This is a genomic window from Streptomyces sp. NPDC058683 (assembly GCF_042716195.1).
Lineage (GTDB): Bacteria > Actinomycetota > Actinomycetes > Streptomycetales > Streptomycetaceae > Streptomyces.
In genome coordinates, this window is the sequence record NZ_JBHXSK010000014.1 from 176,127 (window position 1) to 226,814 (window position 50,688).

47 protein-coding genes are annotated in these 50,688 nt (G+C 72.4%); 33 read left to right on the top strand and 14 right to left on the bottom strand.

Annotation, left to right across the window (positions count from 1 at the left end):
* Positions 1 to 123: 123 nt before the first annotated feature.
* A complete protein-coding gene (locus ACFWXC_RS17620; RefSeq protein WP_384479597.1) occupies positions 124 to 774 on the bottom strand; it encodes a ScbR family autoregulator-binding transcription factor in 651 nt (216 codons plus the stop codon).
* Positions 775 to 1,086: 312 nt separating this feature from the next.
* On the opposite strand from ACFWXC_RS17620, the gene ACFWXC_RS17625 reads away from it, so the two are divergent.
* From ACFWXC_RS17625 to ACFWXC_RS17690, 14 genes are all read left to right on the top strand, one after another.
* The gene (locus ACFWXC_RS17625) at positions 1,087 to 2,010 is read left to right on the top strand and encodes a ScbA/BarX family gamma-butyrolactone biosynthesis protein (RefSeq protein WP_384479599.1); all 924 of its coding nucleotides are present in this window, start codon (positions 1,087 to 1,089) and stop codon (positions 2,008 to 2,010) included.
* Positions 2,004 to 3,134, top strand: a complete 1,131-nt coding sequence (locus tag ACFWXC_RS17630) for an oxidoreductase (protein ID WP_384479601.1) — start codon at positions 2,004 to 2,006, stop codon at positions 3,132 to 3,134. The genes ACFWXC_RS17625 and ACFWXC_RS17630 overlap by 7 nt, the downstream gene beginning before the upstream one ends.
* Positions 3,131 to 3,862: an HAD family hydrolase gene (locus ACFWXC_RS17635; protein ID WP_384479602.1), complete on the top strand. Its 732-nt coding sequence runs from the start codon at positions 3,131 to 3,133 to the stop codon at positions 3,860 to 3,862. The genes ACFWXC_RS17630 and ACFWXC_RS17635 overlap by 4 nt, the downstream gene beginning before the upstream one ends.
* Before the next feature lie 78 nt (positions 3,863 to 3,940).
* Positions 3,941 to 4,570, top strand: coding sequence for a TetR family transcriptional regulator (locus ACFWXC_RS17640; protein WP_384479603.1), 630 nt, complete (start codon positions 3,941 to 3,943; stop codon positions 4,568 to 4,570).
* A 173-nt stretch (positions 4,571 to 4,743) separates the two neighbouring features.
* Positions 4,744 to 5,772: a LysR family transcriptional regulator gene (locus tag ACFWXC_RS17645; protein WP_384479605.1), complete on the top strand. Its 1,029-nt coding sequence runs from the start codon at positions 4,744 to 4,746 to the stop codon at positions 5,770 to 5,772.
* A gap of 308 nt (positions 5,773 to 6,080) precedes the next feature.
* Positions 6,081 to 7,067 (top strand): NAD(P)H-dependent flavin oxidoreductase, encoded by a 987-nt coding sequence (locus ACFWXC_RS17650; protein WP_384479607.1) that lies wholly within the window; start codon positions 6,081 to 6,083, stop codon positions 7,065 to 7,067.
* Between the two features lie 88 nt (positions 7,068 to 7,155).
* On the top strand, positions 7,156 to 7,746 hold the full coding sequence (locus ACFWXC_RS17655; protein WP_384479609.1) for a YciI family protein: 591 nt from the start codon (positions 7,156 to 7,158) through the stop codon (positions 7,744 to 7,746).
* 57 nt (positions 7,747 to 7,803) lie between these two features.
* Positions 7,804 to 9,240, top strand: a complete 1,437-nt coding sequence (locus ACFWXC_RS17660; protein WP_384479611.1) for an FAD-binding protein — start codon at positions 7,804 to 7,806, stop codon at positions 9,238 to 9,240.
* A gap of 33 nt (positions 9,241 to 9,273) precedes the next feature.
* Positions 9,274 to 10,206 carry a hypothetical protein gene (locus ACFWXC_RS17665; RefSeq protein WP_384479613.1) on the top strand — a complete coding sequence of 311 codons (933 nt, stop codon included), beginning with the start codon at positions 9,274 to 9,276 and terminating at the stop codon, positions 10,204 to 10,206.
* Complete coding sequence (locus ACFWXC_RS17670; protein ID WP_384479615.1) at positions 10,203 to 10,994, top strand: alpha/beta fold hydrolase; 792 nt, start codon at positions 10,203 to 10,205, stop codon at positions 10,992 to 10,994. Before ACFWXC_RS17665 ends, ACFWXC_RS17670 begins: the two co-directional genes overlap by 4 nt.
* Positions 10,991 to 12,838 (top strand): isocitrate/isopropylmalate family dehydrogenase, encoded by a 1,848-nt coding sequence (locus ACFWXC_RS17675; RefSeq protein ID WP_384479617.1) that lies wholly within the window; start codon positions 10,991 to 10,993, stop codon positions 12,836 to 12,838. The genes ACFWXC_RS17670 and ACFWXC_RS17675 overlap by 4 nt, the downstream gene beginning before the upstream one ends.
* The gene (locus ACFWXC_RS17680; protein ID WP_384479680.1) at positions 12,831 to 13,688 is read left to right on the top strand and encodes a DUF6282 family protein; all 858 of its coding nucleotides are present in this window, start codon (positions 12,831 to 12,833) and stop codon (positions 13,686 to 13,688) included. The genes ACFWXC_RS17675 and ACFWXC_RS17680 overlap by 8 nt, the downstream gene beginning before the upstream one ends.
* Before the next feature lie 36 nt (positions 13,689 to 13,724).
* Positions 13,725 to 16,454 carry a phosphoenolpyruvate carboxylase gene (gene ppc / locus ACFWXC_RS17685; protein ID WP_384479619.1) on the top strand — a complete coding sequence of 910 codons (2,730 nt, stop codon included), beginning with the start codon at positions 13,725 to 13,727 and terminating at the stop codon, positions 16,452 to 16,454.
* A gap of 80 nt (positions 16,455 to 16,534) precedes the next feature.
* Positions 16,535 to 17,557 carry an MBL fold metallo-hydrolase gene (locus tag ACFWXC_RS17690; protein WP_384479620.1) on the top strand — a complete coding sequence of 341 codons (1,023 nt, stop codon included), beginning with the start codon at positions 16,535 to 16,537 and terminating at the stop codon, positions 17,555 to 17,557.
* 12 nt (positions 17,558 to 17,569) lie between these two features.
* Here ACFWXC_RS17690 and msrB read toward each other — a convergent pair whose 3' ends face one another.
* From msrB to ACFWXC_RS17710, 4 genes are all read right to left on the bottom strand, one after another.
* Positions 17,570 to 17,977 (bottom strand): peptide-methionine (R)-S-oxide reductase MsrB, encoded by a 408-nt coding sequence (gene msrB, locus ACFWXC_RS17695; protein WP_384479622.1) that lies wholly within the window; start codon positions 17,975 to 17,977, stop codon positions 17,570 to 17,572.
* Positions 17,978 to 17,990: 13 nt separating this feature from the next.
* Complete coding sequence (murC, locus tag ACFWXC_RS17700) at positions 17,991 to 19,379, bottom strand: UDP-N-acetylmuramate--L-alanine ligase (protein WP_384479624.1); 1,389 nt, start codon at positions 19,377 to 19,379, stop codon at positions 17,991 to 17,993.
* Positions 19,380 to 19,579: 200 nt separating this feature from the next.
* Positions 19,580 to 20,053 carry an indole-3-glycerol phosphate synthase gene (locus ACFWXC_RS17705; protein ID WP_384479626.1) on the bottom strand — a complete coding sequence of 158 codons (474 nt, stop codon included), beginning with the start codon at positions 20,051 to 20,053 and terminating at the stop codon, positions 19,580 to 19,582.
* Between the two features lie 154 nt (positions 20,054 to 20,207).
* Positions 20,208 to 21,086, bottom strand: coding sequence for a pyrimidine reductase family protein (locus ACFWXC_RS17710; protein WP_384479628.1), 879 nt, complete (start codon positions 21,084 to 21,086; stop codon positions 20,208 to 20,210).
* Positions 21,087 to 21,123: 37 nt separating this feature from the next.
* Here ACFWXC_RS17710 and zapE point away from each other — a divergent pair, with 37 nt between their 5' ends.
* From zapE to ACFWXC_RS17750, 8 genes are all read left to right on the top strand, one after another.
* Positions 21,124 to 22,230, top strand: coding sequence for a cell division protein ZapE (gene zapE, locus ACFWXC_RS17715; protein WP_384479630.1), 1,107 nt, complete (start codon positions 21,124 to 21,126; stop codon positions 22,228 to 22,230).
* Positions 22,231 to 22,423: 193 nt separating this feature from the next.
* On the top strand, positions 22,424 to 22,819 hold the full coding sequence (locus ACFWXC_RS17720) for a hypothetical protein (protein WP_384479632.1): 396 nt from the start codon (positions 22,424 to 22,426) through the stop codon (positions 22,817 to 22,819).
* A 90-nt stretch (positions 22,820 to 22,909) separates the two neighbouring features.
* Positions 22,910 to 23,488 (top strand): carbonic anhydrase, encoded by a 579-nt coding sequence (locus ACFWXC_RS17725; RefSeq protein WP_384479634.1) that lies wholly within the window; start codon positions 22,910 to 22,912, stop codon positions 23,486 to 23,488.
* 8 nt (positions 23,489 to 23,496) lie between these two features.
* Positions 23,497 to 24,981: a SulP family inorganic anion transporter gene (locus tag ACFWXC_RS17730; protein ID WP_384479636.1), complete on the top strand. Its 1,485-nt coding sequence runs from the start codon at positions 23,497 to 23,499 to the stop codon at positions 24,979 to 24,981.
* A 146-nt stretch (positions 24,982 to 25,127) separates the two neighbouring features.
* Entirely contained in the window at positions 25,128 to 26,048 is a 921-nt protein-coding gene (locus ACFWXC_RS17735; RefSeq protein WP_384479682.1) for a slipin family protein, read from the top strand.
* Positions 25,996 to 26,199 (top strand): hypothetical protein, encoded by a 204-nt coding sequence (locus tag ACFWXC_RS17740; RefSeq protein ID WP_384479638.1) that lies wholly within the window; start codon positions 25,996 to 25,998, stop codon positions 26,197 to 26,199. Before ACFWXC_RS17735 ends, ACFWXC_RS17740 begins: the two co-directional genes overlap by 53 nt.
* Positions 26,200 to 26,284: 85 nt before the next feature.
* On the top strand, positions 26,285 to 27,136 hold the full coding sequence (locus tag ACFWXC_RS17745; RefSeq protein ID WP_384479640.1) for a polysaccharide deacetylase family protein: 852 nt from the start codon (positions 26,285 to 26,287) through the stop codon (positions 27,134 to 27,136).
* Between the two features lie 18 nt (positions 27,137 to 27,154).
* On the top strand, positions 27,155 to 27,337 hold the full coding sequence (locus tag ACFWXC_RS17750) for a hypothetical protein (RefSeq protein WP_382538319.1): 183 nt from the start codon (positions 27,155 to 27,157) through the stop codon (positions 27,335 to 27,337).
* Here ACFWXC_RS17750 and ACFWXC_RS17755 read toward each other — a convergent pair.
* Positions 27,329 to 28,000 carry an ABC transporter gene (locus tag ACFWXC_RS17755; protein WP_384479642.1) on the bottom strand — a complete coding sequence of 224 codons (672 nt, stop codon included), beginning with the start codon at positions 27,998 to 28,000 and terminating at the stop codon, positions 27,329 to 27,331. The two genes, ACFWXC_RS17750 and ACFWXC_RS17755, sit on opposite strands and share 9 nt — an antisense overlap.
* Positions 27,997 to 28,869 (bottom strand): ATP-binding cassette domain-containing protein, encoded by an 873-nt coding sequence (locus ACFWXC_RS17760; RefSeq protein WP_384479643.1) that lies wholly within the window; start codon positions 28,867 to 28,869, stop codon positions 27,997 to 27,999. The genes ACFWXC_RS17755 and ACFWXC_RS17760 overlap by 4 nt, the downstream gene beginning before the upstream one ends.
* Before the next feature lie 128 nt (positions 28,870 to 28,997).
* Between ACFWXC_RS17760 and ACFWXC_RS17765 the strand changes: the two genes are divergently transcribed.
* From ACFWXC_RS17765 to ACFWXC_RS17790, 6 genes are all read left to right on the top strand, one after another.
* A complete protein-coding gene (locus tag ACFWXC_RS17765; RefSeq protein WP_384479645.1) occupies positions 28,998 to 29,714 on the top strand; it encodes an aminoacyl-tRNA hydrolase in 717 nt (238 codons plus the stop codon).
* A gap of 106 nt (positions 29,715 to 29,820) precedes the next feature.
* On the top strand, positions 29,821 to 30,618 hold the full coding sequence (locus tag ACFWXC_RS17770; protein WP_384479647.1) for a DUF4142 domain-containing protein: 798 nt from the start codon (positions 29,821 to 29,823) through the stop codon (positions 30,616 to 30,618).
* A 124-nt stretch (positions 30,619 to 30,742) separates the two neighbouring features.
* Complete coding sequence (locus ACFWXC_RS17775; RefSeq protein WP_384479649.1) at positions 30,743 to 32,014, top strand: DUF692 domain-containing protein; 1,272 nt, start codon at positions 30,743 to 30,745, stop codon at positions 32,012 to 32,014.
* 353 nt (positions 32,015 to 32,367) lie between these two features.
* The gene (locus tag ACFWXC_RS17780) at positions 32,368 to 33,162 is read left to right on the top strand and encodes a DUF4142 domain-containing protein (protein WP_384479651.1); all 795 of its coding nucleotides are present in this window, start codon (positions 32,368 to 32,370) and stop codon (positions 33,160 to 33,162) included.
* Between the two features lie 96 nt (positions 33,163 to 33,258).
* On the top strand, positions 33,259 to 34,038 hold the full coding sequence (locus ACFWXC_RS17785; protein WP_384479653.1) for a TIGR04222 domain-containing membrane protein: 780 nt from the start codon (positions 33,259 to 33,261) through the stop codon (positions 34,036 to 34,038).
* Between the two features lie 153 nt (positions 34,039 to 34,191).
* On the top strand, positions 34,192 to 35,829 hold the full coding sequence (locus tag ACFWXC_RS17790) for an alpha/beta hydrolase (protein WP_384479655.1): 1,638 nt from the start codon (positions 34,192 to 34,194) through the stop codon (positions 35,827 to 35,829).
* Positions 35,830 to 35,835: 6 nt separating this feature from the next.
* Here the strand turns inward: ACFWXC_RS17790 and hemQ are convergent, their stop codons facing one another.
* A complete protein-coding gene (hemQ, locus tag ACFWXC_RS17795; RefSeq protein ID WP_384479657.1) occupies positions 35,836 to 36,567 on the bottom strand; it encodes a hydrogen peroxide-dependent heme synthase in 732 nt (243 codons plus the stop codon).
* A 5-nt stretch (positions 36,568 to 36,572) separates the two neighbouring features.
* Positions 36,573 to 38,147: a protoporphyrinogen oxidase gene (gene hemG / locus ACFWXC_RS17800; RefSeq protein WP_384479658.1), complete on the bottom strand. Its 1,575-nt coding sequence runs from the start codon at positions 38,145 to 38,147 to the stop codon at positions 36,573 to 36,575.
* Positions 38,148 to 38,302: 155 nt separating this feature from the next.
* Here hemG and ACFWXC_RS17805 point away from each other — a divergent pair, with 155 nt between their 5' ends.
* Both ACFWXC_RS17805 and ACFWXC_RS17810 read left to right on the top strand, forming a co-directional pair.
* Positions 38,303 to 39,181, top strand: a complete 879-nt coding sequence (locus ACFWXC_RS17805) for a DUF4349 domain-containing protein (protein WP_384479660.1) — start codon at positions 38,303 to 38,305, stop codon at positions 39,179 to 39,181.
* Positions 39,182 to 39,218: 37 nt separating this feature from the next.
* Positions 39,219 to 40,610: an FAD-dependent oxidoreductase gene (locus ACFWXC_RS17810; RefSeq protein WP_384479662.1), complete on the top strand. Its 1,392-nt coding sequence runs from the start codon at positions 39,219 to 39,221 to the stop codon at positions 40,608 to 40,610.
* Between the two features lie 78 nt (positions 40,611 to 40,688).
* On the opposite strand, the gene ACFWXC_RS17815 is transcribed toward ACFWXC_RS17810, so the two are convergent.
* Positions 40,689 to 40,955, bottom strand: coding sequence for a hypothetical protein (locus ACFWXC_RS17815; RefSeq protein WP_384479684.1), 267 nt, complete (start codon positions 40,953 to 40,955; stop codon positions 40,689 to 40,691).
* Between the two features lie 168 nt (positions 40,956 to 41,123).
* Between ACFWXC_RS17815 and ACFWXC_RS17820 the strand changes: the two genes are divergently transcribed.
* Positions 41,124 to 41,945: a rhomboid family intramembrane serine protease gene (locus ACFWXC_RS17820; protein WP_384479663.1), complete on the top strand. Its 822-nt coding sequence runs from the start codon at positions 41,124 to 41,126 to the stop codon at positions 41,943 to 41,945.
* Positions 41,946 to 41,981: 36 nt separating this feature from the next.
* On the opposite strand, the gene ACFWXC_RS17825 is transcribed toward ACFWXC_RS17820, so the two are convergent.
* The 4 genes from ACFWXC_RS17825 to hemE all read right to left on the bottom strand — a co-directional run bounded on the left by ACFWXC_RS17825 (position 41,982) and on the right by hemE (position 48,785).
* Entirely contained in the window at positions 41,982 to 43,271 is a 1,290-nt protein-coding gene (locus ACFWXC_RS17825; RefSeq protein ID WP_384479664.1) for a P-loop NTPase fold protein, read from the bottom strand.
* 28 nt (positions 43,272 to 43,299) lie between these two features.
* On the bottom strand, positions 43,300 to 45,690 hold the full coding sequence (gene fxsT / locus ACFWXC_RS17830) for an FxSxx-COOH system tetratricopeptide repeat protein (protein WP_384479666.1): 2,391 nt from the start codon (positions 45,688 to 45,690) through the stop codon (positions 43,300 to 43,302).
* Positions 45,691 to 45,696: 6 nt separating this feature from the next.
* Positions 45,697 to 47,625: a trypsin-like peptidase domain-containing protein gene (locus ACFWXC_RS17835; RefSeq protein ID WP_384479668.1), complete on the bottom strand. Its 1,929-nt coding sequence runs from the start codon at positions 47,623 to 47,625 to the stop codon at positions 45,697 to 45,699.
* Positions 47,626 to 47,717: 92 nt separating this feature from the next.
* Positions 47,718 to 48,785 carry a uroporphyrinogen decarboxylase gene (gene hemE, locus ACFWXC_RS17840; protein ID WP_384479669.1) on the bottom strand — a complete coding sequence of 356 codons (1,068 nt, stop codon included), beginning with the start codon at positions 48,783 to 48,785 and terminating at the stop codon, positions 47,718 to 47,720.
* Between the two features lie 120 nt (positions 48,786 to 48,905).
* Between hemE and ACFWXC_RS17845 the strand changes: the two genes are divergently transcribed.
* Together ACFWXC_RS17845 and ACFWXC_RS17850 are read left to right on the top strand one after the other, a co-directional pair.
* Positions 48,906 to 49,583: a DUF3000 domain-containing protein gene (locus tag ACFWXC_RS17845; RefSeq protein WP_384479671.1), complete on the top strand. Its 678-nt coding sequence runs from the start codon at positions 48,906 to 48,908 to the stop codon at positions 49,581 to 49,583.
* A gap of 317 nt (positions 49,584 to 49,900) precedes the next feature.
* A complete protein-coding gene (locus ACFWXC_RS17850) occupies positions 49,901 to 50,563 on the top strand; it encodes a response regulator transcription factor (RefSeq protein WP_351710385.1) in 663 nt (220 codons plus the stop codon).
* Positions 50,564 to 50,688: the final 125 nt, after the last annotated feature.

The following is a 50,688-nucleotide window of genomic DNA, read 5'->3' on the forward strand; positions in this document are numbered from 1 at the left end:
GGGTGGGGGCCCCCCCCGCCGGGGGGGGGTGCGCCGCGCGGGGGGGCCCGCCCCCCCCCACCCCCCCCCCCCGGCCCCCCCGCCCCACCCCCCGGGGGCCCCCGCCACGCCGGGCACGGACCGTCACGCACGGATCGCATGGAACAACAGCTCGCTCGACTCGGCCCACCGGTCCACCACGTCCGTCCGGCCGTGCAGCACGTCCGAGATGTGCTGGGTGCCGAAGAAGGCGGAGACCAGCACCCGTGCGGCCGTCTGCGGCGAGACCCCCTCCCGCAGTTCGCCCGCGTCCACGGCGGCGACCAGCAGCGACTCCAACAGCTCCGTCCAGTCGACGTACGGCGTCGGCAGTTCCGCGTCGATGTGCGGGCGCTCGATCTGCAGCCGCGCCCCCGCCTGCACGATCACGTCGTCGCGGAAGGCCAGGGCCGCGCGCTCCAGCAGCCGGGCGGCGGTGCCGAGCGGCCCGCGCCCCTCCGTCACGACCTGCTCCAGCAACGCCGGCCACCGGGCGTAGTGCTCCTCCACCACGGCGATCGCGAGGGCCTCCTTGGTCGGGTAGTGGAAGTACACCGCTCCCTTGGTCATCTCCACCCGGTCGGCCACGTCCTTGACCGAGGTATGACGGAATCCGTGCTGCGCGAACAACTCGGAGGCCGCGGTCAGCACCAGCTGCCGGGTGCGTGCGGACCGGTCCTGTTTGGGATCGGGCCCCCTCCTGGTGACGATCTTCTTGTGGACGAACGAGGAATACGCCGACTGCGGCTCCAACAAGGCTCTGTTCCTCTGCGTGTGACGGCTTCCACCGGTTTGGCCCGGCTTCCGCGGGTGCGGACATGACGTGTACGGCCCGACGGACGGTTCTGTCCGGCCAGGTTGGCCTGAAACGTCCCTCTACAAGAAACCTTCCGGAAGGTATCTTTCTTCAGGTCGCTTTCCCGCGGGGGCGGGACGGCGGCGGGGTCTCAGTCCCGCTGCCGCAACTTGGGGAGGAAGCAGAACATGCATTTCGTACCACCACCGACCCTGCCGTCGGAACCCCGCGGACTCCAGGAATCCTGGAGAAGTCTCGGTTTCGACCGCCCGGTGCCACGCGAGACAGTACACAAGTACGCCACCGCCGAAGTCCTGCTCACCGATGCGGTACGCCTGGACGCCGAGCGGTTCGCCATCGCCTCCGCATGGCACCGCGACCACTTCCTGGACGACCTGGGCGGCCCGACGTCCGACCCGGTCCTGCTGGCCGAGACGGCACGGCAGGCGGCCATCCACCTCTCGCACCGCTTCCTCGACGTGCCGTACGGCCACCAGTTCGTCCTCAGCGAGCTCGCCGTCGAACTCGACGGACCGCTGCCCGCACCGGGCACGGCCGCACCGCTCGCCCTCGGCCTCGACACACGCTGCGAGCGCACCGAGAGGCAGCCGCGCCGGACCAGGCTGGAGCTGAACGCGGACGCGTACACGCGGCACCGGCGGTTGGGACGGGCCCGGGTGCGCTGGGAGGCGCTGGAGCCGCGCCGCTACGCGCTGCTCAGGAAGCGCGGCGCGGCGGACACCGGCACGGATCCCGCACCGGAGCCCGTCAGGGCCGTACCCCTGCCGCCGGCCCGGGTCGGTCAGCGCCGGGACCGCGACGTCCTCATATCCGCCGACCCGACGCGGCGCCACCGCTGGTGGCTGCGGCTGGACGTGGACCACCCCGTCCTGTTCGACCACCCGTCGGACCACATCCCCGGCATGGCGCTGATGGCCGCGTTCCGGCAGGTGGCCCTCGTCACCGCCACGGACGCGGCACAGTACGTGCGGTCGCTGGTCGCCCGGTTCACCTCCTTCGGCGAGCTGGACCTGCCGGTGTCGGTCACCGCGGAGCACCTCGCCGGCACGGCCGGCGCCGGTCGCGCGGGCACGCTCCTCCTGCGGGCGGAGCAGGCCGGCCGCGAACTGGCCTCCGCCCGCGTGGAGTGCGCGCTGCCGTGCGCCGACCGTCAGCTCGCCGGAGCGACATGCTGACCGTGCACACGACGAACGGCACCACGGTCCGGCCGGTACCGGGACCGGCCGGTCTGACGGCCCTCGCCCGCCACGAGGCGTCCCGGACGGAGGAGACGCGCAGGCTGACGCCCGAGGTCGCGGCCGCCATCGGCGCCGCCGGCTTCCCGCGCCACTTCGTGCCGGGGCGCTGGGGCGGCGCGGAGGGCGGGTTCGGGGCACTGCTGACCGGCGTGGCGGAGGTCGGGGAGGCCTGCGGGTCCACGGCGTGGTGCGCCGCGCTGTACGCCGCCCACGGTCGGCTGGCCGCCTACCTTCCCGCCGAGGGCCAGCGCGAGCTGTGGGAGCGGGGCCCGGACGCCCGGATCGCCGCCGCGGTGGTACCGCCCCAGGGCAGTGCGGTGGCGGTGGACGGCGGCTGGCGGCTGGACGGCGCGTGGCGGCCCGCCAGCGGGGTGGACCACGCCGACTGGGTGTTGCTCGCCTCCTGGACGCCCGGCCCGGCCGACCGGGAGCACCGGATCTTCGCCGTGCCGCGCGCGGAACTGACGGTGCTGGACACCTGGCACACCTCGGGGCTGCGCGGGACGGGCAGCAACACCGTGGCGGCCGACGGGGTCCTGGTCCCCGGGCACCGCTCCTTCACGCTGGACGCGCTGCTCCGCCCACGGCCCGACGCGGCCCGCTGCCACACCGTGCCCTATCCCATGGTCGCGGCCCTGATCTTCGCCGCTCCCCTGCTCGGCATCGCCCGGGGCGCGCTGCGCGCCTGGACCGGAGAACGGTCCCGCGCCGCGTCCTCGCACCCGGCGACGCACACCGTGCTGGCCGAGGCGTCCACGCGGATCCACTCCGCGGGGCTGCTGCTCGGCGGCGCGGCCGAGCGGGCCGACCATGCCGAGATCACCCCGCTCGCGGTGGCCGAGAACCGCAGGGACGCGACGGCCGCGGCCGTGCTGTGCCGGGAGGCGGTGGACATCCTCTTCCGCGCCTCCGGGCTGCGGGCCCAGGCGCCGGACCACCCGGTGCAGCGGGCCTGGCGGGACGCGACGGCCGCGGCGGGCCACGCCACCCTCGATCCCGACGCGGCGGCCCGGGCGTACGCGGCCGTGGTGCTGGCGCCCGAGCAGGGCGGTCCGCGGTGAGCGGTGCGCGGGAACAACCGCCCGTCGCCTTCTTCGACGTGGACGAGACCCTGCTGGCCACGAAGACCATGCTCGACTTCTGGGACTTCTGGGCCGCTTCGGGTGCCTGGCCGCTCCCCGCCCGCGTGTCCGACCTGCGGGCCCGCGTGGCGGCCGGCGAGGACCGGAACACGCTGAACCGGGAGTACTACCGCCGGTTCGCCGGGGTGCCCGCGAGAACACTGACGTCGGTGGCGTGCCGTTGGTACGACGCCCACCGCCGGGGCCCGCGGGCGTTCGTGACGGCCGCGGTCGAAGCCGTCGAGCGGCACCGGGCCCACGGCCACGAGGTGGTGCTGGTGTCCGGCTCGCTGCGCCCGCTCCTGGAGGCGGTGGCAAGGGACTTCGGCGCCGCCCAGGTGTGGTGCACCGAGCAGGGCGTGACGGCCGGCGGACTGCTCACCGGTGAGGTGGAGCGGCCGATGATCGGGCAGGCCAAGGCCGGCGCGGTGGCGGTCGTCGTCGGCGAGCGCGGGGTCCGTGCCGAGGACTGCTGGGCGTACGGCGACCATGTGAGCGACCTCGCCATGCTCCGGTCGGTCGGGCACCCGGTGGTGGTCGGCGGCTCACCCGCACTGGCGGTGGAGGCCGGGCGGGCCGGCTGGGCCGTGCTCGGCGGGGACAGGGGACCGCGCCGGGCGGTCCCGTGCGCCGGACGGTCCGTCGTCACCTCGGGAAACGGCCGATGACCGGCCGGTTTCACCCTCCTCAAAACATTCCTTCGCGAGGGTATGTTTATGCCTTCGCCAAGACTGGAGGGCCCCCGCATGGTCAAACAGGAAAGGGCGCGGCGCACCCGGGAGAAGGTCCTGGACGCCGCCGCCGAGGAGTTCGCCGTCCAGGGATACAGCAGGGCCACACTCAACGCCGTGGCCGCGCGGACGGGGATGACGAAGGGAGCCCTCTACGGGCACTTCGCATCCAAGGAGGTCCTCGCCGGCGCCCTGCTGGCCCAGTCCCACGAGGTGTGGGAGGAGATGCTGCTGACCCGGAACGCCCCCGGTGTCACCGCCCGGACGGCACTGGAGTCGCTGGTCCTGGATCTCGCCCATCGCCTCAAGGCGGACGTCCGGCTCCGGGCGGCCATGCGGCTGGCCACCGACTGCCCGAGCCTGACCCGCGAACTGCCGGACGTCTCCGAGGACGTACGGCGCGACCTGGTCGAACTCGTCCGACGCGCACAGCAGGAGGGCGGCATGCCCCCGCATCCGCCCGAACTCGTCGCCCAGTTGCTGCTGACCGCGATGCACGGCGCGCTGCACGTGTCCTTCGGGCCGAAGGGGTGCACCGACGCCTCGGCCTGGGAGGCGGTGTGGCGGCTGCTCCTCGACGTGCTCGCCGGCGATCTGCGGGCACTGTCGGGCGAGCAGGAGACCGAAGAGGGCGCGCACAGCTGATGAGCAGTGCGTTGCGGAGCCGTTAAAAATACCTTCCCGAAGGGATGTTTCTGCGATGCTGACGTGGTGCCGGTCCGTCCGGACCCCTTCGGCAAGGTGACGGACAGACCGGATCGCGGTCACGACACGACATGTGAAGGCTTGAAGGCTCGACACGTGAAGGGGGAAAGCGAATGACTGTGCTGGACGAACGGGTCGGGCCGTTCCCACTCGGCCGGATCGGCACCGGGGACGCCCTCGGTGACCTGTCCCACGAGGGGGTACGGCGCGCTGTCACCCATGCCGAACATGTCGACGACTTCGACATGCGGCACCTTCGGTATTTCCTGACGGTGGTCCGGGCCGGCACCGTGTCCGGTGCCGCCCAGGAATTGCGGATATCCCAGCCGAGCCTGAGTCAGCAGATCAAACGGCTGGAACAACGAATAGGCGCCCCGCTTTTCATCCGCAGTTCACGCGGTGTCGAATTGACCACGGGCGGGCGGGCGTTTCTGCGGGAAATCCAGAGCATCCCCGGCCAGCTGCGGTCCGCCATCGCGGCCGCCGCGCCGTCCCCACTGGTCTGGCCGGTGGGCGTGTGCGGCGGGGTGCCCGCCGAGGTACTCGCCGAAGTGCAGCACGGTCTCACCGGGCAGCACACCGACCGCGCCGGGGGCCGTACCGAGCCGGCGCTGCGGATGCGCTCGGTCAGCGCGGCGGACCAGCCGGAGCTGCTGCACCACGGCGAGATCGCGTTCGGCATCGTACGGCTGCCCGTGGCCGTGCCCGGTCTGGTCCGGGCCGTGGTCTGGGACGAGCCGCTCGGCGTGGTCATGGACGCCGGTCATCCACTCACCCGCCGCCCCCACCTGACCTGGGCAGACCTCGCGGCCCAACGGCTCCTCTGGTACGACGAGGGGTGCGCGCCCGGCTACGCGGACACCGTGCCGGCCCAGCTCGCGGCCCTCGGCTGGAACGCCGTGCTGCACCCCATCGACCAGGACCAGCAGGCCCTGTTCGTGCACGCGCTGCAGACCGCGGGCGAGGTGGTGGCGCTGCGGCCGAGGCTCGCCGTCCAGGGCGACCCCCAGCTCGTCTGGCGGCCACTGCCCACCACCTCGGCACCCCGCGAACGGCTGGCCGTCACCGCGCTCGCCGACGGCCGCTCGGCCCGCCATCTGCGCACGGTCGCCGCCCGGCGCGGCTGGCCGTTCCTCACCTGACCACCGTTTCCCGCCCCCCTGATCGGCCCGGAGCCCCACGGCTCCGGGCCGATCCTTTTTACCGGACCGTACCCGGATTTCACCGGACGCCGACCGGAATGTTTAATTCCGGGTACCGGACAGTGAATTGCACCACGCCCATAGGCCCGGCCCTATGACCACCACGCGCTTTCCGTCTTGGACACCGGAGAAGACCGGTATCTAGTCTTTGAAACACGAAACCAGTGCACGTGGAAATTATTTCGCGGGCCTCTGTTTCGTTCAATTTCGATCCGTTCATCGGACGCGCCGGGAAACAGAGGAGAAGCGTGATCTCGACCAAGCTGACCGAGCTGCTGGGAATCGACCATCCGATCGTCGGCGCCCCGATGGGCGGCGTGTCCGGCGCACGGCTCGCCACCGCCGTCACCCGCGCCGGCGGGCTGGGCCTGGTGGGCGTCAGCTACGGCGACGCCGCCTTCATCGACGAGCACGTGGCCGCGACGGCCGAGCAGGGCGGTGTCTGGGGCGTCGGCTGCGTGATGTTCACCTTCGACGAGCGCCCCGGCCTGTGGGACAAGGTGCTCGGCTACGCGCCGCCGGTGATCGCCCTCTCGTTCGGCGACGCCGACCAGGTGCGCCGGTACGTGGGCTCCGCCGCCGAGAGCGGGGCGCAGGTGGTGGTGCAGGTGCACGACACCGGGCAGGCGGCGGTCGCGCTGCAGGCCGGGGCCTCCGTGCTGGTGGCCCAGGGCGCCGAGGCCGGCGGCCACCACAAGACCCAGGCGACGCTGCCGTTGGTCCCCGCCGTCCTGGACCTCGCGCAGGGCGCGGTTCCGGTGGTCGCGGCCGGCGGTTTCGCGGACGGACGGGGCCTGGCTGCCGCGCTCGCCCTCGGCGCCGACGGCGTGATGATGGGCACCCGGTTCGCCCTCACCGAGGAGTCCATGGGCACGGCGGGCTTCAAGGCCGCCCTGGTGTCCGGCGCCACCACCGATCTCGTCGACACCCGCTCCTTCGACGTCGTGCGCGGCATTCCGTGGGACGAGATGTACACGGCGCGGTCGGTGAGCAACGCGTTCACCCGCGCCTGGACCGGACGGGACGCGGAACTGGCCGGGCGGCGGGCCGAGATCGAGCCCGAGTGGACGGCGGCGGTCGCCCGCGACGACACGGGGCAGCGGGCGCTGTTCGCCGGCGAGGTGCTCGACCTCGTCGACGAGGTGCGGTCGGCCGAGAGCGTGGTGCGCGACACGGTCAGCGAGGCCGAAACGATTCTCCGCCGACTCGCCGGGAGCATCACGCCCGCGCACTGAACGCCGGTCCCCTTCCTGTCGGCTCTTGCCGGCCCGCACGGCCGCGTCCCGAACCGTCGGACAGACCGCTGCAGAAACGGAGTTACAAGTGATCCACATCCTCACCCTCACCTACCTCGTCCCCCGTGACACCGTCACCGCGCACATGGCCGGGCACAAGGCCTGGCTGCGCGAACACGCCGACCAGGGGCGGATCCTGCTGAGCGGGCCGCGCCCGGACGGTGGCGCCGTCATCGTCACGGCCGACCTCGACGAGGCCACCGTGCGCGAGATGGTCGACAGCGACCCCTGGACCCGGCTCGGCGTCGCCTCGTACGACACCGTCGCCTTCGAGGGACGCAACGCGAGCCCCGGTGTGGTCACCGCGGCCGTGCCCGACGAGAGCGTGCTGCTCATCAACGTGGCCACCACCGACGACGCGCCCGCCTCGGTCGACGCCCTCGCCTCGGCCGTGCACCACGTCGCCGCCACCGCCGACGGCTTCCGCGGCTCCCGCCTGCTGACCAGCGTCGACGGCGACGCCATGGTCAACCTCGCGGCCTGGACCGACGAGAAGCGGTTCAACGCCATCTTCGACGACCCCGAGTTCATGCGCCGCTACGAGGCCTTCGCGAAGACCACGACCGGCGCCAAGTACCGCCTGTACCGGACGAGCCGGGTCATCACCCCGAACCGCTGACCGGACCCCTCTTCAGTTCTTCAGTTCACCAGCACCGTCAAACCCCTAGGAGACAGCATGCCCACCTCGTCCACGCCCGCCGGGTACGACCTCGTCGTCGTCGGGTTCGGCGCCGCCGGCCTGTCCGCCGCGCTGTCCTTCGCGGAGGCCACCGAGGGCCGCGAGCGGCCCGTGCGGATAGCGGTGCTCGAACGCGCGGCCAGGAAGGACCGCGGCGGCGCCACCCGCTGGACCGGCGCCTTCCTGCGGATCGACCAGGAACGGCGGTTGGACACGGACTGGGCCGAGCACGTCGGCCGGGTCTCCGGCGGCCTGGCCGACGTCGACTACTGCCGCACCGTCGAGCGGGAGGCCCCGGAGACCCTGGCCTTCGTCGAGAAGCACGGCGTCGAGATCGCCTTCGCGGACTTCCCGCTCCCCCACACCTTCGAGGCCGGCACTCCGTCCATGACGCCGCCGGCCAGCCCCCGCGGCGGCGGCGCCTCCATCGTCGAGCACCTGGGCGCCGCCCTGGAGAGCGACCCCCGCGTCGAGATCCACTACGAGACGGAGGCGCTGCGCCTGACCACCGCCGAGGACGGCTCCGTGGACGGCGTCGTGGTCCGCGGCTCCGACGGCCGCACCCGCCGGCTGTCCGGCCGTGCGGTGGTCCTCGCCTGCGGCGGCTTCGAGGGCAACGCCGAGATGCTCACCCGCTACCTCGGCGACCGCGCCTGCGACCTCCCGCTGATCGCGCCGGGCATCGCCCACAACCGCGGTGACGCGCTGCGCATGGCGCTGGACCTCGGCGCGGACACGGCCGGGCAGTTCGACGGCATCCACGCCGAACCGGTCGACCGCCGTACGACGAAGGCGGACTCGGTGCTCTACGGGTTCCCGGCGGGCATCTTCGTCAACGGCCGTCTTGAGCGCTTCTTCGACGAGGGCCGCGACACCTGGGACAACACCTTCGAGCACATCGGGTACGAGATCTGGAAGAACCAGGACCAGGAGGCGTACTGGATCGCCGACGCCAAGACCCTGGCCATCCCCGGCATCATGAACTCCCTGCTCAGTGACGTGCCGCCGGAGCAGGCGGACACCCTGGAGGAGCTCGCCGGGAAGCTCGGGATCGACGCGGAGGGCCTGGAGAAGACCGTCGCCGAGTTCAACGCGGCCGTGGCTCCCGGGGAGTTCGACCCGACCCGCCTGGACGGCAAGCACACCGTCGGCATCACCCCGCCGAAGTCCAACTGGGCCACCCCGCTGGACACCGCGCCCTTCATCGGCGTCCCGGTGACCGCCGCGATCTGCTTCACCTACGGCGGTGTCCGCACCGACCTCGACGCCCGTGTCGTCACCCCGTCCGGCACCGCCATCCCCGGCCTGTACGCCGCCGGCGAGGCCACCGGCCTCTTCTACCACGCCTACCCGCCGGCCACCTCGGTCCTGCGCTCGCTCATCTTCGGACGGCTCGCCGCGCACCACGCGGCCGCCGCCCGGCGGACCGCCTGACCCCACCCCACGTCAGCAGCTTCTGGAGACTCCATGAGTATCGTCAACATCGACGTCACCCTCCGCGACGGCGGCTATCGCAACGGCTTCGCCTTCCCGCTCGAGTACGCCCTGAAGCACGCGAAGCTCAGCGTCGAGGCCGGCTTCGACTGGATCGAGATCGCCTACCGCAAGGGCTCCCTCGTCCCGATACCCGACCTCGGGCTGACCGGCCGCGGCGACGACGAGTTCATCGCCGCGATGGCCCAGGAGATCGGCCCGGAGCGGGTCGCGATGATCCTGCACCCGAAGAACATCACCCGCGCCGACCTGCCCGCCATGTACGCGGCCGGCGCCCGCCTGGTCCGGATCATCCTGCCCGCCAAGGGCTACGAGACCGGCCTGGACTACATCCGCCAGGCCAAGGACACCGGCTTCACGGTCGGCGTCAACTTCGCCCGGATCAGCCAGTGGCCGGGCCGGGACGTGGTCGAGGTGGCGACCGCCGCCACCGACGCGGGCGCCGAGTTCGTCTACCTGGCGGACTCCAACGGCAGCCTCTCCCCCGTCGACACGACCGACCTGACCACCCTGACCAGGTCCGTCACCGGCGGTCCGGTCGGACTGCACGCCCACAACAACCTGGGCCTCGCCCTGGCCAACGCGATCAGCGCGGCCGCGGCCGGCGCGACCTGGATGGACTCCTCGATCCAGGGGATGGGCAAGGGCCCCGGCAACCTCATCGCCGAACAGTGGCTGGCCCACCTCGACCGGACCGACCCGGAGTCCGCCGCACGGCTCGACCTGGCCCCGGTCCTGGAGCTGGCCGACCTGCTGCTCGCCAACATCCCCGAGGGCAGGCCCTCGCTGCCGCTGCCGGACCTGGTCCTGGGCCGCTACGACCTGCCGGTGGAACACCGCAAGGACCTGCTCGGCGAGCACGGCGAGGCCATCGCGACCGCGCGCACCCTCTCCGGCGTCCGGTGACCCACGCCGGACCGGCCGTGCCGACGGGGGTCTTCGGACCGGCGACCGCCGTCGGCGCGCCCCACGCCCTCGTCCTCGCCCCCGTCACACCGCGCTGGGACGAGGGGGCGTTCTTCGCCCCGGTCGTCCGGACCCTGGCCGGCGCCGGGCTCCGGGTGACCGTGGTGGACACGCTCTCCCTGTGGGACGAGGAGGCGGACTCGATGGCCGCCTTCGTCGCCCGCTGGCGCGCGCTGCTGCCGGACTTCGGCCGCGTCGACCTGCTCTGCGGGAACGCGCTGGGCGGCGCGGTGGCCCAGGCCCTGCTTCCGGAGTGCGCACCCGACACGGCCGCGCTGCTCGTCTCGGGCCCCGCCCGCACCGACCCGGTCCTGGAGGAACGGCTCACCCGGATCGCGGACCTGGCCGCCTCCGGCCGTCCCGGCGCCGCACTCGCCCTGCTCAACCGGCGCGTCCTGCCGCTCGGCGCACCCGGCGCCGATGTCACCGCCGCCACCGCGGAGGCCATCGCGGACGCCGACGCCGACGCGGCCGCGGGCCGCAGGCTGGCCGCCGGGATGCGGCTGCTGTGCGGGATCGACGTCACCGACGCCGTACGCGCCCATCCGGGCCCGCTGCTCCAGATCGTGGGCAGCCACTCCCAGCTCGTCACCCAGCGGCACACCGCCGCCGCCCCGCACCACAGGGTGCACGTCGCCCCCGGGGCCGGCATGCGCCCCCACGCCGAACAGCCCACCGAAGTGGCCGCGTTGATCGAGGCCTACCTGTGGGAGAAGGGACTCCGATGAAGTCGGCTCCGAGGAAAAGCGTTGCGGTCCTGCCCGGTGACGGCATCGGCCCCGAGGTCGTCGCCGCCGCCCTGGACACCGTCGAACGGCTCGGTCTCCCCCTGGACTTCCGGTTCGGGGAGATCGGCTGGGAGTGCTGGCGCCAGGAGGGCGACCCGGTCCCCCAGCGGACCTGGAAGCTCCTGGAGGAGACCGACACCTGCCTGCTGGGCGCCATCACCAGCAAGCCGCTGCGCGAGGCGGAGGCCGAACTCACGCCGTCGCTGCGCGGCACCGGCCGGAAGTTCGTCTCCCCGGTCATCCAACTGCGTCAGCGGCTCGGCCTGTACGCCAACATCCGCCCGGTCACCGACCTGGACCACGGCCGGTTCGACTTCACCGTCATCCGGGAGAACACCGAGGGCCTGTACGCCGGGTTCGACGTCCACGGGCTCGACGAGGCGCTGTGGAACGCGGTGCGCGAGCACCCCAACGCCGAGGCCTCCGGCCCCGACGAGAGCAGTGTCACGCTCCGGCTGCAGACCCGGTTCGGCATCGACCGGCTGCTGCGTTTCGGCTTCGCCCACGCCGAGGCCCACGGCCGGCGGCGGCTCACCGTCGTGGACAAGCCGATGGTGCTGCGGCAGAGCGGCAACCATCTGCGCGAGCGTCTCGAACTGATCTCCCGGGACCACCCGGACATCGAGACCGAGATCCTCAACGTCGACGCCGTCGCCCTGTGGATGGTCCGCAGGCCGGAGCGGTTCGGTGTGCTCGTCGCCGAGAACATGTTCGGCGACATCCTCTCCGACCTCGGCGCCGGCGTCATGGGCGGACTCGGACTCGCGCCGAGCGGCAACATCGGCGACCACGGCAGCTACTTCGAGCCGGTGCACGGCAGCGCTCCCGCCATGGCGGGCCAGGACCGGGCCAACCCGATGGCGATGCTGCTCACCGTCGCCCAGATGCTGGACCACCTCGGCCTCCCCGTACCCGGTGCGGAACTGCGCGACGCCGTCCGCACCGTGGCCCGCGCCCGTACGACGGTCACCTACGACCTGGGCGGCAACGCGGGCACCCGCGAGGTCGCCGAGGCCGTCGCCGCCGGACTGCCCGGCGGGGAGGCCGAGTCGGTGGCCGCCGAACTGCCGGACGCGGCTGCCGAGTCGGTGGCCGTCGCCGTACCCGCGGACGTGGTGGACCGGCTGGCCGCGCTCGACACCGCCTCCGTCTCCGACGCCCTGGACAGCCTCGGCATCCCCGGGGTGCTCGCCGGGATCAGCGCGCGCGTGCCCGGCGCCCGCACCGCGGGCCTGGCGTACACCGTCACCTACCAGCCGGTGGACCGCTCCGACGAGAGGTTCCGCAACGCGGCCGACTACCTGGACGACGTGCCCGCCGGCTCCTTCGTCGTGGTCGACAACGGCGGCTCCACCACCTGCACCAACTGGGGTTCGCTGCTCACCTCGGTGGCCCGGAGCCGCGGGGTGCGCGGCACCGCCCTGCACGGCTCGGCCCGCGACCTCGCCGAGATCCGCGCCGCCGGATACCCCCTCTTCAGCACCGGCGCCACGATGGTGAGCGGCAAGAACCGGGTGGAACTCGCCGCCACCGGACGGCGGGTCACGATCGGCGCGGTCACCGTCCGCCCCGGTGACGTGATCGTCGCCGACGACAACGGCGTCCTGGTCGTACCCGCCGAACGGGCCGCCGAGGTCGCGGACCGCGCGGAACGCGTCGAGGGAACCGAGTCGGCCATCGCCGAGGCGGTCGGCACCGGCCTGCGCCTGGACGAGGCCCGCCGCCGGTTCGGCTACGCCAGGCCGTGGGAGGGCCCCGCCGACGCCGAGTCCCGTGATGCATGACCTGGTACGACGGGTGGTGGACGTCCACTACCACGCGGGGCCCGACCTGTACCGGCGCCGGCTGACGACCGCCGGCGCCGGGCGGGCCTACGCGGAGGTCGACGGCTGGGCGGTGATCAAGAGCCATCTGGGGTCGACGGCGGCGAGCGCCTGGGAGGCCCGGCAGGAGGGCCTGCCCGTCTCCGGCGCGGTCGTGCTCAACGACCTGGCCGGCGGGGTCCGCCCCCGGGTCGTCGAGCAGGCCGTCTACGCCCACGGGCCGGACAGCCCCGCCCGGCTGGTCGTCCACCTCCCCACCCTGATCGGCCCCGGGCACCGGTCGGCGCTGCGCCGGGAGCCGTTCCATCCCCGGCTCGACCCCGAACACTGGCGCGCCGACCGCGTCCTGGACGGCACCGGCCGGCTCCGCGAGCCGGTGCGCGAGGTACTCCGGGCGGCCCGGGATCTGCCCGTCGTCCTCGCGACCGGGCACTGCGACCGGGACGAGACCCTACGAGTGATCGACGAAGCGGTACGCCTGGAGCTCCCGCGGCTGCTGCTGACCCACGCCACCCACCCGATGTCCGGCCTCACCCCCGCCGACCTGGCCCAACTGGCCCCGGTTCCCGGACTGTACGTCGAACTCACCGCCCTGACCCTGCTGTTGGGCCACCGCGACACCCGGCACCTGGCCGAGGTGGTGCGCGCCCATCCCCGGGTGGTGTTCAGCTCCGACCTCGGACAGCCGGACCAGCCGGACCCCGCCGGCTGGCTGGCCACGAGCCGACGCTGGTTCGGCGAAGCAGAGTTGACGTCCGATCAGTTCCGGGCCGTCACCTCGGTCAACCCCGCGGCGCTGCTGGCGCCCTGACCGGCGACCGCCCACTCCACACCCCGGGAGTACCCCATGCACGCCCGCATCCCGAACGCCGCCCTGCGCGCCGACATCCGCCGGCTGGGCGACCTTCTCGGCGAGACCCTCGTCCGGCAGGAGGGCCCCGAGCTGCTGGACCTCGTCGAGCGGGTCCGCCGCCTCACCCGCGAGGACGGCGAGGCCGCCGCCGAACTGCTGCGTGGCACGGAACTGGAGACCGCCGCCAAGCTGGCCCGCGCCTTCGCCACCTACTTCCACCTCGCCAACGTCACCGAGCAGGTGTACCGGGGGCGGGAGTTGAGGGAGGCACGAGCACGCGAGGAGTCGGCGCTGGCCCGGGTGGTACGCGAAGGAGCGGACCAGGCGCCCGAGTTGCTCGCCCAGGCGGCCGGCCGTCTCAACGTCCGTCCGGTGTTCACGGCCCATCCCACCGAGGCCGCACGCCGCTCGGTCCTGAACAAGCTCCGGCGTATCGCCGCGCTCCTGGACACCCCGGTCATCGAGTCGGACCGCCGCCGCACCGACACCCGCCTCGCCGAGAACATCGACCTGGTCTGGCAGACCGACGAGCTGCGTGTCGTGCGCCCGGAGCCGGCCGACGAGGCCCGCAACGCCATCTACTACCTCGACGAGCTGCACGCCGACGCGGTGGGCGATGTCCTGGAGGACCTCACCGCGGAGCTGGAGCGGGTCGGCGTCAAGCTCCCCGACGACACCCGCCCGCTCACCTTCGGCACCTGGATCGGCGGCGACCGTGACGGTAACCCCAACGTCACCCCCCAGGTCACCTGGGACGTCCTCATCCTCCAGCACGAGCACGGCATCAACGACGCCCTGGAGATGATCGACGAACTCCGCGGCTTCCTCTCCAACTCCATCCGCTACACCGGCGCGACCGAGGAACTCCTGGAGTCCCTGCGCGCCGACCTGGAGCTGCTCCCGGAGATCAGCCCCCGCTACAAGCGCCTCAACGCCGAGGAGCCCTACCGCCTCAAGGCCACCTGCATCCGGCAGAAGCTGGAGAACACCAAGTCCCGGTTGACGAGGGGCACTCCACACGAACCGGGCCGGGACTACCTGGGCACCGCAGAGCTCCTCGCCGACCTGCGGCTGATCCAGGCCTCGCTGCGCGAACACCGCGGCGGCCTGTTCGCCGACGGCCGCCTCGCCCGCACGATCCGCACCCTGGCCGCGTTCGGCCTCCAGCTCGCCACCATGGACGTCCGCGAACACGCCGACGCCCACCACCACGCCCTCGGCCAGCTCTTCGACCGCCTCGGCGAAGAATCCTGGCGCTACACCGACATGCCCCGGGACTACCGACTGCGGCTCCTGGCCAAGGAACTGACGTCACGTCGGCTGCTCGCTCCGGCCCAGGCTCCGGTGGATGCGGCCGGGGAGAAGACCCTCGGGGTCTTCCAGACCGTGAAGAAGGCCCTGGAGGTGTTCGGACCCGAGGTCGTCGAGTCGTACATCATCTCCATGTGCCAGGGCGCCGACGACGTCTTCGCCGCCGCCGTCCTGGCCCGCGAGGCCGGCCTGATGGACCTCCACGCCGGCTGGGCCAAGGTCGGCATCGTCCCCCTCCTGGAGACCACCGACGAACTCAAAGCAGCCGACACCATCCTGGAGGACATGCTCTCCGACCCCTCCTACCGGCGCCTGGTGGCGCTGCGCGGAGACGTCCAGGAAGTCATGCTCGGCTACTCCGACTCCTCCAAGTTCGGCGGCATCACCACCAGCCAGTGGGAGATCCACCGCGCCCAGCGCCGCCTGCGCGACGTCGCCCACCGCTACGGCGTACGCCTGCGCCTCTTCCACGGCCGCGGCGGCACCGTCGGCCGCGGCGGCGGCCCCTCCCACGACGCCATCCTCGCCCAGCCCTGGGGCACCCTCGAAGGCGAGATCAAGGTCACCGAACAGGGCGAAGTCATCTCCGACAAGTACCTCATCCCCTCCCTGGCCCGCGAGAACCTGGAACTGACGGTGGCCGCCACCCTCCAGGCCTCCGCCCTGCACACCGCCCCCCGCCAGTCCGACGAGGCCCTCGCCCGCTGGGACGCCGCCATGGACGTCGTCTCCGAGGCCGCCCACGCCGCCTACCGCGAACTCGTCGAGGACCCCGACCTGCCGACGTACTTCCTCGCCTCCACCCCCGTCGACCAGCTCGCCGACCTGCACCTGGGCTCCCGCCCCTCCCGCCGCCCCGGTTCGGGCGTCTCGCTCGACGGCCTGCGCGCCATCCCCTGGGTGTTCGGCTGGACCCAGTCCCGGCAGATCGTCCCCGGCTGGTTCGGCGTCGGCTCCGGCCTCAAAGCCCTGCGCGAAGCCGGCCTGCGGCACGAAGGGGACACCGTCCTCGCCGAGATGCACGAACACTGGCACTTCTTCCGCAACTTCATCTCCAACGTCGAGATGACCCTCGCCAAGACCGACCTGCGGATCGCCCAGCACTACGTCGACACCCTCGTCCCCGACGACCTCAAGCACGTCTTCGACACCATCCGCGCCGAACACGAACTGACCGTCACCGAAGTCCTCAAGATCACCGGCGAGAACGAACTGCTCGACGCCACCCCCGTCCTCAAGCAGACCTTCGGCATCCGCGACGCCTACCTCGACCCCATCTCCTACCTCCAGGTCACCCTCCTCAAGCGCCAGCGCGACGCCGCCACCACCGGCACCGAACCCGACCCCCTCCTCGCCCGCGCCCTCCTCCTCACCGTCAACGGCGTGGCAGCAGGCCTGCGCAACACCGGCTGACCAGCACCACCGCCACAGCCACCGTCGCCATCGCCATCGCCGGGGAAGCCGAATCCCCCCTCCACCACAGGAGTTCAGCCATGCCCCATACCCCCGGCCTCCCCCGCCGCAGGGTGCTGCGCACCGCACTCGCGACCACGGCCGCGCTCTCCGCCCCACTCGTGGCGGCCACGCCCGCACTCGCCGCCCGCCCGCGGGTCGGCAAGCTGAGCGACCAGTCCGCCGTGCGTTCCTTCACGTTGGGGGACACCAGGCTCACCTACGCCGTGGACGCGGCGATGGAGCTGGACCTGGCGGGCTTCCTCCCGGCCGTCCCCGCCGACTACTGGCGGGAGCACCCCGAGGCGCTCACCCGCTCCGGCCGGATCGCCGCCTCGGCCGGTGGTGTGCTCGTCGAACGCGGGCGGCGCAGAATGCTGATCGACGTGGGCCTCGGAAGCAACGTCCTGTCGCCCACGCTCGGCGTCTCCCGCGGGGGCGCCCTGCTGGAGACCCTGCGGCGGCTCCGGGTGGCCCCGGAGTCCGTGGGCACCGTGGCCTTCACCCACCTGCACACCGACCACACCGGAGTGGGCTTCGTCCCGGACCGGCACCAGGAGCTGCACAAGGCGTTCCCGCGCGCCGACTACCTGGTGGCGGCGGCCGAATGGGGCCCGTTCTGGCGGGGCGAGATCAAGGTGGGTGCGCCGTCCTGGGACGGCTTCATGGTGCCGATGTCCCGCGTGCTGCGGCAGTTCGAGGACGGCGAGGAGGTGTGGCCGGGCGTCACCGCCCTGATCACCCCGGGCCACAGCCCCGGGCACACCACGTATGTGATCTCGGCATCGCGCGGCCGGCGGATCCTCGTCCTCGGGGACGCCTTCCACACCCCCGCGCAGCTGACCCACCCCGAGTGGCCCTCCGGGCCGGACGTGGACGTCGAAGGAGTGCTGAAGGCACGCAGGACACTCCTGGAGCAGCTGCTGGCACCCCGCACCTACGCCTTCGCGTTCCACTTCGGGGACCAGGCCTTCGGCCGCGTCGTGCGTGACGCGGCCGGAGACGTCCGGTGGCGGCCGGCACCGGCCCGGGGACTCCTCCCCAGCCCGATCCGGCTCTCCTGACCTGCCGCGATCTCAGCTCTCGTCGGCGGTCAGCCGCAGCGAGATCGAGTTGATGCAGTACCGCTGGTCGGTCGGGGTCGCGTACCCCTCGCCCTCGAAGACGTGCCCGAGGTGCGAGCCGCACCGCGCACACCGCACCTCGGTGCGAACCATCCCGTGCGTGCGGTCCTCGATCAGCTCGACCGCGTCGGTGTCCTTCGGGTCGTAGAAGGACGGCCACCCGCAGTGGGACTCGAACTTCGTGGTGGAGGTGAACAGCTCCGCACCGCAGGCGCGACAGGAGTACACGCCCTTGGTCTTGGTGTCGGTGTACTCACCGACGAAGGCCGGCTCGGTCGCCGCCTGACGCAGCACGGCGTACTCGGCCGGCGTCAGCTCCGACCGCCACTGCTCGTCCGGCTTGTCGACGTCGTACGACATGACTCTCAGCCCCTCACTTCGCCAGGCGTTCCAGGATCCTCGGGCCCAGGTCGGTCACATCGCCCGCGCCCATGGTGAGAACCAGATCACCGGGCTTCGTCATTCCCGCGACCACGGCGGGGACCTCGTCCTTGTCGTGCACGGCGGTGACGTCGGCGCCCGCGGCCCGCGCCGCCTCGATGATCAGCTCGCTGGTGACGCCGGGGATCGGGTCCTCGCGGGCCGGGTAGATGTCCAGGACCACGGACGCGTCCGCGAGGGCCAGCGCGTCGCCCATCTCCTTGCCCAGCTCCTGGGTGCGGGAGAACAGGTGCGGCTGGAAGACGACCAGGATCCGGGCGTCCCCGGCGGCGGCGCGCATGGCCTCCAGGTCGGCGGTCATCTCGGTGGGGTGGTGGGCGTAGGAGTCGATCACCTGGACGCCGGCCGCCTCGCCCTTCAGCTGGAGGCGCCGCTTGACACCCGTGTACGCGGCCAGCGCGGTCGCCAGCTCGGCGGCCGGGACCCCGAGGGCCACGCCCGCGGCGAGCGCGGCGACGGCGTTGTGCGCGTAGTGCCGGCCGGGCACGGAGACCGTGAAGGTCAGCTCGGCCCCGTCCAGCACGACGGTGACCTCGCTCTTCAGCCCCTGCGGTACGACGGACAGCACCCGGACGTCGGCGTCGGCGGCGTCGCCGTAGGTCACCGTCCGCACCTTCCCGGCCAGCCGCCGGGTCAACTCGCGCGCGCCCTCGTGGTCGGCGTTGATCACCAGCGTGCCGCCGGGCACGATCCGGCCGGCGAAGGTCTCGAAGGACTCGTAGATCTCTTCCATCGAGGCGTAGTTGGCGTGGTGGTCGAGCTCCACGTTGAGGACGATGGCGACCTCGGGCGCGTACTTGTGGAAGCTGCGGTCCGATTCGTCCGCCTCGGCCACGAAGATCTCACCCTCGCCGTGCAGGGCGTTGGAGCCGGGGGCGTCCAGGTCGCCGCCGATGGCGTACGACGGCTCGCGGCCCAGCTCGGTCAGCGAGACGGCCAGCATCGAGGTGGTCGTGGTCTTGCCGTGGGTGCCCGCGACGGCGATCGGCCGCGCGCCGTCCATCAGGGCGGCGAGGGCGTCCGAACGGTGCACCACGGGGACGCCCAGCTCGGCCGCGCGCGCCAGCTCGGGGTTGTCCTCGCGGATCGCCGACGACACGACGACGCAGCTGGCGTCGTCGGCCAGGTGCTCCGCCGCGTGCCCGATGTGCACGGTGACGCCGAACGCCCGCAGCGCCTCGACGGTGGCCGACTCCTTGGCATCGCTCCCGGCCACCTCGGCACCGCGCTGGGCGAGGATCTTGGCGATCCCCGACATCCCGGCGCCGCCGATGCCGATGAAGTGCGGTCGCTCCATGGCGGAAGGAAGGCCGGGTGCCATGTGTTTCTCCCAGAGACGGTGACGTGCGAAAGCGTGCCCAGCCTATGCGCTCGGGCACCGGCTGCCTTGCAAGGGGCGCAAGCTGTCAGCGCCCCGAAAGGGGCGCGGGGCTGTGTCTGACATGCGGCTCCGCCGCGTGGGCGCGACCAGCCACATCGCACCCGCACCTGCCGACGCGCCGCCCCGTCCACGCAGGGCGCCTACGCCTTACTGTGCGAGAACAGCTTCAGCACCGGCACGCCCACCTTGTGCCGCGCCCGGGACGCCCAGTCCCGGTGGAAGAACTCCTCCACGTAGTGCGGATCGGTCAGCACGATCACCTCGTCCGCGCCGACCTCTTCCACCACCGTCTTCAGCGCGTCCAGCGGGTGGTCCTCGACCATCCGCCCCTCCGCCGTGCTGCCCGCCGCCCGCAGGGCCGCCAGGGACACGTCGAGCGCCTGTTCGGCCGGCCCCTTCGCCTCGTCCCCCTCGGGCGTCTCCCGCTCACGCGCGGCTTCGTCCAGTTCGCCGAGCGCGATGTCGTCGATGGCCCGCAGCAGGCGGTCCGCCTGGTCGCCGCGCGGCTGGAGCAACACATGGAAGGAAACCTGCTCGTCCCCGTGCAAGGTGGTGACGAACTCCACGTCGGCAGACGTCAGGGCCTTCTCGATCATCAGAACGCTTGTGAACACCAGGCGCCTCTTCTCCTGAGAGGGCCACGCGGACCCTCTGTCCTCCCTGGGGCCTAGCAGCCCTGCGGAAACCATCCTGCCCCGTGAACGCACGGGTACTGCCGGATTCAGTGTGCCCGCCGGAAGCTAAGCGGAACGGTAGATTCCGCCGAATTCAGGACCGCTGATAGCGACTGAACAGGAATCCGGCCTCCTCCAGCAGGGACACTAGTTCGAAACGCCTGGGTACGGTTACACCGGGTCCCCCGGAAATGCGCTGCGCTCCCCCTGCCGTGAGCATCGGGGACATCGTGAGGCACAGCTCGTCGAGGACGTCGGCGGCGATGAACTGCCCGAGCAGCCGGGGTCCGCCCTCGGTGAGCAGCCGGGTGTGACCGAGATCGGCGAGGGCGCTCACCGCGCGCGCGGGGTCGACGCCGGCGCCGTCACCGGCGACCACCACCCGGGCGCCGGCCCGCTCGGCGGCGGCGACGCGGTCGGGGGCGGCCGCCGCGCCGGTGAGGATCAGCGTGGGGACGAGGGGCGAGGTGAACAGCGGGAGCGAGAAGTCGAGGTCCAGGCTCGCGGTGACGACGGCGACCACGGGGGCCGCGCCCTGGCCCGCCGCCGCTCGGGCCCCGGCGAACTCCGCACGCGCGCGGGCCGGCCGGTACCCCTCCTGCCGTACCGTTTCCGCTCCGACGACCACCACATCCGCGAGCGCCCGCAGGGTGCCGAAGATCCGCATGTCGGCCGCGCCGGAGATGGGCTGCGACCGCCCGTCGTGCTGACCGGCGCCGTCGAGCGTGGACACCATGTTGGCCCGCAGCCAGACCCCCCGCCCGACGGGATAGCCATAGGCGACCGCGAGCTCGGCGAGACCCCACTCCCGCGCGACAGAACCGGAACCGCCCGCCTCGCCGGCGGCACCGGCCCCCGCCCCGGACCGCACCCCGCCGGAGGTACCGGCCGCGCCCGCCGGCCCCTCCCCCTCGGCCGGACCGCCGGAGGCGCCGGGTGCTGTCTCTTCGGTCACAGGGAACAGGCGTCGCATGTCGTGCAGTGTGGCACGGCAACTACCATGGATGACCGTGTCGTCTTCTCCCGCCGCTTCCGAGGTCAGCCCCATAGCCGACGCGGCCCCGCTGTCCCTGTGCGCCCGCTCGCCGCACGTCCCCGCGGACCGGCTGGTCGCCGAGATGGTGCCGCCGCCCCGCTTCGACTCGGTCCGCTTCGCCACCTACCTGCCGGACCCGAACCAGCCGAGCCAGACCGAGGCCGTACGGGTCCTCGAAGGCTTCGCGGCCGGTCTCGGGGGCGCGCACGCGGCGGGCGGCGGCAGGCGCGGATTCTTCGGCTTCGGGAAGGCCAGGGCGCCGAAGGCCCCGGCCGGGCCCCGCGGGGTCTACCTCGACGGCGGGTACGGCGTCGGCAAGACCCACCTGCTCGCCTCCCTCTGGCACGCCACCCCGGCCGAGCCCGCGCTGAAGGCGTTCGGCACCTTCGTGGAGCTGACCAACCTGGTCGGCGCCCTCGGCTTCCAGCAGACCGTGGTGACCCTCTCCGGCCACCGCCTGCTGTGCATCGACGAGTTCGAGCTGGACGACCCCGGCGACACGGTCCTGGTGTCGACGCTGCTGGGCCGGCTGGTCGACGCGGGGGTCGCGCTCGCCGCCACCTCCAACACGCTGCCGGGCAAGCTCGGCGAGGGCCGGTTCGCGGCGGCCGACTTCCTGCGCGAGATCCAGGGCCTGTCGGCCCGCTTCCGCGCCCTGCGCATCGACGGCGAGGACTACCGTCACCGCGGCCTGCCCGAGGCGCCGGCGCCGTTCTCCGAGGAGCAGGTGGCCAAGGCGGCGTACGCCACCCCGGGCGCCTCGCTCGACGACTTCCCGCAGCTCCTGGACCACCTGGCCAAGGTGCACCCCAGCCGGTACGGCGCGCTGACCGACGGCGTGACGGCGGTCTGCCTCACGGATGTGCGGCCGGTGCCGGACCAGTCGACCGCGCTGCGGCTGGTGGTCCTCGCGGACCGGCTCTACGACCGCGAGATCCCGGTCCTGGCCTCCGGGCTGCCGTTCGACAAGCTGTTCAGCGAGGAGATGCTGAACGGCGGCTACCGGAAGAAGTACTTCCGCGCGATATCCCGGCTCACCGCCCTGGCCCGGGACGCCAAGGGGCTCGTCGCCGCCGAGTAGGTCCCTCTATTGGATCAAGATCGCCGGGTCAAGAGCTCGATCGAGCCACCCCACCGGCATTTTTCACGCTCTCTTCGGTTCGCAACACCGAGTTAACCCTGCAAAGGACTTTGCAGGGTTAACGTGTTTCTTGACCAACCATTGACCTGTGCTTGGTGCACACAAGAGGCGCGAACTGCCGCGAGGGGGGCTCATGTTCCGAGGTACGACGGCCCGGACCGTGTTCTCGCTCCTGGCCGCCGCCCTGCTCGCCGTCCAGTTCTTCGCGCCCGCGGCAACCTTCGCAGCCGCGCACACACTCAGTCACGCCGAGGCCAAGGCCCAGCCCGGTCCGACGCTCTCGGCGACGTTGGTGCGCGACGGCTCGCACACCCACCGGGCCCACGGCCTCTGCGGGGAGCCCACCAGCCCGCCGCGGACCGCCGACCGCCACCGCACCGCCACCGCCGGCTGGGCCGACGACCGTCCGCCCACCGCCCGGCACACCGAGGCGATACCCGCCTCCGTGGCCCCCGCGGCCAAGCATCAGCGCACGTCAAGAGCGTCCAGAGCCCACTCGCCTGCCGCGCTTCAGATCTTCCGCTGCTGAGCGACGGGTTCTGCCCCGGCTCGTCACCCCCCACAACCGTCGTGCAAGCCCGACGCGCCGCTCCGGCGCGCCAGGAGGAGTCCACACGCCATGCAGCCCCTCATCGACAACGCCCGTACGTTCGGACAGCGCCCTGAGGAGTTCGCCAAACTCGCCGAAGGCCAGTCCCCGCAGGTGCTGTTCATCACCTGCTCCGACTCCCGGGTCGTCCCGGCCCTGATCACCGGCGCCCGCCCGGGCGAGCTCTTCGAGCTGCGCACCGCGGGCAACATCGTCCCCCCGTACGCCTCGGAGCACCCCACCAGCGAGGCGGCCACCATCGAGTACGCCGTGGAGGTGCTGGGCGTCCGCGACATCGTCGTCTGCGGGCACTCGCACTGCGGCGCCGTCGGCGCGCTGGTGCGCGGCGACGACCTGACCGCCGTACCCGCCGTACGGGACTGGCTGGCCCGTGCCGAGCCGCGCCCGACCGGGGCGGTGGAGGACCCGGCCGTCGCCGAGGGCGTGCAGAGCCATGTGCTCGCCCAGCTGCTGCGGCTGCGCTCCTACCCGTTCATCGACAAGAAGCTGGCGCGGGGCGAACTGACCCTGCGCGGCTGGTACTACGAGGTCCACACCGGTGCCGTGCGCGAACACCGCGCCGACACCGACGCGTTCGAGACCCTGTGAGCGTCGCGATGACCAAGTTTCCTTACCTGAAGCAGGACTTCACCGCCTCTCTCGTCGTCTTCCTGGTCGCGCTCCCGCTGTGCGTGGGCGTGGCCGTCGCCTCCGGTGTCCCGGCCGAACTCGGCCTGGTCACCGGCATCGTGGGCGGTCTCGTCACCGGAATGCTGCGGGGCAGCAGCCTCCAGGTGTCGGGGCCGGCCGCCGGACTGACCGTGCTCGTCTTCGAGGCGGTGCGGGAGTTCGGGCTGCCGGTGCTCGGCGTGATCGTGCTCGTCACCGGCGTGCTCCAGATCGCCATGGGTGCGCTGCGGCTGGGCCGCTACTTCCGGGCCATCTCGGTCTCGGTGGTCGAGGGCATGCTGGCCGGAATCGGTCTGGTCCTGATCGCCGGCCAGCTGTATCCGGCGCTCGCCGCCAAGGCCCCCGAGTCGGGGCCCGGCAAGATAGCCGGTCTGCCGAGGGCGTTCCTGGACGCCCTCGGGGACGGGAAAGCGCTGGCCTCACTCGCCCTCGGCGCGGGCACCGTCGCGGTCCTGGTGCTGTGGAAGTACCTCCCGGCGAAGGTGCGGACGGTTCCGGGACCGCTGGCCGCCGTCGGCCTCGCCACCCTGGCCGGGTTCCTGCTGAGCCTCCCGGTCGCCACCGTCGAGGTGCACGGGCTGCTGGGCTCCGTCCAGCCGCCGCCGCTGAGCGCCTTCGGCGAACTGGCGAGCTTCGGCGTGATCGGCACGATCGTCGCGTTCACACTGATCGCGTCCGCCGAGTCGCTGTTCAGCGCGGCGGCCGTGGACCGTCTGCACAACGGTCCGCGCACCAAGTACAACCAGGAGCTGATCGCCCAGGGCGCGGGCAACGCGCTCTGCGGGGTGCTCGGCGCGCTGCCGATGACCGCGGTGATCGTGCGCAGCGCGGCCAATGTGCAGGCGGGCGCCCGGACGAAGGCGTCCCGGGTGCTGCACGGCGTCTGGCTGCTGCTGTTCGCGGCGCTGCTGCCGGGCGTCCTCGGCTACATACCGATCCCGGCGCTCGCCGGAGTCCTGGTCTACTCGGGCGCCAAGCTGATCCCCGTGCGGGCACTGGCCGTCCTCTGGCGCGAACACCGGGGCGAGGCGCTGATCCTGGTCGTCACCGCGGTGTCGATCGTCGCGGTCAGCATGTTCGAGGGCGTGCTCATCGGACTGGCCCTGTCCATCGTCAAGACCGCGTGGGAGGCCTCGCACATCAAGCTGGAGGTGATCGACAAGGGCGCGGGCCCGATCGACGCCCACCTGTCGGGCAACGCGACCTTCCTGCGGCTGCCCAAGATCCTCGACAGTCTGGAGGCGCTGCCCCACGATCGCCCGATCCGGGTGGACCTGTCCGGGCTGCACCATCTCGACCACGCCTGCCGGACCGCGCTGGAGAGCTGGGCCGAGCGGCACAGCGACGCCGACACCGAACCGGTGAAGGTCACGGCCGCCTCGGCCGTGACCACCCGAGTCACGGCCGTCTGAACCGGCGGCCGCTCCCGGGCCGGGCTGCCGACGCCCCTCGGCAGCCCGGCCCGGACCTGCTCCCCGGCGGACCATGGCCCCGAACGGTCCGTCGGGCATATCGTTACAACATCAGACATACCGGACCTCTCTGGCTGGGGGTCGTGATGGTTCAGGAGCTGCTGGTAGCGGTGGTGGTGGCGCTGTGCGTCGGCGCGCTGTACCTGGCCGCGGGGGCGCGGGTCGTCAAGCAGTACGAACAGGGTGTGCTGTTCCGGCTCGGCCGGGTCACCGGTGGCGTACGACAGCCCGGCTTCAATCTGGTGATCCCGTTCGCGGACCGGCTGCACAAGATCAACATGCAGATCGTCACGCTGCCGGTCCCCGCCCAGGAGGGCATCACCCGCGACAACGTCACCGTGCGCGTGGACGCGGTCGTCTACTTCCGGGTGGTCGACGCGGTGAGCGCGCTGGTCAAGGTCGAGGACTACAAGTTCGCCGTCTCGCAGATGGCCCAGACCTCGCTGCGGTCGATCATCGGCAAGAGCGACCTGGACGACCTGCTCTCCAACCGCGAGCAGCTCAACCAGGGACTGGAGCTGATGATCGACAGCCCGGCCGTGGGCTGGGGTGTGCAGGTGGACCGGGTCGAGATCAAGGACGTGTCGCTGCCGGACACGATGAAGCGCTCGATGGCCCGCCAGGCCGAGGCCGACCGGGAGCGCCGGGCCCGGATCATCAACGCCGACGCCGAGTTCCAGGCCTCGAAGAAGCTGGCCGAGGCCGCCCAGCAGATGGAGAAGACTCCGACAGCCCTGCAACTGCGGCTGCTCCAGACGATCGTGGCGGTGGCGGCCGAGAAGAACTCCACCCTGGTCCTGCCCTTCCCGGTGGAGCTGCTGCGCTTCCTGGAGCGGGCCCAGCAGCCCGCGCCGAGCGCGCCGAACGGCAGCGCCCCGCACGGTCCCCCGGATCTCGCCGGGCTCTCCGAACTTCCTGAACCCGGACACCCGGACCCCAGCGAAAGGCGTGCCCGTGCCGAGGAACCACCCGAAGCGTACGGACGACAGCGACCCCGCTCTGCGTGACCTGCTCCGGTTCCCGGCCGACCACAAGTGGTACCGCAACCGGGCCATCGGCCGCCTTCTCCTGGAGCACCTGGAGCAGTTCGACCCGCGGTACCCGAAGGCGGACTGCGACGTGGCGGAGTGCCGGGAGCGGCTGCTGAGGGCACCGTGACCGGACAGCCGCCGCCCGGGTGACCCCGGCGGCCCCGGCGCCGCGCCACCCAGAAAAACCGGACAATCCGACCTACGTTCATAGAGTGATCCGATCAGTACGCCGTCTCACCGGTATGACCGCCGCCTGCGTCGCCCTGGGCGCCGCGCTCGCCGCCTGCGGCACCGCCCAGGCCCCCCACACCGGCCACCCGGCCCCGGCCCGGCCCGCCCCCGCCGCCAAGCCGCCCACCCTCCCCGCGGGCCCGGGCGGCCTGGCCCCCGTCTTCTCCAACGGTCCGCGCACCCTGGGCAAGACCGTCGCTCTGACCTTCGACGCCGACATGACCGCCGACCAGGGGCCCCGCGCGGCCGCCGGCGAGCACTTCGACAACCCCGCGCTGATCGCGACCCTGCGCCGGCTGAAGGTGCCGGCCACGGTCTTCATGACCGGCCGCTGGGCCGACGAGTACCCGGACCAGGCCCGCTCCCTCGGCCGCGACCCGCAGTTCGAGGTCGCCAACCACTCCTACAGCCACTACGCGTTCACCGACGACTGCTACGGCCTGCCGACCGTCTCCGCCGTGACCATGAAGTCGGACGTGGAGCGTGCCTACGCCGCACTGCTCAGGGCGGGAGTGCCGCATCCGATGCCGTACTTCCGTTTCCCCGGCGGCTGCTACGACCAGCAGGCGCTGCGCGCGGTCGGCGCGCTCGGGGTGACCGCGGTGCAGTGGGACGTGGTGAGCGGCGACGCGTTCGCGACCGACGCCGACGCCGTGACCAAGCAGGTGCTGGACGGGGTGAAGCCCGGCTCCGTGGTCGTCATGCACTGCACCCGCAGCGCCGCCCCGACCACCGAGCGGGTGGTGCGCAGCGTCGTACCGGAGCTGCGCAAGCGGGGCTTCCGGTTCGTGAAGGTGTCCGAGCTGATCGGCGAGACGCCCGGTCATCGCTGACCGTCCTACGCTGGAGACATGAGCGACGAGGGCTACTGCACGATCTCCGAGGCCGCGAAGCCGCCGACGGCGGACGGACCGCCGTACGCCGAGTGTGTGCTGTGCCGGGAGCCGACCGAGTACCCGGAGTCGTACAAGGGCATCACGATGTGCCCCCGGTGCGAGTGGCAGGAGGCGCAGCGGAGCGCCTGCTCAGGTTGAGCGGCGGCCGTTGAGGACACAGGCCACGGTGAAGGCCGCGGCGGTGAGCAGGGCCGCCGCGGCCGTCGGCAGGGGTGACACCGGGACCCGGCCGGACTCCGAGCCGGAGACCAGACCGCTGACCGCCGCGTGCGCCGGGGAGCCCGCGACCACCACCGCGAGCAGCGCGGCCAGCAGCATCGTGGGCACCGCCCGGCCCGGCGAGCGCAGCAGCGGCCGGTTGGTGAGCGCGCCGACGGCACTGCCGAGCAGCGCGCAGGCGAGGGTCGCGAGCAGACCGGCGGCCCCGGCCCGCAGCGGCGATACGGCGAGCCGGCGGTCGTTGGTGGCGTGCTGGCTGATCACGATCACGATCAGGGTCGCCGCCGTGCCGAGCAGCGCGGCGGCGGCGAGGGCGGTGAGCAGGGCGGCCAGATGGGCCCTGGCCGGGCCCCGCGCCGCCGTGACACAGGCGCGGGCGGCCGGCGGTTCGCCGGTGACACAGATCCGTACCAGCCAGGCGGCCACCGGCAGCAGGGCGGCGGCCGTGTAGCCGAGCGAGTCCAGCACCGGCTGACCGCTCTGCACCCCCACGCCCAGGAACACGGCGTACAGGATCACCGGAGGCAGCCAGCGCTGGGAGCGCAGGAGGAGTGCGGTCTGGTAGCGCAGGAGTGCGGTCATGGGCGCGCTTTCTCGTCCGGTGGGACGTCCGAGGGGCTGACGCTGACCACGTGCCAGGGCGGGTGGGCCGTGAGGAGGGCACGCAGCACCACGTCCGAGTGGGACGCGGGAACCGTAAGACGGTAGGTGCCGGGGGCCGGTTCCTCGGCGAAGGCCGCCGTGCGGGTCGCCTCGGCGGGAAGACGGCCGCCGGCGGGGCCCCGGACGGTGACGACGGTGTGCGGGCCGACGGGTGAAGTCAGCTGCGCGGCAGCGGCCTTGAGGGTGCCGTCGACGACCTGGTAGGTCGCGTCGGGTGCGCCCGCGAGGCGCCGTGGATCGTGATCGACGAACACGACGGCACCCCCGGCCGCGGTCCGCTCGGCGACGGCCCGCTCCAGCTCCGCGCGGGCCTCGGCGTCCAGGCCGGTCCAGGCCTCGTCGAGGACGAGCAGCCGGGGATCGGCGAGCAGGGCCTGGGCCACCGCGACCTTCTGGCTGGTGCCCTTGGAGAGCTGGGCCATGGGCGTGGCCGCGTAGGCCGCGGCCCCGAACCGCTCCAGCCAGTCCGCTGCGCGGGCGGCGGCCGACCTGCGGGAGAGGCCGTGGACGGTGCCGAGGTGGGTGAGGTAGCCGGAGGGGGTGAAGGGCAGGGCCGAGGGGAAGCGCTCGGGCACGTACGCGGTGCGGGGGCGGCCGGTGATACGGCCCTCGGTGGGGGTGTCTATGCCGGCGATCAGGCGGAGCAGGGTGGATTTGCCGGTGCCGTTCGCTCCTTCCACGCGGGTGAGGGTGCCGGGGGTGATGGTGAGGTCGACGCCTCGTAAGACCCAGGGGCCGCGTATGCCGTAGCGGCGGCCTACGCGGGCCAGTTCAAGATCGCGGTGCATGCCGACATTGTCGTGCCGGGAGGGAGCGGGTGGTGCGCATCGCTGCGCGGTGCCGGTCGTATGTGGCTGGTCGCGCCCACGCGGCGGAGCCGCAAATCGACACGGCCCGCGCCCCTTAGGGTGATGTCGTGAGCGTTGATTCCAAGTCACCCGGCGACAGTCCCTTTCGAACCGAGCCCACTGCACGGGACGAAGCACCCCAGTTCGTCCTGCCTCTTGTCGTGCGGATCGAGAAGGCGGCTCCGCCCGCCCGCACCGACGCTCTCGAGACCGCCGCGCGGGCCGTGCTGACCATGCTCGGTGATCCGCGCTCCCTCGGGGACGGGGAGTGGGCTCAGGCGATGCGGGACTGGGAGGACGCGCGGATCCGCAAGGTCGTGCGGCGGGCCCGGGGGGCCGAGTGGCGGCGGGCCGGGGAGCTGCCCGGGATCACCCTCACGGGGAAGTCCGCCGAGGTACGGGTGTTTCCGCCGGTTCCCCTGGACGGGTGGCCCAAGGAACTGGCGAAGTTGCAGGTGTCCGGGACCGAGCTGGACGATCCCGAGCCGCCCGTCGGCGCCGACCGGGCGGGGGCCGTGCTGTGGCTGAACCCGGAGCTGGAGATGTCCGCGGGCAAGGCGATGGCGCAGGCCGGGCACGGGGCCCAACTGGCCTGGTGGGCGCTGTCGGAGGAGGAGCGGGAGGCGTGGCGCGAGGCCGGGTTCCCGCTCGCCGTGCGGACCGCCGATCCGGCCGAGTGGCGTGAACTGACGGACAGCGGGCTGCCGTTGGTGCGGGACGCCGGTTTCACCGAGATCGCGCCGGGGTCCTGCACGGTCGTCGCGGACCATCCCGCACTGCGCTGACCTGGGATTTTTTAAATACCCTGACGAACTTTGCCGTTTGTTTGAACACTGCTTCGGTCACACCCGTACGTCCGGTCACTGAACCAGCGACACGGGGAGGGACCCCTTGCGGCGTTTCAACGGTACGGCCATGATCCTGGCGGCCCTCGCCACCACGCTCGGCGCGCTCGCCTATCCCGTGTGGTCGTACGGCGACCGCTCCGGCACCGGCCAGGCGAACGTGGCGGCGGGCACGGTGATGACCCAGTGGGGCCCGTTGACCGCGGCCGACCGCGACCTGATCGTACGGGTCCGGCTGGCTGGGCTGTGGGAGCTGCCGGCCGGGCAGCAGGCCATCCAGCGGGCGCCGAGCGCGGCCATCAAGGAGGCCGGCGACCATCTGATCGTCGGCCACACCGACCTCGACCGACGGGTCCGGATCGTAGCGGCGCAGCTGGGCGTTGAGTTGCCGAACGTGCCGAACGAACAGCAGCAGGGCTGGCTCAACGAGATGTCGGCGGCGACCGGCGAGGAGTACGAGTACAAGTTCGTGAACCTGCTGCGAGCCGCGCACGGCAAGATCTTCCCGGCGGTCGGGACCGTGCGGAACACCACCCGCAACAGCCTGGTACGACAGCTGGCCTCGGACACCAACCAGACGGTGCTCGATCACATCACGATCCTGGAGAAGACCGGGAAGGTCGACTTCGAGGCGATCGCCAACGAGATCGCCAACGCCACCACGGCCAGCCCGACCGGCCCGGCCGTGCCGGCGCCGGGGGTGGTGGTGCCCTCCGCACCGGCCGCGCAGGCCAGTGATGACGTGCGCACCACGTCCAGTCCTTCCCCCGGTGCGCCGGGCACTGTGAACACCGCGCGCCCCGACCCGGAGGACTCGGCGGGCGGCGTGCTCGCCCGGCAGTAGCCGAACAGCTCCCCGGAGCGCGGCCCCGAACCTCAAATGTTGCTCTGAAGCGGCAGGCAACACGGTTCGCGGACGCGCTCCGGGGCCATACCCCCGTCATTCGGAACAAGAAGGGGGGCGGACCATGACGCTGCAGCGGCTGGGAACGGGCATCGGCTGGCGGCCGGAGATCGCCGACGCCGTGGAGCGCATGCCCGGCATCGACTGGGTCGAGGTCGTGGCCGAGAACACCTGTCCGGGCCACCTCCCCGAGCCGCTGCGGCGGCTGCGCGAGCGCGGGGTGACGGTCGTACCGCACGGTGTCTCCCTGGGCCTCGGCGGCGCGGACCACCCGGACGCGGACCGGCTCACGGCGCTCGCCGAGCGGGCGGAGGCGCTGGGCTCCCCTCTGGTCACCGAGCACATCGCGTTCGTCCGCGGAGGCGGGCCGCTGACGGCCTCGCCGCTCCTGGAGGCGGGCCATCTGCTCCCCGTGCCGCGCACCCGGGACGCGCTCGACGTGCTCTGCGAGAACATCCGCATCGCGCAGGCCGCGCTGCCGGTGCCGCTCGCCGTCGAGAACATCGCCGCACTCATCTGCTGGCCGGGCGAGGAGATGACCGAGGGGCAGTTCCTGTACGACCTCGTCGACCGCACCGGGGTCCGGCTGCTGATCGACGTGGCGAACCTGCACACCAACCACGTCAACCGCGGTGAGGACCCGGCCAAGGCGCTCGCCGAACTCCCCGTCGAGGCCATCGCCTACGTCCATGTCGCGGGCGGCTTCGAGCGGGACGGCGTCTGGCACGACAGCCACGCCCACCCGGTGCCCCCGGCGGTCCTGGACGTCCTGACCGACCTCGCGTCCCGGGTCACGCCGCCGGGAGTGCTGCTGGAGCGGGACGAGAACTTCCCCGAACCGGCCGACCTGGAGCAGGAGCTGGCGGCGATCCGCCGGGCGGTGGCGGCGGGGGGCGCGGTCGCCGGCCGCCGGTTCGCTCCCCCGGCGCGGCCGGCCGCACCCGAGGTGACCGACGCCACCCGGCAGCGCGTCGGGCTCGCGCAGACCGCGGTGCTGTCCTCACTGGTCGCGCGGACACCGGTGCCGGAGGGGTTCGACCGGGTGCGGATGGGGGTCCAGGCGCGGGCACTGGCCTCGAAACGGGCGGACGTGGTGGCGAAGGTGGCCCCGGAGCTGCCGGAGATCCTGGGCGAGGCGTACCGGCCGGCCTTTCTGGCGTACGCGCAGGAACGGCCGATGACCGGGGGTTACCGGCGGGACGCCCTGGACTTCGCGGAGCGGTTGCTGAGCGACGGCGGGGCGGGTGACAGGACCTCCCAGCGCCGACTGGAGAAATGGTGGCGGGACCGAGCGGGCACGACGCCCCGCCGAAGGGCGTTGCTGCGGCGAGGCTAGGAGGGTGAGGGCCGGGGGGTGTCACTTACCGGCGTTGGCAGGGTGCCTCCCCCACTCTCGGCTTCGCTCGAGCGGGGGGACCCCCATCGCCCACCCGTGCCGCCTGGGGGCACCTCCCAGGCCCTTAAGGCACTGGGGGAGGCACGCCTGCCCGCAGCTATGTAGCTCCCCGTGGCTCTGTAGGACACGGCTGAACAGCGCCCTGTAAGGGGCGCGGGGCTGTATCGACATGCGGCTCCGCCGCGTGGGCGCGACCAGCCCCCACCGGCCCGCGGCCGAACGACCATTTTCACCCCCTCGGTAATATGCCAACCCCGTACGGCGAAGCCCCACCGTGCGGTGCAGGAGGCATCATGCGCGCGCGTTCCCGACCCCCCGTCCAAGGCCGAGGCATATTCACCGGTACCGGACTGATCATCGCCTGTCTCGCGGCGACCCTCGCCGCCCTGGTGTTCCCGATCTGGTCGTACGCCGACCGCTCGGATCCGACCGGCGCGGTGAACGTGCTGAGCGCCCAGACCGTGTCGACCCGCTACGGTCCGCTGTCCGCCCTGGACCGGGACTTCGTCGTCAAGGTGCGGCTCGCCGGGCTCTGGGAGCTGCCGGCCGGGGAGATGGCGGAGCAGAAGGGCACCACCCAGGCCGTACGGACCGCCGGCCGGCACCTCGTCGACGGTCACGCCGCCCTGGACGCGCACGTCCGCAGCGTCGCCGCCCAGCTCGGCGTGCCGATTCCCAACCAGCCCAACGCCCAGCAGCAACAGTGGCTCGCCACGCTCACCGAGGCGCAGGGGCAGGACTTCGACCGGCAGTTCGCGAACATCGCGCGGTTGGCCCACGGCCGGGTCTTCTCCGTCGTCGCCCAGGTCCGCGCCGGCACCCAGAACACCCTGGTCCGCGATCTCGCCGACGACGCCAACACCACCGTCCTGGACCACATCAAGGTCCTGGAGGCCACGGGGTACGTCGACTTCGCCGCCCTCGCGCAGCAGTTGGCGGTCACCCCCTCCCCCGCCGCCTCGCCGCCGGTCTTCGCGCCGAGCGACGCGATCCCGGTCGTACCGTCGCCGGCACCGGCACCGCCGTCGGCCTCGACGTACCCGCTGCCGCCCGCCGCCTCCAGTCCCCCGCCTCCCCACAGCCCCTGACCTGCACGGGAAGCGGAACGTCACATACCGACAACACTCGGTCCGGAATATGAACAGGGCATGGCGTTTCCCAAGCCCCTGGCATAGAAACGCGTCATGTTCTGGGTCCTTCTCCTGCTCCTGGCCTGGGCCGTCGCCGGCACCGCCTGCACTCGGCTGTGCCTGGCCGCCGTACGCACCGCGGCCACCGGCACGGACACCGGCCGAGGTCACGATCTGACGCTGTACGAGGCCGCTTTCCTGTCCGGCGGACCCGCGCGGGTCGCCGATCTGACCCTGGTGTCCATGGCCCGCGAACAGCGGCTGCTGCTGGCCCACACCGGCTGGGCGACCGTCGTGGACCCGCGTGCGCGGGACGAGATGGAGCGCTCGGTGATAGGTGCCATCGGGCCGGAGGGGCAGTCGCGGATAGCGCCGGTGCGCTCGGCGGCGGCCGGCGCGGACGCCGTGCGCAGTCTCGGCGAGGGGCTGGTGCGGGCCGGGCTCGCGGTGCCGGACGTGGCGGCGCGTACGACGGTCGCGTCGGGCGTGCGTCAGGTCCGGGCCGCCGCACTCGCCGTGTTCGGCCTGGGGGCGGTCGCCCTCGTGCTGCCCGCCCCGACCGAGATGCCCCGCGACCTGGTCGCCATGTGGTTCGCGCTGCCCCTCACCCTGACGTTGAGCTGCCTGGCCATCGCCCGGGTCGAGGTGCACCCGTACGCGCGCTGGGCCTCCCCGGCCGGGCAGCGACTGCTGGGCGTGCTGCACCGGCGGGCGAACCGGGCGGCCGACGACCACTCGATGCTCGCCTCCGTCGCCGTCCGCGGTATCCGCGCGATCGGTGAACCGGAGCTGCGTGCGGCCTTCGCACACCGGGACCAGCTCCCGCGGGAGTGAGCGGGGGCGTATAGGGGCATTGGCGCCGACACCCGCCGATGGTGCTTGCCTTCGCCGACAACCGGTCGAAATATCCCTTTTATTGCTGCCGTGCAGTCGCTGCGGTGCCGTTACTGCCGCGCCACGCAGCGACCGCACCGAAAGGGATACGCCATGAGAGCCCCCGCCCTGTATTCGGCAGCCGGGTCCCTGATCCTGACCACCCTGGCCGCCGCCCCGGCCGGGAGCGCCCCCCGCGTCCCGGACGCGGCGACCACCGAACTGCGCGGTACCGCCGTGGCCGCCGCGCGGGCGCGCGCGGAGGGCATCGACTTCGGCAAGTGCGCCGCGGGCCTGGACTTCCCGAGCTCCTTCCAGTGCGGCACGCTGAGCGTCCCACTGGACTACACGCGTCCGGACGGCAAGCAGATCAGACTGACCGTCAGCCGGGTACGCGCCACCCACAAGGACCCGCACAACAGCAAGCGCAAGGTGCCCCGGCAGGGCACCCTGGTCTACAACCCGGGCGGCCCCGGTGCCTCCGGCATGGCCTTCCCGATGGTCGGCGTACTGCCCGAGTGGAAGCGCCTCGCCGCCGCCTACGACCTGGTCGGCTACGCCCCGCGCGGGGTGGACCGTTCGGCGCCGCTGTCCTGTGTGGACCCCAAGCGGTTCTTCAAGGCGCCCTCCCCGTCACCGGCGCACCCGTCGGCGGCGTACAAGAAGGCGCGGGTCGCGGAGGCGAAGGCGTACGCGCGCGGCTGTCTCAAGCGGTCCGGGAGCAGGCTGAGGTACTTCACCTCGCTCAACAACGCGCGTGACCTGGACGTGCTGCGCGCCGCGCTCGGCGAGAACCGGCTGACCTTCATGGGCGCCTCCTACGGCACCTACTTCGGCGCGCTGTACGCCACCCTGTTCCCCTCGCACGTACGGCGGATGGTGCTGGACTCGGCGGTGAACCCGGACCCGGCACAGATCTGGTACCGCTCCAACCTGGACCAGTCGGCCGCGTTCGAGAGCCGCTGGGCGGACTACCGCGAGTGGATCGCCCGGCACGACAACGTGTACGGGCTCGGTGACACGGCCGCGAAGGTGCAGGCGAGTTACGACCGGGCGAGCAAGCGGCTGGCCAAGAAGGCGGCCGGCGGGAAGGTCGGGCCGGGGCAGTTGCAGGGCGCGTTCCTGTCGGCCGGGTACTACGACGACTACTGGCCGAGCCGCGCGGAGGCGCTGTCGAAGTTCCTGAAGGGCGACGCGAAGCCGTTGGTCAAGCTGGCGGCGCCGACGCCCGCGACGGCCGCCGCGGCGGAGAACGGCAACGCGGTCTACACGGCCGTCGAGTGCAACGACGCGGCCTGGCCGACGGACTTCAGGACCTGGGACCGGGACAACACCCGGCTGGCGCGGGTGGCGCCGTTCGAGACCTGGGACAACGCCTTCATGAACCTGCCGTGCGCCTACTGGCCGGTGCCCCGGCAGAAGGCCCTCGACGTCCGGACGGGTCCCGGTGAGCTGCCGCCGACGCTGATCCTGCAGGCGGAGCGGGACGCGGCCACGCCCTACGCGGGCGCGTTGGAGATGAACCGGCGGCTGGCCGACTCGGTGCTGGTGACCGAGCGGGACGCGGGCACCCACGGCATCGGCGGCGGCCCCAACAAGTGCGTCAACGGCTACCTGGAGGCCTACCTGCTGGAGGGCCGGCTCCCGGACCGGCGGGCGTCCTGCACGGGGCACCCGGAGCCGAAGCCGGCCGGCCACGCCCAGCAGAAGAAGCTGCGGGACTCCCTGAAGGGCAAGGCCGGCCAGCGCTGAGCGTCGTCAGGCGAGGCCCGCGACCAGCTCCGCGACGTCCTTGCGGCGGCCCGTGTAGAAGGGGACCTCCTCACGGACGTGCATCCGGGCCTCGGAGGCACGCAGATGACGCATGAGGTCGACGATGCGGTGCAGCTCGTCGGCCTCGAAGGCCAGGATCCACTCGTAGTCGCCGAGCGAGAACGAGGCGACCGTGTTGGCGCGCACGTCCGGGTAGCCGCGGGCCATCTTGCCGTGGTCGGCGAGCATCCGGCGGCGGTCCTCGTCGGGCAGCAGGTACCAGTCGTACGAGCGCACGAACGGGTACACGCTGACGTAGTTGCGCGGCGTCTCGTCGGCGAGGAAGGCCGGGATGTGCGAGCGGTTGAACTCGGCGGGGCGGTGCAGCGCCATGTTCGACCAGACCGGCGTGAGGGCACGGCCCAGCTTCGTGCGTCGGAAGAGGTTGTACGCCTCCTGGAGCCGGTCGCTGTCCTCGGCGTGCCACCAGATCATCAGGTCGGCGTCGGCGCGCAGACCGGAGAGGTCGTAGGTGCCGCGCACGGTCACGTCCTTGGCGGCGAGCTGGTCGAACAGCTCCTGGACCTCGTCGGCGTAGCCGGCGCGGTCCTCGGGCAGCACGTCCGTCAGCTTGAAGACCGACCACAGGGTGTACCGGATGACCTCGTTGAGGTCCTTGGCCAGCTTGCCCTTGTTCGGGATCCGCTCGGGGGCGGTGGTGGGGGCGTCGTCACTCATGGTCCTTATTCTCCCGCTCCGCCGTGCAGGCTCTGCACCGGGTGGGCGGTGAGCTCCCGCACCGCCGCCAGGTCACCGCCCAGCTGGTCGACCGCCGCGTACGCGCTCGCGATGCAGGCGGGGATGCCCACCCCGTCGTACTGGGCCCCGCAGACCGCCAGGCCCGGGAGCCCGGCGACGTGCTCGCGGACGCGGGCCACGCGCGCGTGGTGGCCGACGGGGTACTGGGGCAGGCCGTCGGTCCAGCGGGTGACACGGGTGGCGACGGGGTCCGCGGCCAGGCCGGTGGCGGCGCGCAGATCCTGCCGGGAGACGTCGACGAGGTCGCCGTCCGCGCGGCCCAGCACCTCCGTCTCGCCGTACCGGCCGACCGAGGTGCGCAGCACGACGACGTCCGGGTCCTCGTCGGCGATCCAGCCCCACTTCTGGGAGGCGAAGGTGGAGGCCTTGATGGTGCGGCCGTCGACGGGCGGCACCAGGAAGCCGCTGCCCTCGGGGAGGGCGAGGTCGGCACGGCGGTAGGCGAGGGTGATCAGGGCCATCGAGGCGTACTCGACGGCGGCCAGTCCGGCCGCGGCGGCGGGCGCTTCGGCACGCAGCAGGGCGGCGGCGACGGGGGCCGGGACGGCGACGATCACGGCGTCCGCGTACCGCACCCGGTCACCGGCGACGACCCGCCACCCGGTGTGGTGGCCGCCGCGGCCCGCCGCGCGGTCACCGTGATCCGCCGCCCCGGCGCCCGCCCGCGACGGGCCGGATCCGCCGGCCGGTGAGTCGTCGTGGTCGAAGTCCCGCGTCGTGCCCGGTCCCACCCTGCGCAGTTCGGTCACGGGTGCCCCGGTGACGATCTCGCCCCCGCGCGCCCGCACCGAGGCGGCCACCGCGAGCGGCAGGGTGCCGACGCCGCCCTCGATGCCCATGAACACCGGGCCCGTCTGCTGGTTGGCGGCCGCCTTGGCCTGGATCTCGCGGACGGCCTCGGTCAGCGAGTCGTGCGTCCTGGCGGCCTGGTAGAGCTGCGGGACCGCCGAGCGCATCGAGATGCGGTACGCGTCGCCCGCGTAGACCCCGCCGAGCAGCGGTTCGACCAGCCGGTCGACGACCTCCCGGCCGAGCCGCCCGGCCACGTACTCCCCCACCGCCACGTCGTCGCCGACCTCGGTGCGGGGCAGGTCGGCGTCGCGCTCGATACGCGCGAGGCCCTCCTCCGACAGCACACCGGACAGGGCGGCGGCGGTGCCGGGGACACCCATGACGTGGCCCTTGGGCATGGGACGCAGGGCACCCCGGGTCCAGATCGAGGCCGAGGCGGTGGCCGGCGGCTGCAGCCGGCCGTCCAGCCCCACCTCGCGCGCGAGGGCGACCGCCTCGGGCCGGCGGGCCAGCATCGACTCGGCGCCCAGGTCGACCCGCACACCCGCGATCTCGCCGGGCAGCAGCTTGCCGCCGACTCTCTCCGAGGCCTCCAGCACGGTCACGCGCGCGCCGCGCTCCAGCAGCCGGTGGGCCGCGGCCAGCCCGGCGATCCCGGCGCCGATGACCACGACGTGCTGCCCCGTGCCCGTACCCGTTGCGCTCATGACCCCCACTCTCTCAGACCCCACTGACACTCCCGTCCGGGCCCGGTGACCTGCGCGCGTCCGGACCGTGACCGCATCGGGACCGTCGCGCTCAAACGTCCCGCACCGCCCCTGCGTCGAAGGAGCGTCAGTAGTCACGACCATCGGGGGGAACCATGCGTCATCCCGTACGACCCGTCCTCGCCGGCCTGCTGCTCGCCTGCGCGCTCGTCCTCACCGGCTGCGGCGCCGGTGACGACTCCGGCGGGTCCACCAGCGACTCCAAGGCCGACCTGGGCGGCACGACCCAGGACGCGGCGGGCTCGGCAGGCGCCAAGGAGAGCAGCGGCAGGGGCACCGACAAGGCCCCCACGCTCACGGTGAACCACATCATCCGCACCGCCTCCCTGACCGTGCAGGTCAATGACGTGCCCAAGGCCCTCGACGAGGCCCGCACCACGACCGAGAACGCCGGAGGCTATGTCGGCAACGAGACCACCACCCGCGGCTCCCAGGGCCACGAGCGGACCCGCGTGGTCCTCCGGGTCCCCACCGAGAAGTACGACGAGGTGCTCACCGACCTCCAGGGAGCGGGCAAGCTGCTCGACCGCACCGCGAAGGCCCAGGACGTCACCGACCAGGTGGTGGACGTGGACAGCCGCATCAAGTCGCAGCGGGCCAGCGTGGCCCGGGTCCGCGAACTGATGGACCGGGCCACCAAGCTCAGTGACGTGGTCACCCTGGAAGGGGAGTTGAGCAGCCGGGAGGCCGACCTGGAGGCGCTGCTCGCCCAGCAGGCGTCCCTGAAGGACCGCACCAGCCTGGCCACCATCACGCTGTCGCTCACCGAGACGCCGGTGAAGAAGGCAGCGAAGGACGACACTCCCGGGTTCGTGGACGCGCTGGCGGGCGGCTGGCACGTCTTCGTCACCATGCTGCGCTGGATCGCCCTGGCGCTGGGGGCGGCCCTGCCGTTCGCGGCGCTGGCAGCCCTGGTCGCGTTCCTGTGGTGGCGAATCGTCCGCCGGCGCCGTACGCCCGGTGGGGAGGCCTGAGCACGCCCGAAATTCCCCCGCCCCGTAGCGTGTTCGCATGGACATGAGCGGTGGACGGGAACGACTGGTGGTGATCGGCGGGGACGCCGCGGGTATGTCCGCGGCGTCCCAGGCACGCCGGCTGCGGGGACCGGACGAGCTGGAGATCGTGGCCTTCGAGCGCGGCCACTTCAGCTCCTACTCGGCGTGCGGCATCCCGTACTGGGTCGGCGGTGACGTGGCGGAGCGGGACCATCTGATCGCCCGTACGCCCGAGGAGCACCGGTCGCGGGAGATCGATCTGCGGATGCGCACGGAGGTCACGGAGATCGACGTGGCCGGGAAGCGGGTACGCGCGCGTGACGTCGATTCCGGCGCCGAGTCCTGGACGTCGTACGACAAGCTCGTCATCGGGACCGGCGCCCGCCCGATCCGCCCCGACATGCCGGGCGCGGACGCGCCGGGGGTGCACGGTGTGCAGACCCTCGACGACGGCCAGGCCCTGCTCGACACGCTGGCACGCACGCGTGGCCGGCGCGCCGTGGTCGTCGGCGCCGGATACATCGGCGTGGAGATGGCCGAGGCGATGATCAACCGGGGCTACGAGGTGACGGTCGTCAACCGCGGCAGCGAGCCCATGTCCACGCTCGACCCGGACATGGGCCGCCTGGTGCACGAGGCGATGGAGGGCCTCGGTATCACCATGGTCAATGACGCCGAGGTCACCAAGGTGCTCACCGGCCAGGACGGCGGCGTCCGCGCGGTGGCCACGGAGGACGGCGAGTACCCGGCGGACGTGGTGATCCTGGGCATCGGCGTGCGCCCGGAGACGAGCCTCGCCCAGGCGGCGGGCCTGCCCGTCGGCGAGCACGGCGGCCTGCTGACCGACCTGGCGATGCGGGTCCGCGGCCACCAGGACATCTGGGCGGGCGGCGACTGCGTGGAGGTCCTGAACCTGGTCTCGGGCCAGGAGCAGTACATCCCGCTGGGCACCCACGCCAACAAGCACGGCCAGGTCATCGGCAGCAACGTGGGGGGCGATTACGCCACGTTCCCGGGTGTCGTCGGCACGGCGGTGAGCAAGGTCTGCGACCTGGAGATCGCCCGCACCGGCCTGCGCGAGAAGGACGCCCGGCGGGCGGGCCTCCAGTTCGAGGCGGTCACCATCGAGTCCACGAGCCGCGCCGGCTACTACCCCGGCGCGAGCCTGATGACGGTCAAGATGCTCGCGGAACGCCGCACGGGCCGCCTCCTCGGCGTACAGATCGTGGGGCGTGAGGGCGCGGGCAAGCGGGTCGACATCGCGGCGGTGGCCCTGACGGCAGAGATGACGGTGGACCAGATGACAGCCCTGGACCTGGGCTACGCACCCCCGTTCTCACCGGTGTGGGACCCCGTACTGGTGGCGGCGAGAAAGGCAGTGTCCAAGGTACGCAAGGGAACTTCTTGAAAGAGGTCGCGGTCACTCACCCAGGGGCGCGGGGAACCGCGCGACCAGCCACAGCACACCCGCGCCCCGCGACGACGATCAAGCCGTCCCACTGATCCTCGGCAACGAAGTAACCCCCGCACCACCCGGCGCGGCCGCGGCAGCCGGCTGCTCGGTCCCCGGCCGCGCATGCGCCGCCGCCGGCCGCGTCGACCGCAGCCGGTTGCTGACCGCCTCGTCCAGCGTCACCGGCCGCTGCATCTGCGCCGCCAGCCGCCCCGCCTCCTGGCCGAGCCGCGCCACGTCCTCCCAGGGAAGCCGCACCACAAGGGAGATCTCCGCCTCACCGTCGGGCATGGCCTGCATGGGAGGGAACCCCTGAGAAGCAACCCGCTCGTTCATCGCCTGGTCCTCACGTCGCCTGGAACATCACCTGAAGCTCATTCGGTCGCAAGGACATACGCACCCGCGCGCGCCGACGTTCACCGAGCCGCTCCGCGCTTCGGGCGCCCCCGCCCTGGGCACTAGTCAGCTGTGGTCATCCCCGTTCATGACGTGAACCCGGTGCGTCGCACGCCGTACGTGACGTACGCGCTGATCGCCGCGAACGTCCTCGTGTTCCTGTTCACCCCCGGCATAGCCGGCTCCGTGGCCGGCGGCAGCGATCTGGCACAGCTGTGCCATCTGCAGGCCTTCACGGACCACTACGCGGCGGTTCCCAGAGAGCTGATCCACCATCAGCTGCCGGGGCTGGTCCCGACCGGCGCCGTGGGCATCGGCCAGAGCGGCCCCGGCTGTGTCGTCGGCCCGCCCTCCTACGACAAGTCGCCGGTGCTGTCCGTCTTCACGGCGATGTTCCTGCACGGCAGTTGGCTGCACCTGCTGGGCAACATGCTGTTCCTGCTGATCTTCGGCAACAACGTCGAGGACCGGATGGGCCACATCCGGTACTTCCTCTTCTACGTCGTCTGCGGCTACGCGGCCGGCTACGGCTTCGCGCTCCTCAACGACACCTCGGCGGACCCGCTGATCGGCGCGTCCGGCGCGATCGCCGGCGTCCTGGGCGCCTATCTCGTCCTCTACCCGAAGGCCAGGGTGTGGGTGCTGGTGCCGTTCCTGGTCTTCCTGCCGCTGCGGCTGCCGGCCTGGCTGGTGCTGGGCTTCTGGTTCGTGCTCCAGGCCGTGTACTCCTCCGGCGAGGGCGTCTCAGACGCCGGCACGGTGGCGTACGCGGCGCACATCGTCGGCTTCCTCGCGGGCATGCTGCTCGCCTGGCCGCTCAAGCCGGGCACACCCCCACCGCCGGAACCGCGCGGCCTGCTCTTCGGCAGGCGGGCCCGGCCCCGGCACACGTAGTGAGACCGGCCCGGCACGCCGGCCGGCGAGGGCACCTCAGTCGTCCGTCGAGCCGAGGTCGTCGGGGCCCGCTGTGGCCCGCAGGGTGCTGATCATCGAGCGGACCGTCTCGGCGGAGGGCGCCGGCACTTCCCCGGCCCCGCCCGCGGCGAGCAGCCCCTCAAGGACCCGGTCGCCGCGGAAAGGCGCCAGTTCATCGGGCAGGTCGCTCCGGTACCGGTCGCGCTCGCGGGAGTCGGCCGCGTCCCGCATGCGCCGGAAGTAGGCCGCCAGGCCGTCCCAGGAAGCAGGGTCGGCCGCCAGGACGTGGAAGAACTCACGGTGCCGGCTGCGGATCACCAGGAGAGCCGCCAGTTGCAGGTGGAACACCCGGGGCGGGACGGTACCGCCGGACTGGGCGATGCTCACCTCCATCGCCATGTTGAAGATGTTCACGAACCGCTTCAGCCGCCGCGGGTTCGCGCCCAGGCCGCGCTGGAGCAACGTCCAGAAGGCGTGGTCGTCGACGTGCCGGTGGACCCACGGTGCGAAGGCCGTGCGCAGGGTGTCGAATCCGACGTCCGGGAGGAAGAACGGCAGCTGGACGATCTTGTCCAGGTAGGCCAGTCCGGACACCACTTCGGCGGGCGCCTTCTTGAACGCTTCGCCGAACTTGTAGGTGGCGACCGCGGCCAGCACGTCCAGGTCCAGGGCGAGGACGAACACGCACTGCGACTCGCCGAGGAACAGCTTGAGCGACTCCAGCACGGTCATCGCCGAGTCCGGGGCGCAGCGGTCCAGGTCGTCCACGAAGACCACCAGCCGTCCTTCGGCGCCCACGAACTCCTTCACGGCGTCCCGGAAGTCGTTCTCGAACCGGTTGATCTGGCGGTACTGCTCGGCGTCGCCCCTGGACAGTTCGGTGAGCAGGGAGTCGACGTCTCCGCCCTTGATCACCCCGCCGGTGGCCACCGAGGCGGCCGTGCCGAGTCCGGCGCGTACCGAGAGCCAGGTGGCGGCCTTGGCGAGCCGCAGGGCCTTCTCCTTCAGCCCCTCCTCGTCCTCCATCTCGGCCAGGATGGTGTGCAGCAGCGCCGCCCACACCTCGACCTTGCGGTCGTACTTCCAGGGGTTGAACCAGATGGTGCGTACCTGCCGGTCCTCCAGCCGCCGCTGCCACAGCCGCAGGAAGCTGGACTTGCCGGTGCCCCAGGAGCCGAACACCCCGACGGTGAGCGGCAGTGGCGTCGCCTGTTCGACGGCGCTGTGCAGTACGTCCACGTAGGGCTCGAAGTGGAAGGCGTCGTCGGCGAAGTCGGAGATGGGGTTGTCGGTCAGCGGACGCATGGCGGCTCCTTCGGTCGTGCGTGGTGGTTCAGGGATCCCGGGGCGGCGTGTCGGCGTGGGCGCTCAGGAGGGTGATGATCGGGTTGTCGGCGCCGAAGTGGCTGCTCCAGCGGTCGAGCGCGGCACGGGCCAGCCCACCGGCGGCCCTGGTGTCACCAACAGCCGCATGGTGCTCGATCACGGCAATGACCAGGCCGCACGTGGCTTCGGGCCCCGCACGCAGGGCTGCGGGCAGGTCCAGGCGCCGGGCGATCTCGGTCATCCGGACGCGGCCGTCGGGCGTGGCGGGATCGTCGGGCAGCGCCGCCGAGAGCAGACCGAGCGCGGCCTCCTCGGCCGCCCGCCGCTCGTTGGGCCCCATCACCACACGTCGCATCACCATCTGCAGGGCTGGGTGCACCTCGACCCGTCCGGCCTTTTCTTCGACGGTGGCCAGATCCTCGACGGACAGCCGCAGCAGGGCCAGATGGAGGGCAACCTTGTTGCGAAGCACACCACCACTGCCGTCGGAAGGCCTCGTCTTGGTCGCGGCGGACAGCAGGCCGTACGAGACGCTGCCGGTGCCGACGCAGCTGAGCACCCTCAGCAGCTCGGCGGCGGCGGGGTCCGCGGCGGCGAGCCCCGCCACAGCCTGCCGCCACACGGCCGCGAGCTTCACGTCGTAGTCGGCGAGGTCGTAGTACAGCAACAGACTGGCGCAGAGTTCGTCGAAGTCGTCGAGGTGCTCGGTCACATCGAGGGGGCCCTGGGAGAGGGAGCGGCCCAACTGGATGAGCAATGGCGGCAGACCGCCGGCACGCCCGGCGACCGCGGACCCCTGCTCGTCGTTGAGCCGGGGTGCTCGGGCACGCAGCAGGGCGAGGCTCTCCTCATGGCTCAGCCGGTCCACGCGCAGCGCGTTCGCCGTCACCTCGGTCCAGCTGAAATGGCGGGTGGTGATCAGGATGTGACCGGCACCGAGTGGCAGCAGTGGGGTGAGCTCGGTCGGCGGGTCGGCGTTGTCCAGGACGAGCAGCCAGCCGCGGTGCACACGCCCGGAGCGCAGCCGGTCGAGGACGCCGTCCACCGGCGCGAGGCCGCCGCGTCCCGGCGGGACGGACAGTTCGTCGCCGAGCCGGGCCAGGGAGAGGGTCAGACTCCGGGCGTCGCGGGCCTCGCACCACCAGACGAAGTCGTAGTCGCCGCGGTGGCGGTGAGCGTATTCCAGCGCGGCCTGGGTCTTGCCGATGCCGGCCATGCCGTGCAGCACGCACAGCCCGCCGCCGGAGCGGTGCAGGGTCTCGTTGATGTCGCCCAGCAGTTCCTTGCGGCCGACGAAGCGGGAGTTGCGGGCGGGCAGCGCGGAGGAGGCCCGCAGCTCGGGGCCGACGCGGCTGGTGGATTCCGCAGGCCCGACGGGCTCCCAGTGCGGAGCGGACCCCGCGTCCCGGCGGATGTTCCGGGCCGAGACGCCCGACGGCAGCAACCTCATGGCCAGATCCCCGGAGCGAAGCGTTTCGGACCGGGTCAGCCCGTCGGCGAGCAGCTCCGCCGCCCCGTCGAGCAGAACGAACGCGTACTGTCCGTCGACGTCCCGGTCACGGTCCGGCGCACGGACCAGCAGACCGCTGTGGAAGACCTCCGGGACGGCCTCGTCCGCCTCCGGCAGCAGGCGGCGCTGGGTGGCGTACAGCAGGTCGAGGGTGACGAGCGGGGCGACCGTCAGCAGAGCGGCGAGCCGGACCGCCGCGGGACCGGCGACATCCTCAAGTGTCTGGACGAGGGCGGCCGGTTCGGTCTGCCGAACGGGGGCGGCGAAGCCGTCCGAGGTGCCGGGACCCGGGGTGGGTATCCCCTCGCCCTCGTACCAGTCGGTCGTGGGGGCGGCCACGAGGTGTGCCCAGGCCTCGATGGACCGGCTGTCCTCCAGGCCCAGTACGGGAACGGCGCCCGGCGCGTGGAGCCCGGCCGCCTTCTCCAGGCTGCCCGGCTGAAGTTCGCACGTCAGCCAGGCGGTGGGCGTGGCGGGGCGGGCCGCTCGCCACCGGAACGGGGCGAGGGGGACGCCCACGCGGTACCGCAGCGACGGAGGCAACGGCTGGAGTACGGCGGTCGCGCCGGTCCGGCACAAGTGGTCGAGCAGCCCGGCCACACGGCCGTCCTGCCAGGCGTCCTCCACACAGTTGCTGACCAGCAGTACGACCTGCCCCCCGGGCAGGGGTGCACCGGTGTCCCCGGGCGACAGCTCGCCCGGCGCGGAGGTGTCCGCCTCCTGGACCCGGAGGTGTTGGAACGGTGCCTGGCCCAGCGCTTCCTGCAGGTCGTCGACGGCCCGGGTCCACAGCTTCATCGAGGGCGCCCGGTCCAGCACCAGGTTCAGAGTGAGGTGCGGAGTGCTCTCGAAGGGGTGCAGCGCGCGCAGGAGCTTGCTCGGGTTCACCGGTCATCACCCGCTGTCGGGGGAGACGAGCGGTTCGTCCTTCGGCAGCGGCCGCTCCGGGTCGGCGAAGAGCAGACGCACCTTCTCGCCGGTACCGGTCCTGTGCTGGCGGTCCCGCCAGGACCGCACCGCCTCCGGGATCTCTTCCAGTGGCACCCTGCGGGCCAGTGCCGTCAGCGCCTCCTGCGCCGCGGGCGACGCGTCGCGCGACCAGATCAGTACCGGTACCCCTTGCAGGAGGCAGGCCGCGACCGCGTCCCCCGAGGGACGGAACGTCAGTCCGGAGGCGTCCAGCAGCAGGGCCCGGCCGTCGACGCCGTCCACCCAGTGCGGTTCGCGCCGTGCGGGAGGGGTCTCCTTCAGCTGCCGCCACCGCGCGTGCCAACGCCCGTGCAGGTCGACGCGCTCCTCCAGTTCGGCGGCCCGTACGACGACGGTGCGGTGCGTGCCCAGCGGACGCGGTACGACACCGTCACCCGTGTCCAGTTCGTCCACCGGGAGGTACAGCAGCTGGTACGGCAGCACGAACTCGACCTGTCCGGCCGAGTCGCCGGGGGTGGCCCGCTCGTGTCGCTCGACCGTGCGCAGCGCTCCCACAATGGCGGTCATCAGTTCCTGGTGCGGAACCCGGTCGTCGGTCCCCAGCATCGTGGTGCCGTCCGCCGCACGGACCGACGTCGTCACCCCGTAGGTGCGCGGGTCCCACATGAGGGGGTCCACCCTGATGACGAGGACCGGCGGCTCTGTCGTCCGTTCCGGCGGCCGTGCCGTTCCCAGCCGGGCTGCCACCGACCGCTGCCAGGTGTCCAGTCCCGCACCGGCCGCCCCGGGCACCGAGTCGGCCAGCTGCGAGACGAACTCCAGCAGGGCGGGCGAACGGCCGGGCGGGGCACCACGGTTCTCCAGGTCCCGCACCCGCTCCAGCAGAGCGACACCGCCGTCCAGCTCCGGCCGCGCGAGGAGCCCCTGCAGTGTCCGGCGCTCGTGGGCGAGCAGCAGCGACGGCGCCGCGACCTTGTCCACCAGAGTCCCGAACGCCTCCACCTCCGAGCTGCCCGGGTCGAACACCCGCAGGACCTCGACCAGCCGGCGCAGGTCCTCCGGGCGGCGGCTGAACTGTCCTAACAGGTCCAGGGCTCTGAGCCGGGTCGTGGTACCCGACACCAGGCCGACTCCGGGGACCTCGTGCCGCAGTTCCCGGGCGAGCAGCGCGAACGCCGACCGGTCGTGCATCACGGGTACGGCCAGCAGGGCCTCCACCAGCTCGCCGCGCTCGCGGAGGGTGAGTCCGGCATCCGGCGGACGTTCCGTACCCGAGGCGTGGGGGCTCGGGACGAGAATCCGCTCCAGGACCGCCGACAGGGGCAGGAAGCGGCCGACATGGCGTGCCGTGCGGGTGGTGGCCTCGACGTCGGTGAGGAGACCGACCACGGCGCCCTTGCCGTCGACCACCGGGCTGCCGCCGCTGCCCGGTCGCGGTGTCGCCCCCTCGAAGGTCAGCAGCCCCCAGCCGTCCGGCTCGTTCGGCCCGGGAAGTGCCGCGACGACGGCGGGCAGCTCCGCGTCCGGGGTGATCAACCGGACCCGGCCGGCGATCCGGGCCCTGTCGGCCCTGGGCGAAGGGAGGAGCTGGGTGTCGTCCAGACTCAGCATCGCGAAGTCGCCGGAGGAGTCCCGAAGCGGCACCCAGCCACCGGGCATCACCTGGGCGGGCACAGGCTCCTGGGTTCCGTGCCGCACCACGGACAACGGGCCCCGCGGGCCGTTCTCACTGAATCTGCTGACGCCCAGTGCGTCGGTCACCACATGGGCGCAGGTCAGCACGAGGTCCCGGGTGAACAGGAAGCCGTATCCGGCCGGCCGCCCGTCGTCGCCCTGGACGCGGACCAGCCAGGACTCGTGGTCCCCTGACTCCCCCGTCGGCTCCCCCGCCACGGTGCCCCCTCCCCCGTTCGCGAAGATTATGCGGCCGGGGACGGGGCCACGTCATCGGAACGGCGGCAACAGGGGCGGCGGGAAGGAGTTCCCTAGCGGGCGCTCTCGGTGTGGACGTACTCGGTCAGACGGGTCAGGGCGTCCGGGTCGGTGGACGGCATCACGCCGTGGCCGAGGTTGAAGACATGGCCTTCGAGTCCGGCGGCCGCGTCGAGCACCTCACGCGCCTTGGTCTCCACCGCGTCCTTGCCGGCGAACAGGACGGCCGGGTCGAGGTTGCCCTGGAGCGCCTTGCCGGGGCCGACGCGGCGGGCGGCCTCGTCGAGCGGGACCCGGTAGTCGACACCGACGACGTCCGCGCCGGCCTCGCCCATGAGGTTCAGCAGTTCGCCGGTGCCGACCCCGAAGTGGATGCGCGGGACGCCGTAACCGGCGACGGCCTCCAAGACCTTCGCGGAGGCGGGCAGCGCCGAGCGCCGGTAGTCGGCGGGGGCCAGCGCTCCGGCCCAGGAGTCGAAGAGCTGGACGGCGGAGGCGCCGGCCTCGATCTGCACCTTGAGGAACGCGGCCGTGATGTCGGCGAGGCGGTCGAGCAGGTCGGCCCAGAGTTCCGGGTCGCCGTACATCATCGCCTTGGCGTTCTCGAACGTGCGCGAGGGGCCGCCCTCGACGAGGTAGCTCGCGAGGGTGAACGGGGCGCCTGCGAAGCCGATCAGCGGGGTCGAGCCGAGCTCGGCGGTGAGCAGGCCGATCGCCTCGGTGACGTAGGAGACGTCCTCGGGGGTGAGGTCACGGAGCTGGGCGAGGTCGGCGCGGGTGCGGATCGGGTGCCCGACGACCGGGCCGACGCCGGGCTTGATGTCGAGGTCGACGCCGATGGCCTTGAGCGGGACGACGATGTCGCTGTAGTAGACGGCCGCGTCCACGTTGTGCCGGCGGACGGGCTGGAGTGTGATCTCGGTGACCAGCTCGGGCCGCGTGCACGACTCCAGCATCGGGATGCCCTCGCGCACCTTGTGGTACTCCGGCAGCGAACGGCCGGCCTGGCGCATGAACCACACGGGGGTGTGCGGCACGGGTTCACGCCTGCACGCCTTCAGGAAGGCACTGTCGTACGTCGCTGTCGGCTGCTGGCCCGCGGGGCTTCCATTCGCACTCACGACGGCAAGTCTCGCACGCCCCCGAACGCGGCTCGGCCACGGCCCGTGCGGGGCCTCGGGTGCGGCCTTAGGTGGTGTCTCTCCCTGCGCGAAGGCGTCGTTCCCCTTACTCTTCCCCGCATGGCTGCGGCTCAGGGACGACTGTCGGACGGCGCTGGCGGGATGGGCGAGGGGAAGGGCACCGAGGAGGGCGAAGGGCATACGGGGAGTACGACGCCACCGGCCTTCCGGGCCGCGGTCGACGCGCTGCGCGGCGCACGGCTGCGGCCGCAGGTCGAGGTGGAGCCGACGCCCGCACCGCAGCGTCTGGCCCCGTTCGCGTACGCCGTGGAGGCGGCGGTGGTCGACGGCGAGCAGGACCTCGCCGACGGCCGTCTGGTGCTGCTGCACGACCCGGCCGGGCACGACGCCTGGCGTGGGACGTTCCGGCTGGTCACGCTGGTGCGTGCGGAGCTGGAGCCGGAGATGGCGGCCGATCCGCTGCTGCCGGACGTCTGCTGGTCGTGGCTCACCGGTGCCCTCCAGGCGCGCGGCCTGTCGTACGGGGAGCCGAGCGGGACCGTCACCCGGGCGAGCTCGCACTACTTCGGCGGGCTGTCCGAGCGCCCCGCCGCCTCGCAGATCGAGATCCGGGCCTCCTGGACGCCCCGGGAGGGCCGCGCCGGGGTCCCGGACACCGCGGCGCACCTCGCTTCCTGGTGCGACCTGCTGGCGCAGGTCGCGGGACTGCCGCCGGCCGCCCCGGGCGACGCCTCGGTGGTCACGCTGCCGCAGCGCCGCGACCCGCAGGCGCGCTAGCCACCTCACTCCGCCATTTCCGTCATGTCCGACATTGACGGAGGATCCGTCTACCCGAGTCCCGTCGACTCACCCTTCGTTGACCATCTCTTTGTCGATACGGCCACTTTCTGTCCCGTACAGCAACGGCCCGAACCGATTCGATCTTCGGATGATCGATCGCGTGTCCGAATTGCACGTATTGTTACTCACCAGATCGTGATCATTCTCTAAAGGCGAACGGGTTTGATGCCGAAGACGACTGTGACCTTGAAAGCACGGTTCGTCCCGGCTTCTTCCCCACAAGCCGGCCCCCGTCCCCCACCCCAGGAGGCCTGGTGTCCGTTCTCCTTGAGCAGCCCGCAAGCCTGGTCGCCTACCGCCCGAACAAGCCCACCGCCATGGTGGTCGTGGCCGACCCGCGCGTCCGCTCCACCGTCACCCGCCACCTGTGGGCGCTCGGCGTGCGCGATGTCATCGAGGCCTCGTCCATCGCGGAGGCTCGTCCCCGCATCGGCAACCCCCGCGACATCTGCGTCGCCGACGTCCACCTCCCCGACGGCTCCGGCCTGACCCTCCTGTCGGAGACCCGCGCCGCGGGCTGGCCCAACGGCCTGGCCCTGTCCGCCGCCGACGACATCGGCGCCGTGCGCAACGCCCTGGCCGGCGGGGTCAAGGGCTACGTCGTCACCGGCACCCGCACCAACATCGGGCTCCCCACCCGACCGGGCGCCGCCCCCATCGGTTCCGCCGCCGCCCGTATGCACCGTCGCCCCCCGGGTGCCCCGAACCACCCGGGTGGCTACCGCGAGCTCTCCGGCCGTGAGGTCGAGGTGCTCCGGCTGGTCGCGGAGGGCCAGTCGAACAAGGCGATCGGCGTCTCGATGGGCCTGTCCGCCCTCACCGTCAAGAGCCACCTCGCCCGCATCGCCCGCAAGCTCGGCACGGGCGACCGCGCCGGCATGGTCGCCGTCGCCCTGCGCACCGGCATCATCCACTGACCGGTCGCGCGTTCACCGACGTGAACCGGATCGACCGCCGGTCCGGTGTCGCGTCATCCCCGCGTCGTCCCCCGTTCGTGGACCCGATCTTTCACCGACCTGACTGGTTTACGACCCTCAGGCGC

Excerpts from the sequence above, each read along its gene's own strand:
- ACFWXC_RS17630 (WP_384479601.1), top strand. The coding sequence starts at position 2,004 with ATGCTGACCGTGCACACGACGAACGGCACCACGGTCCGGCCGGTACCG.
- ACFWXC_RS17640 (WP_384479603.1), top strand. The coding sequence starts at position 3,941 with ATGGTCAAACAGGAAAGGGCGCGGCGCACCCGGGAGAAGGTCCTGGAC.
- ACFWXC_RS17645 (WP_384479605.1), top strand. The coding sequence starts at position 4,744 with ATGACTGTGCTGGACGAACGGGTCGGGCCGTTCCCACTCGGCCGGATC.
- ACFWXC_RS17660 (WP_384479611.1), top strand. The coding sequence starts at position 7,804 with ATGCCCACCTCGTCCACGCCCGCCGGGTACGACCTCGTCGTCGTCGGG.
- ACFWXC_RS17665 (WP_384479613.1), top strand. The coding sequence starts at position 9,274 with ATGAGTATCGTCAACATCGACGTCACCCTCCGCGACGGCGGCTATCGC.
- ACFWXC_RS17675 (WP_384479617.1), top strand. The coding sequence starts at position 10,991 with ATGAAGTCGGCTCCGAGGAAAAGCGTTGCGGTCCTGCCCGGTGACGGC.
- ACFWXC_RS17680 (WP_384479680.1), top strand. The coding sequence starts at position 12,831 with ATGCATGACCTGGTACGACGGGTGGTGGACGTCCACTACCACGCGGGG.
- ppc (WP_384479619.1), top strand. The coding sequence starts at position 13,725 with ATGCACGCCCGCATCCCGAACGCCGCCCTGCGCGCCGACATCCGCCGG.
- ACFWXC_RS17690 (WP_384479620.1), top strand. The coding sequence starts at position 16,535 with ATGCCCCATACCCCCGGCCTCCCCCGCCGCAGGGTGCTGCGCACCGCA.
- msrB (WP_384479622.1), bottom strand. The coding sequence starts at position 17,977 with ATGTCGTACGACGTCGACAAGCCGGACGAGCAGTGGCGGTCGGAGCTG.
- murC (WP_384479624.1), bottom strand. The coding sequence starts at position 19,379 with ATGGCACCCGGCCTTCCTTCCGCCATGGAGCGACCGCACTTCATCGGC.
- ACFWXC_RS17710 (WP_384479628.1), bottom strand. The coding sequence starts at position 21,086 with ATGCGACGCCTGTTCCCTGTGACCGAAGAGACAGCACCCGGCGCCTCC.
- ACFWXC_RS17720 (WP_384479632.1), top strand. The coding sequence starts at position 22,424 with ATGTTCCGAGGTACGACGGCCCGGACCGTGTTCTCGCTCCTGGCCGCC.
- ACFWXC_RS17725 (WP_384479634.1), top strand. The coding sequence starts at position 22,910 with ATGCAGCCCCTCATCGACAACGCCCGTACGTTCGGACAGCGCCCTGAG.
- ACFWXC_RS17730 (WP_384479636.1), top strand. The coding sequence starts at position 23,497 with ATGACCAAGTTTCCTTACCTGAAGCAGGACTTCACCGCCTCTCTCGTC.
- ACFWXC_RS17735 (WP_384479682.1), top strand. The coding sequence starts at position 25,128 with ATGGTTCAGGAGCTGCTGGTAGCGGTGGTGGTGGCGCTGTGCGTCGGC.
- ACFWXC_RS17750 (WP_382538319.1), top strand. The coding sequence starts at position 27,155 with ATGAGCGACGAGGGCTACTGCACGATCTCCGAGGCCGCGAAGCCGCCG.
- ACFWXC_RS17755 (WP_384479642.1), bottom strand. The coding sequence starts at position 28,000 with ATGACCGCACTCCTGCGCTACCAGACCGCACTCCTCCTGCGCTCCCAG.
- ACFWXC_RS17760 (WP_384479643.1), bottom strand. The coding sequence starts at position 28,869 with ATGCACCGCGATCTTGAACTGGCCCGCGTAGGCCGCCGCTACGGCATA.
- ACFWXC_RS17775 (WP_384479649.1), top strand. The coding sequence starts at position 30,743 with ATGACGCTGCAGCGGCTGGGAACGGGCATCGGCTGGCGGCCGGAGATC.
- ACFWXC_RS17780 (WP_384479651.1), top strand. The coding sequence starts at position 32,368 with ATGCGCGCGCGTTCCCGACCCCCCGTCCAAGGCCGAGGCATATTCACC.
- ACFWXC_RS17785 (WP_384479653.1), top strand. The coding sequence starts at position 33,259 with ATGTTCTGGGTCCTTCTCCTGCTCCTGGCCTGGGCCGTCGCCGGCACC.
- ACFWXC_RS17790 (WP_384479655.1), top strand. The coding sequence starts at position 34,192 with ATGAGAGCCCCCGCCCTGTATTCGGCAGCCGGGTCCCTGATCCTGACC.
- hemQ (WP_384479657.1), bottom strand. The coding sequence starts at position 36,567 with ATGAGTGACGACGCCCCCACCACCGCCCCCGAGCGGATCCCGAACAAG.
- hemG (WP_384479658.1), bottom strand. The coding sequence starts at position 38,147 with ATGAGCGCAACGGGTACGGGCACGGGGCAGCACGTCGTGGTCATCGGC.
- ACFWXC_RS17805 (WP_384479660.1), top strand. The coding sequence starts at position 38,303 with ATGCGTCATCCCGTACGACCCGTCCTCGCCGGCCTGCTGCTCGCCTGC.
- ACFWXC_RS17810 (WP_384479662.1), top strand. The coding sequence starts at position 39,219 with ATGGACATGAGCGGTGGACGGGAACGACTGGTGGTGATCGGCGGGGAC.
- ACFWXC_RS17815 (WP_384479684.1), bottom strand. The coding sequence starts at position 40,955 with ATGCAGGCCATGCCCGACGGTGAGGCGGAGATCTCCCTTGTGGTGCGG.
- ACFWXC_RS17825 (WP_384479664.1), bottom strand. The coding sequence starts at position 43,271 with ATGCGTCCGCTGACCGACAACCCCATCTCCGACTTCGCCGACGACGCC.
- ACFWXC_RS17845 (WP_384479671.1), top strand. The coding sequence starts at position 48,906 with ATGGCTGCGGCTCAGGGACGACTGTCGGACGGCGCTGGCGGGATGGGC.